Raw genomic sequence first — 54030 nt, forward strand, 5'->3', positions numbered from 1 at the left:
TTCGAGGGCCAGGGCGCAGGCGGCGCCGTACAGGACGTCGCCGGTCAGGGCGGGGCAGGCGGACGCGAAGCCGCCGCACAGGTCGCCCGCGGCGATCTGCTCGTGGACGGCGTCGGCCTGCACGTGCTCCTCGAAGAAGCGGGCCGTCGCCGCGTCGCCGCCCAGCCGGCGCAGGCCCATGGCGTAGCGGCGGTTGGGCAGCGACGAGGTCATCTCGATCGCGGCCAGATGTCCGACCAGCGCGCCGCGCAGCCGCCGATGCAGCCCGAACAGCGACATGGCGTTGCTGACGGCCAGCGTGACCGCGGGCACCCTCGGCAGGTACGCGCCGTAGGAGTCGTCGAGGCCGAGGCCGCGCATGGTGTGGCCGAACAGCTCGCAGTGCATGCGCTCGTGGCGGCCGCCGCCGTACTCGTCGGCCTGGATCTCCACCAGGGCGGCCTTGGACCGGCCGCGCAGGCGCGGGATCGCCCAGGTGTGCGGGTCGGCCTCCTTCAGGTGGTAGATCGAGCGGTGGACGACGAACTCGCGGAAGGTCTCGATCCCGGCCTCGCGCTGGAGGAACAGGGAGACCGACGGCTCGTCCTCGTCCTCGGCGGTCATCGCGGTGAGCGCGCGCCGCACCTCGCCGGGCGGCACCGGCCCGGGACGCGGCACGGCCTCGGCCAGCTCCCGCTCGAAGCGGCCCTCCAGCAGGCCGCGCAGGCGCAGCAGCGACGGCTCCCACTCCCAGCGGTCGTCGACCTCGTCGAAGCCCTGGTAGTGCAGCTCGTAGCAGGCGAACAGGGCGAGCTGGAGATCCTCGTCATCGGCGGGGGCGGGCGGCTCGGGCAGCGTCGCGGGCGGCCGGGCGAGCCGGTCGAAGAGCAGGTCGGTGAGCGGGCCACGCGCGGGCGGCAGGCGCATCACGCGGCCTTGCGGTAGACGGAGACGTGCGTGCGGCTCTCGTCGGTGAACGGGGTGCCGATCCAGTCGGCCCAGCGGTGTTCCAGGGCCATCCCGGCCAGCCTGGCCATCAGGTCGAGCTCGCACGGCCAGGCGTAGCGGTGGTCGGCGGGCAGCAGCCGCACGCCCTGGTCCGTCAGCCGTACGCGGGTGGTGCGCATGTGCTGGGTGGCGGGGGCGAGGGTGGCCGCCTCGACGAGGACGACGTCCTGCGCCAGCGACAGCAGCCGCAGGGCCGAACCGTCGCGGAAGGCGGCCGGGTCGGGCACCCACGCCTCGACCACGAACCGCCCGCCCGCGCGCAGATGCCGCGCCGCGTTGGCGAAGCAGTTGACCTGCGCCTCCTGGGTGGGCAGCGCGAAGATCGTGTTGATCGCCAGCACCACCAGCCCGTACGAGCCCTCGACCCGCACGGTCGAGAAGTCGCCCACCGTCACGGGGACGGCCTCGCCGCCGGGTTTGGCGCGCAGCTCGCGCGTCATCTCCGGCGAGGCGTCGATCCCGGCGACGGTCAGGCCGCGGGCGGCCAGCGGGAGCGCCAGCCGTCCGGTGCCGATGCCGAACTCCAGCACCGGGCCGCCGTCGGCCAGCGCGGCCAGCCGCTCGACGGCGTCGCCGGTCGGCAGCTCCGTCACCGTGGCGTCGTAGATGTCGGCGATCCGGCGCCCGTAGGCGGAGGGGTCGTAGGCCACGCACACCCCCTGTCCCCGTGTTTCAGCAGGTCAATGCCCGTGTCCTGATCGGCTAAACGCTGACCTCCACCCGCCCGCCCGCCACCCGTACGGCGTACACGGGCACCTGGACGGCCTCCTCGTCCAGGCAGGTCCCCGACACCAGCGAGAAGACCTGCTTGTGCAGCGGCGAGGCCACGGTGGGCTCGCCCCGCCTGGTGCCGACGATGCCGCGCGAGAGCACGTACGCGCCGCTGAACGGGTCGAGGTTGTCCAGGGCGTGCACGTGCCCGTCGTGGGTGCGGAACAGCGCCACCTGCCGGCCGCCGACCAGCGCGCAGACGCCGCGCTCCGGCAGCAGGGCCGCGTACTCGCAGACCGCGGTCCAGCTCATCGGGCCGTCACCGGCCTGATCTGGCCGCGCTCGGCGGCGAACACGATCGACGGGTCGGGCACGCCGGGGGCGTTGACGAAGCTGACGAACCTGCCCAGCTTCTCCGGGTCGTCCAGGGTCGCCGCCCACTCGTCGGTGTACGTGGCGACGTGCTGTTCCATCTGGGCGTCGAGGTCGGCGCAGATGCCGAGCGAGTCTTCCATGATCACCTTCCGTAGGTGGTCGAGGCCGCCGTCCAGCGACTCCAGCCAGGCGGCGGTGCGTTGCAGCCGGTCGGCGGTGCGGACGTAGAACATCAGGAACCGGTCGACGGTCCTGATCAGGTCGTCGGTGCTCAGGTCGGTGGCCAGCAGGTCGGCGTGGCGGGGACGGAAGCCGCCGTTGCCGCCGACGTACAGGTTCCAGCCCTGCTCGGTGGCGATGACGCCGAAGTCCTTCGATCTGGCCTCGGCGCACTCGCGGGCGCAGCCGGACACGGCCGACTTGAGCTTGTGCGGCGAGCGCAGGCCGCGGTAGCGCAGCTCCAGGGCGATGGCCAGGCCGACCGCGTCCTGGACGCCGTAGCGGCACCAGGTGGAGCCCACGCAGGACTTCACCGTGCGCAGGGCCTTGCCGTAGGCGTGGCCGGACTCGAAGCCGGCGTCCACGAGCCGCCGCCAGATGTCCGGGAGCTGCTCGACGCGGGCGCCGAACAGGTCGATGCGCTGCCCGCCGGTGATCTTCGTGTAGAGCCCGAAGTCGCGGGCGACCTCGCCGATCACGATGAGCTTGTCCGGCGTGATCTCGCCGCCCGGGATGCGCGGGACGACCGAGTACGTGCCGTTCTTCTGGATGTTGGCGAGGAAGGCGTCGTTGGTGTCCTGCAACGCGGCCCGTTCGCCGTCCAGCACGTGCCCGTTGTGCAGCGAGGCCAGGATCGAGGCCACGGCCGGCTTGCAGACGTCGCAGCCGCGTCCCTGCCCGTGCTCGGTGACGAGCCGGGAGAACGTCGTGATCTTCCGTACCCGGACGATGTCGAACAGCTCGGCCCGCGAGAACGCGAAGTGCTCGCACAGCGCCTTGCCGACCTCGACGCCGGAGCTCTCCAGCAACTGCCTGAGCATCGGCACGCAGCTCCCGCACGTGGTGCCCGCCCGCGTGCACGCCTTGAGCCCCGGCACGTCGGTCACGCCCAGGCCGGTGACGGCGTGCCGGACGTCCCCCGCGCACACGTTGTTGCACGAGCAGACCTGGGCGTCGTCGGGCAGGTCGAGCCGCGCCCCCGAGCCGCTGAACAGCAGGTCGGAGGGCGGCGCGGGCAACGGCTTGCCGACGAACGGCCGCAACGCCGCGTACGGCCCCGCGTCCCCCACGCAGATGCCGCCGAGCAGGGTCCGGGCGTCGTCGCTGATGAACAGCTTCTTGTAGACCCCGGCCACCGGGTCCATGTAGGTGACGTCGAGGGCGCCGTCCATCGCGCCGAACTGGGCGACCTCGACGCCGAGCAGCTTGAGCCTGGTGGACAGGTCCGCGCCCGCGAACGAGGACGTCCCGCCCGTGATCCGGTCGGCGGCCACCTCGGCCATCGTGTTGCACGGCCCGGCCAGGCCGTAGACCATGCCGCCGGCCAGCGCGCACTCCCCGATCGCGTAGATCGACGGGTCGGAGGTGCGCATCCCGGCGTCCACCACGATGCCGCCGCGCTCGCCCACCTCCAGCCCGCACGCCCTGGCCAGCTCGTCGCGCGGCCTGACGCCCGCCGAGAACACCACCACCTGGGCCTCGATCAGCGTGCCGTCCGGCGTGCGCAGCCCGGCGACCCGGCCGTCCGGGCCGGTGACGACCTCCCGGACGCCCGCGCCGGCGTGCACGCCCAGCCCGAGGGCCTCGACGTGGCCCCTGAGCACCGCGCCGCCGCCCTCGTCCACCTGGCGCGGCATCAGCCAGGGGCTCATCTCGACGATGTGCGTCCGCAGGCCGAGCGTCCGCAGCGCGTCGGCCGCCTCCAGGCCGAGCAGGCCGCCGCCGACCACGACGCCCTCGGCCGCGTCGGCGGCCGCCGCGCGGATGGCGTCCAGGTCTTCGATGGTGCGGTAGACGTGGGCGTGCTCGCGTCCGGGCACCGGCGGCACGAACGGCGCCGACCCGGTGGCCAGCACGAGCACGTCGTACGGCTCGGCGAGCTCGCCCTCGACGGTCACCGTCCGCGCCTCCCGGTCGACGGCCACGGCCCGGCTGCCCAGCCTGGTCACGGTCCCGCCGGGCACCGGATAGGTGAGGTCGGCCACGCTGGTCCCCGACAGGTACGAGGTCAGCGCCACCCGGTCGTAGGCCGGGCGCGGCTCCTCCCCGATGACGGTGACCCGTCCGTCGAAGCCCCGGCCCGCCAGGGTCTCCACGAAGCGGTGCGCGGCCGGGCCGTACCCGACGACGACGATCCTCCTCATACCGGAACTCCTTCCTGCTCACACAGCCAGCCGACGATGCCCTCCACGGCGTCGCGGCAGGTGCCGCAGCCGGTGGTGGCCCTGGTGGCGGCGGCCACCCCGGCCACGTCGCGGGCGCCGGCCTCCCAGCACGCCCGGATGCGTCCCTTGGTCACGTCGTTGCACCGGCAGACCACGGCGGCGTCCGGCATCAGCACCGGGCTGCCGGCGACCGGCGCCGAGGACAGGCCCGGGAACAGCAGCCCCGCGCGGTCGCCGGGCACCGGGCCGCCGCGGTCGAAGAGCTGGGTGAGGGTGCCGACGGCGTCGCTCTCGCCCAGCAGGATCGCGCCCACCAGCCGCCCGTCGCGGATGACGAGCTTGCGGTAGGTGCCGCGGGCGCGGTGGCTGAAGCGCACCACCTCGGCGTGCTCCTCGCCGAGGTGCGTCTCGCCCATGGCGGCCAGCTCGACGCTCTCGGCCTTGAGCCTGGTGACCAGCCGGGAGCCGCGGTAGCGGGCCTTGCCGCCGGTGATCACCTCGGCGGCCACGGCGGCCTGCTCCCAGGCGGGGGCGACCAGGCCGTACACCGTGCCGTGGTGCTCGGCGCACTCGCCTATGGCGAAGATCGAGGGGTCGTCGGTGCGCAGCTCGTCGTCCACGACGACGCCGCGCCGCACCTCCAGCCCCGCCTCGGCGGCGAGCCCGGTGACCGGGCGCACGCCGCAGGCCAGGACGACCAGGTCGGCCTCGACCAGCTCGCCGCCGGCCAGCCGGACGCCGTCCGGCTCGACCGCGGCCGCGCTGACGCCGGTTCGGGTCGCCACGCCGAGCCCGGCCAGGGTCTCGCCCAGCACCTGGCCCGCCTCGGCGTCGAGCTGGCGTTCCATCAGGTGCCCGGCCAGGTGCAGCAGCGTGACCGGCAGACCGCGCCCGGCCAGGCCGCGGGCGGCCTCGACGCCGAGCAGCCCGCCGCCGACGACGGCCGCCCGGCGCGCCCGCCCGGCGGCCTCCATGATCCGCTCGCAGTCCTCCAGCGTGCGGAACGGGACGGCCCGCCCCGCGCCGGGGAGCGGCGGCACGACCGCCTCGCTGCCGGTGGCCAGGACCAGCACGTCGTACGGCTCGCGCCGCCCGTCCGCGGTCACCACGTGCCTGGTGTCCCGGTCGACGCGGACGACCTCCGCGCCGGGCACGGCCTCGACGGCGTGCGCGGCGTACCAGGACGGGTCGAGCAGGCGCACCTGGTCGGGACGCGAACCGCCGGCCAGCACGTCCGACAGCAGCACCCGGTTGTACGGCGGCCCCGCCTCGGCCCCGAACACGGTCACCCGCATCCGCGGGTCGCGCGCCCGCACCTCGCTGACCAGGCGCGACCCGGCCATTCCGTTCCCCACGACGACGAGCCTCATGAGTCCCTCTCCACCCTGACCGCGCAGACCTTGAACTCCGGCATCCCGGAGACCGGGTCGAGCGCCGGGTTGGTGAGCCGGTTGGCGCCCTCCCAGTGGAAGGGCATGAACACGGTGTCGCGCCTGATGGCGTCGCTGATCCTGGCCACCGCCCTGGTGTGGCCCCGGCGGCTGCTGACCCGCACCAGGTCGCCCGCGGCGACGCCGAGCTGCTCGGCCAGGTCGGGATGCAGCTCCACGAACGGCTCGGGGGCGGCCCGCACCAGCGACGCGATCCGGCGGGTCTGGGCGCCGCTCTGGTAGTGGGACAGGATCCGGCCGGTGCTCAGGTACACCGGGTAGTCCTGGTCGGGCTCCTCCGCCGCGGGCCGGTGCTCGACCGGGACGAACCTGGCGCGGCCGTCCGGGTGGGCGAAGCGGTCCAGGAACGGGCGGGGCGTGCCGGGGTGGCCGGCGGACGGGCAGGGCCAGAAGACACCCGTCTCGGCGGCGATGCGCTCGTAGGTGATGCCGGAGTAGTCGGCGACGCCGCCCGCCGTGGCCCGGCGCAGCTCGTCGAAGACGGCGGCCGGCTCGGCGTCGAAGCGGTGCCCGAGCCTGGCGGCCAGCCCGGCGACGACGTCCAGGTCGCTGCGGACGCCCTCCGGCGGCGCGACGGCCCGGCGGCGGAGCAGCACGCGGCCTTCCAGGTTGGTCATCGTGCCGTCCTCCTCGGCCCACTGGGTGACCGGGAGCACCACGTCGGCCCGCGCCGCGGTCTCCGACAGCACCACGTCGGCCACCACCAGCAGGTCCAGCCCGGCGATCCGGCCGCCGACGCGCGCGGACCCCGGAGCCGAGACCACCGGGTTGGACCCGAACAGCAGCAGCGCCCGCGGCCCCCGCGGGGTGCCGAGCGCGTCCAGCAGCTCGTACGCCGACCGCCCCGGCCCCGGCAGGTCCTCGGCCCGCACGCCCCACACCTCGGCGACGTGCGCGCGGGCGGCCGGGTCGTCGATCCTGCGGTACCCGGGGAGCTGGTCGGCCTTCTGTCCGTGCTCCCTGCCGCCCTGGCCGTTGCCCTGGCCGGTCAGGCAGCCGAAGCCGGAGCCGTACCGGCCGGGCAGTCCGAGCGCGAGGGCCAGGTTGACGTACGCGGTGACGGTGTCGGTGCCCTTGGCGTGCTGTTCGGCGCCGCGTCCGGTCAGGACGTAGGCGTTCCGGGCGGCGGCCAGCGCGCGGACGGCCTGCCGCATCCGGTGCACCGGCACCCCGGTGACCCGCTCGACGCGTTCGGGCCACCAGGAGGCCAGCGAGGTGCGCACGTCGTCGAACCCGGTGGTCCTGGCGGCCACGTAGTCGGCGTCCACGAGGTCGTCGGCGATCGCCAGGTGCAGCAGCCCGAGCGCGAGGGCCAGGTCGGTGCCGGGCGCGGGTTGCAGATGCAGCCAGGCGAGCCCGGCGGTCGGGGTGCGGCGCGGATCGACGACGATCAGCCGCGGCCCCGACAGGTGGCGGACCAGCGGCGGCATGGTCTCGGCCACGTTCGCGCCGGCCAGCAGCACGACGTCGGCGTCGTCCAGGTCGGTGACCGGGAACGGCAGGCCCCGGTCCAGGCCGAAGGCGCGGATGGAGGCGGCGGCGGCCGAGGACATGCAGAAGCGGCCGTTGTAGTCGATCTGGCTGGTGCCGAGCGCGACCCGGGCGAACTTGCCGAGCTGGTAGGCCTTCTCGTTGGTCAGGCCGCCGCCGAACACGGCCACGGCGTCGGGGCCGTGCTCGGCGCGGATCCCGGCCAGCCGGTCGGCGACGTGGTCGAGGGCGGCCTCCCACTCCACCGGCTCGCCGTGCAGCAGCGGCGTCGTCAGGCGTTCGCCGTTGGTCAGCAGCTCGGCCGCCGTCCATCCCTTCTGGCACAGCGCGCCGGGGGCGTTGGCCGGGATGTCGGTCCTGGGGCTGATCTCCAGCCCCGGCCCGATCTCCATGCCGCACTGCAGCGCGCAGTAGGGGCAGTGTGTCCTGGTCATGTCAGACCTGGGCGTGGGCGAGGTTGGCGACGACCTTGACGCCGACGGTGCGCGTGTAGCACCACCAGGTCAGCGCCAGGCAGGCGGCGTAGAAGGCGGCGAAGGCCAGGAACGCCGGTGCGGGGGTGCCGGCCGCGGCGTAGGCCATCCCGAAGGCCCGGTTGACGAGGAACCCGCCGAGCGCGCCGACCGCCGAGATGATGCCGATCGCCGCCGCGGCCTGACGTCTGCCGTGCAGCAGGGCCTCCTCGCCGGTGCCGCGCTCGGCGACCGCCTTGGCCTGGAAGATCGCCGGGATCATCCGGTACGTCGAGCCGTTGCCGATGCCCGCGGTGAGGAACAGCAGCTGGAAGGCCAGGAAGAACAGCCAGAAGCCGCCGGAGGCGCTGGCGAGCCACACCAGCAGCACCCCGGCGCCCATGGCCGCGAAGTTCCACTGCGTCACCGGCGCGCCGCCGAGCCGGTCGGCCAGCCAGCCGCCCACCGGCCTGACCAGCGAGCCGAGCAACGGCCCGGCGAATGCCACCGCCGCGTACGGCGCATCGGGGAACAGGCTCTTGCTCAGCAGCGGGAACGCCGTCGAGTAGCCGATGAACGACCCGAACGTGCCGACGTACAGGAAGGACATGATCCAGGTCTGCGCCCGTCCGGCCACCGCGAGCTGCTCGCGCGGCTCGGCCCTGGCGCCGGCCAGGTTGTCCATGAAGAACCACGCGCAGGCCGCGGCCACCACGATGAACGGGATCCAGAACCACCCGGCGGCGGCCAGTCCCAGCGAGCCGATCACCAGCGGCACGACGAGCTGCACCGAGCTGACCCCGACGTTGCCGCCCGCCGCGTTCAGCCCGAGCGCCAGCCCCTGCCGGCCGCGCGGGTAGAAGTAGGTGATGTTGGCCATGCTGGAGGCGAAGTTGCCGCCGCCCACCCCCGCCAGCGCCGCGATCACCAGGAACAGCCAGTACGGCGTCCCGGGATCGTTCACCGCCACCCCGAGCAGCACGGCCGGGACCAGCAGCAGCACCGCGCCGGCCACGGTGAAGTCGCGCCCGCCGAACCGGCCGGGCCCGAACGTGTAGGGCACCCGCAGCGCCGACCCGACCAGGTTCGGCAGCGCGACGAGCCAGAAGAGCTGGTCGGTGGAGAAGTCGTAGGCGCCCATCCTGGTGGCCACGACGCTCCACAGGGTCCAGACGGTGAACCCGAGATGCTCGGCCACGATGGAGAAGACCAGGTTGCGCCGGGCGACGTGCCTGCCGGTCCGCTCCCAGAAGGCCGGGTCGTCGGGGTGCCACTCGGTGATCCAGCGCGCCATCACTCTCTCCTCCGCTCGGCGTCGGGAGCACCACGGTAGGAAGGGCGCGTTACGCGTTCCGGCAGCCGCCGGCGGTGTGCCGGTTACAGGTGATTCACCGCTGTAACAAGGCGCGCACAACCGTCACCTGCGAAACATGCCGGACATGAACGCAGTTCTCGCTGGTTACGCGGTCTTCCCCGGGGTAACAGCACTCATGGCAAAGGGGGAAATAATGATCAAGAAGCTGCACCAGATGGGGATCAAGTCAGGCCACATGTACGCCGCGGGGCTGGCGTCCATCGGCCTGTCCTTCTGTTCCTGGATGATCTCCAAGAACAACGAGGGCGCGGGCCTCGACCGCGCCGACCGGTGGGGGATCTTCATCGGCGAGTGGGCGCCCACGTTCTTCGCGATGGGCGTCGCGCTGCGGATCGAGGAGACCCACAAGGACCTCGAAGAGCAGGGCACCGAGATGTTCGACAGCACCCAGGGCCAGCGGTCCAGGTCGCACGTCGGCGTGTGACGGGAGGCCGCGCAGGTCATGCCGGGGGCGACCTGCGCGGCACGCCCGGCCGCCGGCGGGCTCAGCGCGACAGCCGTTCCAGCGGCTCGTCGGTCAGCCGGTACTTCAGCCACTCGTCCTGCCGCACGGCGCCGAGCTTGTCGTAGAAGGCGATGGACGGCTCGTTCCAGTCGAGCACCGACCACTCCAGGCGCTGGTAGCCGCGTTCGGCGCAGATCCTCGCCAGCTCCGCCATCAGCGCGCGGCCGTGGCCGCCGCCCCGGTGCTCGGGGCGCACGTACAGGTCCTCCATGTAGATGCCGTGCACGCCGCGCCAGGTGGAGTAGGTCAGGAACCAGATCGTGAAGCCGACGGGCTCGCCGTTCTCCTCCGCCATGTGGGCGAACGCGGCGGGCCGCTCGCCGAACAGCGAGTCGCGCAGCATGTCCTCCGTCACGCGAACCTCGTGGACGGCGTTCTCGTACGCGGCCAGCTCACGGATCATGCTCACGACGGCCGGGACGTCTTCTGGGGTGGCGGGGCGAATCATGCGCACAGGGTAACCAGCGCATTCGGTTGAACCGTCCACCGCCCCCGCACGTCGTTACAGCAGAACGGTATTCGGGGGACCGTCTGGAAGCTCAGCCCGGATGACCGAATGGGGACGGAAACCGTGGGCGTTTTAGAGGAGCTGAGGGTTCGCCTGCCCTCGTGTCCGGACATCAGGCTCGCGCTCGTGCTCGGTGAGCGCGCTTTGTACGTGAACGGGGATCTGCAGACCGCCAGGCGCTGGTTCGACTCGGCCTACCGGCAGGCCGAGTCGTGCGGCGACGTGCCCGCCCTGGCCAGGGCCGCGGTCGGCCTGGGCGGGGTGTGGGTGCAGGAGCACCGCACGTGCGCGGAGTCGGAGATGGTGCGGGCGCGCCAGCGGCACGCGTTGTCGCTGGTCGACCCGTACTCGCCGCTGGCGCTGCGGCTGCGGATCAGGATGAGCGGGGAGGAGGACTACAGCGCGGGCGAACACGAGGAGATCCTGCGGCTGGTCGAGCGGGCCAGGAGCGCGGGCGAGCCGGCGGCGCTGGCCGAGGCGCTGAGCCTGGCCCACCACTGCCTGCTCGGCCCCGAGCACGGGCCGGCGCGGCTGGAACTGGCCAGGGAGCTGATCGGCCAGGCGGCGGTCACCGGGCGCAGGGGCGACCTGCTGATGGGCCTGCTGTGGCGGACGGTCGACCTCTACCTGGCCGCCGACCCGCACGCCGGACGCTGCCTGGAGGAGTTGCAGGGCCTGCTGGCCGAGCACGACCACCTGGCGGTCGGGTTCGTGACGGACGTGATCAGGGTGATGCTGGCCATCAGGGCGGGCCTGTTCGACCAGGCGGAGAAGATGGCCGGCGACTGCTTCGAGCGTGGCCTCAAGGCCGGCGACATGGACGCCACCGGCTGGTACGGCGGCCAGATCGCCGCCATCCGCTGGTACCAGGGCCGCACGGCCGAGCTGCTGCCGGTGCTGGCCGACCTGGTCAGCTCGCCCACGCTCAGCCCGGTCGACAACTCCTACCTGGCGGGCCTCGCGCTGTCCGCGGCCACCTCGGGCGACCGCAGGGCGGCGGCCGGCCACCTGGCCCGGCTGCGCGGCCGGGACCTGGCCGACCTGCCGAGGTCGAGCACGTGGCTGTTCTCGATGTACTGCGTCGTCGAGACCGCCCACCTGCTCCAGGACGCCGCCGTCGCCGCCGAGGCGTACGCGCTGCTGCTGCCGTTCGCCGCTCTGCCGGTGGTGGCCAGCCTGGGCGTGCTCTGCCTCGGCTCGGTGCAGCACAGCCTCGGCATGGCCGCGCTCACGACCGGTGACGTGGACCGGGCCGCCGGGCACCTGGCGGAGGCCGTACGGGCCGATCTCGCGCTCGGCCACTGGCCCGCCGCGACGCTGTCGCGCTGGCGGCTCGGGCAGGCGCTCGCGCTGCGCGACGGGCCGCAGGACAGGACGGCGCGGGCCGCCCAGAGCACCGCCGCGCAGGAGGCCAGGGACCTCGGCATGGTGCTGCCCGCCGTGGTCGGCCGGGCGACCGGGGCGCACGGGGCGTTCCGGCTGCGCAGGCACGGACGGCACTGGCAGGTCGAGCACGGCGGGCGGCTGGTGGTGGTCGAGCACAGCGTCGGCATGGGTCACCTGGCGACCCTGATCGCCAATCCGGGGCGGGAGATCCTCGCCGCCGACCTGGCCGCGGGCGCGCCGGCGCAGGAGAGCGAGCCCGCCTCGGCGCAGCCGGTGCTGGACGACCTGGCCAGGGAGACCTACCGGCAGCGGCTGAGCGAGTTGCAGGAGGAGATCGACGAACTGGAGGCGATGAACGACATCGAGCGGGCCGCCGCGCTGCGGCTGGAGCGCGAGTGGCTGGTGGCCGAGCTGTCGGCGGCGACCGGGATCGGCGGGCGGGCGCGGCCGTTCACGGGCACGGAGGAACGTGCGCGGATCGCCGTCGGGAAGGCGATCAGGCGGGCGATCTCCCGCGTCTCCTCCGCCGACCAGGCGCTGGGCGAGGAGCTGCGGGCCACCGTGCACACGGGCGTGCGCTGCAGCTACCGGCCCCGCTGAAGGCGAGCCGGGCGCGCCCCCGCGGCGCGCCCGGGCCTCACTGTCCGGGACACTGGTCGCAGCAACCAGACGAACGGACAAACAGCATGGAACATCGCACACTCGGACGTACGGGACGCCAGGTCGGCGTCGTGGGCCTCGGCGCGTGGCAGCTCGGCGCCGACTGGGGCGAGGTGAGCGAGGACGAGGCGTTCGCCACCCTGGAGGCGGCCGTGGAGGCGGGCGTCACCTTCGTCGACACCGCCGACGTCTACGGCGACGGCCGCAGCGAGCAGATCGTCGGCCGCTTCGCCAAGGCACATCCCGGGCTCACCGTGGCCACCAAGATGGGCCGCAGGGTGGCGCAGGTCCCGTCCAACTACGTGCTGGACAACTTCCGCGCCTGGAACGAGCGCTCCCGGCGCAACCTCGGCGTGGACACCCTCGACCTGGTCCAGCTCCACTGCCCGCCCACCCCGGTGTACTCCTCCGACGCGGTCTTCGACGCCCTGGACACGCTCGTCGCCGAGCAGAGGATCGCGGCGTACGGCGTCAGCGTGGAGACCTGCGAGGAGGCGCTGACCGCCATCGCCAGGCCGGGCGTGGCCACCGTGCAGATCATCCTCAACGCCTTCCGGCTCAAGCCGCTGGAGCGGGTCCTGCCCGCCGCCCGCGCGGCCGGGGTGGGCGTCGTCGCGCGTGTCCCGCTGGCCAGCGGCCTGCTGTCGGGCCGCTACGACGAGCACACCGTGTTCGCCCCCGACGACCACCGCACCTACAACCGGCGCGGCGAGTCGTTCGATGTCGGCGAGACCTTCTCCGGCGTGGACTTCGGCACCGGGCTGGAGGCGGTGCGCAGGCTGGCCGGGCTGGTGCCCGAGGGCGCGTCCATGGCCCGGTTCGCACTGCGCTGGATCCTCGACCAGCCCGGCGTCTCGGTCGTCATCCCCGGCGCGCGCAACCCCGGCCAGGCGCGTTCGAACGCCTCCGCCGCCGACCTCGGCCCGCTTCCCGGGGAGACGCTGGACGCCGTGCGGTCGGTCTACGACGAGCTCATCCGCCCGCAGGTACACGATCGGTGGTGAACCGTTGACGATGCGGCTTTCCGGGGCCTAATGTTTAGGAAACTTTCCTAAGCAATTCTCGCCGCGCGCACACCTCCGAGGAGCCCCGCATGGACGCGAGAAGACGGACCGCCGGCTGCGCCGCGCCGGCCACGGGCCGGCCCGAGGTCGGCCTGATCCCGATCGTGGGCCCGTGGGTGCCGGCCGGGCAGACCTCCTGCACCGGGATCACGGCGCACACGACCGTGAGCGTCTGGGTGGACACCCGCCGATGAGCCCCAACGGATACGGCGGCTTCCGTCAGCTCCCGTGCCCCTTCCGCCTGCCGTACGTCAGGTAGGCGATGGGGCCGAACGGCTGCACGAAGATGCCCAGCCACCAGACGCCCTTCCAGCCGCGGATCTCCCGCTGCGGCCGGCGCCGCAGGTCCGCGGCGGCGGCCCCGGTGAGCACCAGCTCCGCCGAGGCGAGCGCGAGCAGCATCGCCCGTCGCCGCCTCGACATGTCACTCCATCGCATTCCGATCGACCTCTCTGAAGGGACTTCGCAGGGACTCCGAAGGGACGCCACCCGTCCTCCAGTCGTCTACCGCACCCTCCCGCGTCCTGACAAGTCGCCTTTGCCCTCACCGGCGGATCGCGATCTCATAGGAGTAGCGGTCGCCCCGGTAGATCGACTTGGCCGCCTCCACAGCCCTTCCCCGCTGGTCGTAGGCCACCCGTTCGACCAGCAGCGCCGGCGACAGCGGCGCCGCCTCCAGCAGCTCCGCCTCCTCGGGCTCCAGCACCGTGGCCCTGATCGACTGCTCGGCCCGCTCCAGCCTGATCCGGTACGCCCCCGCCAGCACCTCGTACAGCGACCCGCCGAGCGGCCGGTCGAGCAGGCCGGGCACCAACACGGCCGGAACGTGCGCGCGCTCCAGGCACATCGGCGAACCGTTGGCCGTACGCACCCGGCACAGCCGCACGACCGCGTCCGCCGGGCTGACGCCGAGCGCCTGCCCCACCCGCGCGCCCGCGGGCACCTCGGCCGCCTCCAGCAGCCGTGACCCCGGCTCCAGCCCGCGCCCCCGCATGTCCTCGCTGAACGACGTCAGCTCGATCGTCTTGGCGATGCTCCGGTGGGCGACGAACGTCCCCGCTCCCTGGACCCGGTAGACCCGCTGGTCGGTCTCCAGCCGGTCGACCGCCCGCCGCACGGTCAGCCTGCTGACCCCGAACTCCTCGGCGAGATCGCGTTCGGCGGGCAGCCGTTCGCCCGGCTTCAGCTCGGTCTCGATGAGGGTGAGCAGATGGTCTGTGAGCTGGCCGATCTTCGTCACGGGTGGCCGTCCTCGGTCGGGGTGCGCCTCTTGACGCTCTGATCGTAATTGGGCTATACCAATCGAGCAACTAGGCCTTGTTTCCCCCCAGATCGACAGATTGGGCTGTACCAGATGGATGTGGTGACCGCGATCGAAGGCGGCCTGGTCGTGAGCTGCCAGGCCCCCGAGGGCCACCCCCTCCGCGATCCGCGCACCATCGCGCTGCTGGCCCGCTGCGCCGAACTGGGCGGCGCGGCCGGGCTGCGGGTGAACGGCGCGGAGGACGTCCGGGCGGTCAAGGCCGTCACACACCTGCCCCTCATCGGACTCGCCAAGGTCCCCCGCCCTCATGCCCGTCCGCTGATCACGCCGTCCTTCGCTCTGTGCGAGGACCTGGTGCGGGCCGGCGCCGACATGGTCGCCCTGGAGGTGACGGCCGAGGCCGAACCGGCGGCCGGTGACCTGGCGGCCCTGGTCGAACGGGTACGAGAGGAGCTGGGAGTGCCCGTCATGGCCGACGTGTCGACCGCGGAGGAGGGCCTGCGAGCCTGGAACCGAGGCGCCTCCCTGATCTCCACCACGCTCTCCGGCTACACCCCGTACACCACCCCCGCCCCTTCCCCCCACCCGAGAGCCGCCGCCACCGCCCCCGGTTTCTCCCCCACCCTCAGGGCCGGTTCCGCGCCTGGGGCGGGGCTCGTGCACGGGCCCGATCTCGACCTGGTCGGCGAGCTCGCCGCCCTCGGGGTCCGTACGGTCGCCGAAGGCCGGCTGCGTACGGACGTCCACGTGGCGGAGGCGTTCGCCCGCGGCGCATGGTCGGTCGTGATCGGCGCCGCCATCACCGACCCCCTGGCCATCACCCGCCACCTCACCGCGTCCACCCCCAAGGGAGGCCCCCGGTGACCCCATCCGCCCCCGCTCCACAACGCCCCACGGACGGCACCCCGGTCGTGCTCGGCATCGACATCGGCGGCACCAAGACCGCCGCCGCCCTCATCCCGACCTCCCCCAAGACAGAACCCCACCTCCCCACCCCGCCCCCGGCCTCCGCCGAAGCGGAGATCCACCTCCCCACCTCACCCCCGGCTTCCGGCGAAGCGGAGATCCACCTCCCCGGCCGCGTTCCGACGCCTGCCGAAGGCGGCGCGACGGCGGTGCTGGCCGCCGCGCTGGGCCTGGCCGCGGACCGCCTCGCCCAGGCCCGTGCCGCCGGCATGAAGGTCATCGCCTGCGGAGTCGGCAGCGCGGGGACGATCGACGACAAGGGCGTGGTCACGCACGCCACCGACGCCCTGCCCGGCTGGCGGGGCACCGACCTGGCCACCGCCTTCACCGACCGGCTCGGCCTGCCGGTCACGGTGCTCAACGACGTCCACGCCTGGGCGCTCGGCGAGGCCCGTCACGGCGCGGCCAGGGGCAGCCGCCTGGCCCTGGTCCTCACGATCGGCACCGGCATCGGCGGCGCCCTCGTACGTGACGGCGAACTGCTACGTGGCCGCAACGGCATGACGGGCTCCCTCGGCCACACCCCGGCCGTCCTGCCCCCGGGTGCGGACGCCGACCGCCTGTGCCCCTGCGGCGCGACCGGTCACCTGGAGGCGTACGCGTCGGGCCCGGCGATCCTGTCCACCTACCGCACCCGCGGCGGCACAGCCACCAACCTCGAATCCCTGCTCATCCCCGCGCCCCCGGGGCACGCCGCACGGACCTTCTCCGGTTCCACCGACCCACCAGGCTCGCCCGAGACGACCGGTCAGCGGGACGCCACCGACCCTCTGGCCCGCGAGGTGATCCGCGAGGCCGCCCTCATCCTCGGCAGATCGATCGCCTCCGCCGCCACTCTCCTCGACCCTGACGTGATCGTCCTGGGCGGCGGCGTCACCGGCCTCGGCGACCTCCTGACCGTCCCACTGGTCGAGACCGTCCGCCGGTACGCGCCGCGCGGCCTCGGCTCTGTCCCCATCCGGCTCTCCACCCTGGGCCCGCACGGAGCCGTCCTGGGCGCCGCCTCGGCCGCCATGCCCTGACCGCCCACCGGCTCGCCGACAGCGGCGTGCGCAGGAGGTCTCAGTCGTGGGGTGGGAGGTGGAGCCAGATGTCGGGAGGGCCCAGGACGGGGCGGGCGTCGGTGAGTCGGAGCCCCGCGTACGCGCAGCAGTACGCCACAGCCTCCCCCTGGTACAGGAAGGCGGTCAGCACCTCGTCCGACGAGCTGTCCGGCGACACCAGGCCGCCGCCCGGGTACGCGTCCCGCTCCTCGACGACCCCGTGCCGCGAGCCGAACCCCAGGTTGCCGCTCTTCGGATCGGCGAACATCGCGTAGCAGACGGTCCCGGCCGACAGGCGGTTGATCACGTCGGCGCTCGTCACCTCGTGCCCCCGGCGCTGGCTGACCACGCACCCGCCCGGCACGTCGGTGGCGCCCACGAGACCGGCCCTCTCCCCCGGGTAAGGCCCGTCGAGGACCCCGTCGATCCCGGCCCCTTCGGCCACCGTCGCACCCAGCCGCCGCGCGGCCTCCGCCGCGGTGACGCCCGCGACGCACACCAGCCCCAGCCCTTCGTACTCGAAGTCGCCCAGGGCCTCGATCAGCCGCTCGGCCTCCACGACGGCCGCGTTCTCCGCCTCCGACAGCGAGGGCTTGTCGCGCGGGAAGGGGAAGAACAGCCCGGGGTTGGGGCCGGCCAGGCTGAGCCGGCCGGGCGACCAGCCGCCCGTCATCGGCCGCCAAGGATCGGCCCCGGCGGCGACCAGGGCGAGCGCGTTGTCCCTGCGGTGGGCGAACACGGCACGCCAGAGAGCGCTGCGCCCCTCGTACGGGGTGTCCACGTCGCCGACGCGGCGGGCCAGCTCGGCGACCACGTCGGGCGAGCCGTACTCGGCCGCGAGGTGCAGCGGCGGCCCTTCGTGCCACAGGTCGGCATGCGGGTCGGCGCCGGAGTCGAGCCGGGCGCGGATCTCGCCCAGATCGGACCAGTCATCCCAGCTCAGGCCCACCCATCCGGCTTCCTTGGTGACAACCACGACACTCCCCCAGAGGCAGCTTATCGAACACCAGTGCGAGCATATCGCCGGTTCGACACCGGACAAGCCTCGGCGGCCCCGCCCGCCACGTACGCGCACCCGCCGCGCGGGGCGGACCGGCGAGCGCTCGCAAGCCTCTGAACATGGACAACGGCCGCACCCGAGGGCCCGGCGACCAGACAAACCCTAAGCGCAGCGTCGCCGCACCCCGACCACGAGTGACACAATCCTTCCCTTTCGGCGGTACACCCCTGTCTCCACGGGCGCGTCTCCTCCCGTCCGGACCTTCCGCCCCTGGAGTCACCTCATGCGTACGAGCCCGAGCACGGCCAGGATCGTCACCACCGCGGCCGCCCTGTTACCCCTCGCCCTCACCCTGAGCGCTCCGGCCCAGGCGGCCGGGATCCCCGGAGGCACTGTCGACGTCCGGGTCGTCAAGATCGTGGACGGCGACACCGTCGACGTCATGCGCGGCGCCACGAAGGTCCGCGTACAGCTGCTGGGGGTGGACACGCCGGAGCGCGGCCGGTGCTGGTCCAAGGCGGCGACCGCCCGCACGGCGGCCCTCCTGCCACCCGGGACGACGGCCCGCCTGCTCACCGGCAGGACCGACCGCATCGGCCGGCTGCCTCTCCACGTCTGGAGCGCCAAGGGCGTGCACGTCAACCGCAACCTGATCCGCTACGGCTACGGCAAGGCCGTCCCGTCCACGCCGGCCGACAAGTACACGACCCTCTTCCGCGCCGAACAGGCGAAGGCCAAGGCGGACAAGCTGCGGATCTGGTCCGGCAGGTGCGACACCACCAGCTCCACCCCCGCCCCGTCCCCCACCCCGACGGCTCCGCCCGCCGGGACCGACCCACGCTTCCGCACCTGCGCCGAGGCGAACGCCGCCGGCTACGGCCCGTACCGCCGGGGCGTCGACCCCGAGTACGCCTGGTACCAGGACCGCGACGGCGACGGAGTCGTCTGCGAACGGTGACCGCACGGCCGGGCGACAAGGCGGGTGTACGGACCGGCTTGCCAACACATCACGATTTCGGGTTAACATCGCCATATGGCGATTGATTCTGAGGGTGGCCGGTGTGTCAGCACCGACATCGCCGCCGGCATCTCCCCCGCGGCCGCGCTCTTCCACTCCCTGGCCGACGAGACCCGGCTGCGCATCGTCCAGCGCCTGGCCCGCGGCGAGGCCCGTGTGGTGGACCTGACCACCGAGCTCGGGCTGGCCCAGTCCACGGTGTCCAAGCACCTGGCCTGCCTGCGCGACTGCGACCTGATCGACTACCGCGCCGAAGGCCGCCAGTCGTTCTACTCGCTGACCCGGCCCGAGCTGATGGACCTGCTCGCCTCCGCCGAGCAATTGCTGGCCGCCACCGGCCACGCCGTCTCCCTTCGCACCGGACAGGCTGCGGGGGAGGCGGTGTCGTGAGCTCCCTCGACCTCGCCGCCACGGCGCGGCGGACGGTCCTGCGGCGTCGCATCCGGCTGCTGGTCGCGGCGACCATCACCTACAACGTGATAGAAGCGGTGGTGGCCATCACCGCCGGGACCGTGGCCTCCTCCGCCGCGCTGATCGGGTTCGGGCTCGACTCGGTGGTGGAGGTCGCCTCGGCCGCCGCGGTGGCCTGGCAGTTCTCCGCCGCCGACCACGAACGCCGCGAGAGGGCCGCGTTGCGGGTCATCGCGATCTCCTTCTTCGCGCTGGCCGCCTACGTCACCGTCGACGCCGTCCGCGCCCTGCTCGGCGCCGGGGAGGCCGAGCACTCCACCCCGGGCCTGGTGCTGGCCGCCCTGTCGCTGGTGGTCATGCCGTTCCTGTCCCACGCGCAGCGCCGCGCGGGCCGCGAGCTCGGCTCCGCCTCGGCGGTGGCCGACTCCAAGCAGACGTTGCTGTGCACGTACCTGTCCGGCGTGCTGCTGGTGGGCCTGGCGCTCAACAGCGCCTTCGGCTGGTCCTGGGCCGACCCGATCGCCGCGCTGGTGATCGCGGCCGTCGCGGTCAAGGAAGGCCGTGAGGCGTGGCGCGGCGACACCTGCTGCGCCGTCCCGGCGACCTCGGCCCCGGCGGCCTCTGTTCCGGCCGGCTCGGCCCCGGCGGCGTCTGTCCCGGCGGCCGTCAGCGGCGCCGAGGGGCGGGGCGACGGCTGTGGCGGTTGTGCTCCCGAATGTTCCTGCTGCTCGTCGTCCGGAGGGGGCCGCGCCTCCTGACCGAGGCGCCGGACCGATTTCCAGAAGGGAAAGGCGAGGTCGTGAACACGGTCCTGGTCATGGCCGTCATGGTGGCCGCGACGTTCGCCACCGCGGTGCTGTCGGCCGTGGCCGGGTTCGGCGGCGGGGTGCTGCTGCTGCCGGTGTTCGTCGCGGTCCTGGGCACCCGGGACGCGGTCGCGGTGCTGACCGTCACACAGCTGGCCGGCAACGGCAGCCGGGTGTGGTTCAACCGGGCCGAGGTGGACCGGCGTCTGGTGGGCGTCTTCGCGACCGGCGCGGTCCCCGCCGCCGTGGCCGGGGCGCTGGTGTTCGCCGCCGCCCCGCTGGAGGCGCTGACCCGCGTCATCGGGGTGTTCCTGCTGGTCATGGTGGTCTGGCGACGTCGGCGGCCGCATGGCGTCCGGCTGGACGACGCGGCGTTCGCGGCCGTGGGAGCCGCGTCCGGGTTCGGATCGGCGCTGGTCGGCTCCATGGGGCCGATGGTCGCCCCGTTCTTCCTGGCCCGGGGTCTGTTGCGCGGCGCGTACATCGGCACCGAGGCCGCGGCCGCCGTGGTGATGCACCTGACCAAGCTGATCGTCTTCGGCGCGGCCTCCGTGCTCACCACGACCGGCGCCGCCACCGGGCTGGCCCTGGCGCCGGCGAGCGCGGCCGGCGCGTGGGCGGGCAAGAAGATCGTCGAGCGATTGCCCGCCGGGGCCTTCGTGGTGGCGGTCGAGGCGGGGCTGATCGCCTCCGGGCTGGTGCTCGTCATCACCGGAGGCTGACGCCGGCCTCGGCACCCCCGGTGACTCGACGGGATCAGGCCGTCGGCCCCAGGGGCTCAGCCGCGCGATCGGGCGTTGAGCCGGGCGGCCTGGCGGGTGAGGTGGTCGCGTTCGGGAAGGCTGGGCGCCGACCGGGCGGCCTCGGCGTAGAGCCGGGCCGCGGTGACCGGGTCGCCGTCGCGCTCGTGCAGGTACGCCGCGACGGCGGCGTACCTGGGCAGGGCGGGGTCGAGGTCCGCCAGGGCGGCCAGACCGGCGCGCGGACCGTCGGCCTCGCCGACGGCGACGGCCCGGTTGAGGCGGGCCACGGGGTTGCCGGTCAGGCGCACCAGCTCGTCGTACCACTCGACGATCTGCACCCAGTCGGTCTCCTCGGCCGTCGGGGCGTCGGCGTGCAGCGCGGCGATGGCGGCCTGGGCCTGGAACTCGCCCAGCCGGTCGCGGGCGAGGGCCGCCTGGAGCACGTCGACGCCCTCGGCGATCAGGCGGGTGTTCCACAGGGCGCGGTCCTGCTCGGCGAGGGGCACCAGCCGTCCGTCGGGCGCGGTGCGCGCCGGACGCCGGGCGTGGTGCAGCAGCATGAGCGCGAGCAGGCCCGCGACCTCCTCACGCTTGATCCGCGCCGCGAGCCTGCGGGTGAGCCGGATCGCCTCGCCGGCGAGGTCGACGTCACCGGAGTAGCCCTCGTTGAAGACCAGGTACAGCACGCGCAGGACGGTGGCGACGTCGCCGGGCTGGTTGAACCGCACGCCCGAGACCATGCGCTTGGCCCGGCTGATCCGCTGGGCCATGGTCGCCTCGGGCACGAGGTAGGCCTGCGCGATCTGGCGCGTGGTCAGGCCGCCGACCGCGCGCAGCGTGAGCGCGACGGCCGAGGCCGGCGTCAGGGACGGGTGCGCGCACAGGAAGTACAGCTGGAGCGTGTCGTCCACCGCCTCGGCCGGGCCGGGCGGGGGCTCGCTCTCGACGCGGGTCTCGCGTTGCCGTCGCGAGGCGTCGGCGCGGGCGACGTCGAGGAACTTGCGCCAGCCGACGGTGACCAGCCAGCCCTTGGGGTCGTGGGGCGGGTCGTCCGGCCAGACGCGTACGGCCTCGGCCAGGGCCTCCTGCACGGCGTCCTCGGCCGACGCGAAGTCCGCTCCGCGACGGACGAGGACACCGATCACCGCGGGCACCAGCTCCCGCAGCAGCGACTCGTTCACTCGATCACCGAGGGACGCTCGACCAGGAACGGGCGCAGTTCGAGCCACTCGTGGATCGGCTTCCCCCCCGCCCCCGGCGCCGCCGACAGCTCGCCGGCCAGCTCCACCGCCCGCTCGTGGCTCTCGACGTCGATCACCATCCAGCCGGCGATCAGGTCCTTGGTCTCGGCGAACGGGCCGTCGGTGACCGGCGGCCGCCCCTCGCCGTCATAGCGGACGAACGTGCCCTCCGGGGAGAGCGCCTGACTGTCGACGAACTCGCCGGTCTCCTCCAGCCGGGCGGCGAAGTCGCGCATGTACTGCAGGTGCGCCGAGACCTCCTCCGGCGTCCACTGGTCCATCGGCGCGTCGTTGACCGACGCCGGCGCGCCCCGGTAGTGCTTGAGCAGCAGGTACTTGGCCATCAGCGTTCTCCTTCGAGCTGTACGGTCCAGTGTGGCCCGTGTTCCGCTGCTGGGACGGAGCCGGACTCCGGTTCTCGACATCCCGCCGCGAAGAAATTTTCAGCGGACCTCCTGTCCGCCGGCGGCCCCACACGTAACGGACATACGGTTTGATATCGGGATGGAATTGACGAAGGACTTCACGCCGGAACAGTTCGAGCAGGGCTTGGAGTCCTGGCGCTGGATCGGGCTGGAGGGCAAGGTACCGGTGCTCGCGTCCCTGTTCGGGGACGTCATCCTCCAGGCGGCGGACGGCTTCTGGTGGCTCGACGCGATGCAGGGCAGCCTCACCCGATCCTGGGAGGACGCCGACGCGCTGCTGGCGGAGCTGAGCACCGTCGACGGCCGGGAGCACTACCTGCTGGCGAGCCTCGCGCAGGCGGCCGAGCAGCGAGGTCTGACTCCGGCCGCCGGACAGGTGTACGACTTCACGCGCCCGCCGGTTCTCGGAGGCGAGGTGGACGTGGACAACCTGGGAGTGATCGACTTCGTCGTCGGGCTCAACATCGCCGGCCAGATCCACGAGCAGGTACGCTCCCTGCCTCCCGGCTCGCCCGTCAGCGAGATCACGACGAGCTGAGCCCGCCGGCGGCAGGGCTCGCCACCCGGGGCCACGCCGACCGCTCGGAACGCCTCCTCAGGCGATGCCGGTCGTCGTCCAGCGACGGAGTTTGTCGGGGTTGCGGACCACCCAGATGTTCTTGATCCGGTCGTCCGCGACCTCGAACGCGAACACCGTCACGACGACGCCGTCCTGCCGGGCCACCAGGCCGGGCTGGCCGTTGACCGCGCATTCGAGGAACGTCATGTCGTCGGGCCGCAGGCGGGCGATCTCGACCCAGGCGCGGGCGATCTGCTCGCCGCCTTCGATGGGGTGCGGGAAGGTGACGGCCAGGCCGCCGCCGTCGGCGATCGCCTTGGCGTCGGGGTCGAGCAGGCCGATCAGCGCGTCGATGTCCTTGGCCTCCCATGCCTGCTTGAAGTCCCTGACGACGCCGGCGGACCGGGCGGCCGGGGTCGTCAGTGAAGGCCGCGAGGCCCGGACACGGCGACGGGCCGAGGAGGCAAGCTGGCGGCACGCCGCCGGGGAACGGCCGACGATCTCGGCCACTTCGGCGAAGGAGTGGCAGAAGACGTCGTGCAGGACGAACGCGACCCGTTCGGCCGGGGTCATCGACTCCAGCACGACCATGAAGGCCAGGCTGACCGACTCGTCCAGGGTGACCCGGTCGGCGGGGTCGGTGACGGCGCCGTCGGGGAGCGGCTCGGGGATCCACTCGCCCACGTAGGTCTCCCGCCGGGCTCGTGCCGAGCCGAGCACGTTGAGGCAGACGCGACCGGCGACCGTCGTCAGCCAGGCGCCGGGCGACCTGATGGCGTCCTGTTCCTCCCGGGACATGGCGTACCAGCGGGTGTAGGTCTCCTGGACGGCGTCCTCGGCCTCGGCCAGCGAGCCCAGCAGCCGGTAGGCGAGGTTGGTCAGGTGACGCCGCTCGCTCATGATCGCGTCCAGGCTCGGCTCCGGCTCGGATCGGGTGGTCATGGCGCCTTCGCTCCCTGGGTCGTGGTTGTACTCACCCCTTCGACAAGACGGCGGACCGAAATGTGAGGCGACGCATCGTCCTCACATTCCTCAGGGCTGCGTTGTCGAACCGCTGAGAACCCACCCATCATCCAGCGAACAGGAAGCGCAGGGACATCATGACCATCTCCATCACGGAAACCCCCTTCGCCGACGCGGCGTCCTCGGAGCGCCTGGAGCGGGCGGCCGCCGCGCTGACCGCGCACGGCTTCACCGTCGAGATCCTCGACGACGCCGCCGCCGCGCGTGCCCGGGTCAGGGAGCTGATCCCCGCCGGAGCCGGCGTGTTCACCGGGGCCAGCGAGACCCTCCGCCTGTCCGGCATCGAGGAGGACCTCAACGCCGGCACCCGGTACGAGGCCGTCAAGCCGCGCACCCTGGCCATGGACCGCAGCACCCAGGCGGACGAGATCCGGCGGCTGCGCGCCAGCCCCGACGTCGCCGTGGGCAGCGTCCACGCGGTCACCGAGACCGGTTCCATCGTGATCGCCTCGGGCAGCGGCAGCCAGTTGCCCGGCTACGCCGGCGGCGCCGCCCGCGCGATCTGGGTCGTCGGGGCGCAGAAGGTGGTGCCCGACCTGAGCACCGCGCTGCGCCGCGTCGAAGAGCACTGCCTGCCGCTGGAGAACGCCCGCGCCCTGGCGGTCTACGGGTCGCCCAGCGCCGTCAACCGCCTGCTCATCCTCCACGCCGAGTACCAGCCCGGACGCGGCACCGTCCTGCTGCTCCGCCAGCCCATCGGATTCTGACCCGCCGCCGGGCCGGAACCCATCGGCTTGACCTTGACGCTGCGTCAACTTCTAGCATCCGGGCCATGTCCATCGACCTTCTTGACACCTACTCCGCCATGCGGCGGATTCTGCTGGCCCCCGTCGCGGAGCGCGCCGGTCTGCTGCGTTCGATGCTGGAGCCCAACAGCGGCATGTACCGCTACCAGCCCGGCGAGATCGACCTGGTGGCCATCCACCGCGAGACGTCCGGGTTCCCCATCGACCGGGACGAGGAGCGCTGCCTCGACGCGCTGGAGACCCTGGCGGCGGCCGGAGCCTGGGAGCGGATGCGGCGGGCGCTCGACGACGCTCTCGCCGTGCTGCTGGAGGCGACGCCGGGGTTCGAGGCCCCGGACATCACCGTGCTGTTCGTCCTCGGCGATCCGGCCGACCAGCACTTCGTGGGTCCCTGCCTGGGAGTGACCGGGTTCGGCGGCATCTCGGGCAACATCGCCATCACGTTGTGGCCCTTCCCCGAGAACGTGGAGCGGCTGGAGGCCACCGTCGTGCACGAGCTCCACCACAACCTGAGGTTCAGCCCCGGCGGCGTGGTGTGGGACCCGATGACCGTCACCGTCGGCGAGCACATCGTCTCCGAGGGCCTGGCCGACGCCTTCGCCCGCAGCCTCTACGGCGACGAGCTCGGCCACGCCCGCCTCGGCGTGCCGCACCTGAAGGACGACGCCGTCTTCGACAAGGTGCTCGCCGGGCTCGACGTGACGGGCATGCAGAACTTCACCGCCTGGGTGCACGGCGACCCCAGCGCCGAGCGCTTCGGCCTCACCCCGGTGGGCCTGCCGATGGGCGCCGGGTACGCCGCGGGCAACCGCCTGGTCGACGCCTACCTGGCGGCGACCGGGCGGAGCGCGGTGCAGGCCCTGCACGCCGACAGCTCGGAGGTCATCGCGGCCACGCTCGGCCGCGGGTGACACTGGAGGGATGGAATGGACGATCCAGGAACTCGCGGTCAGGGCCGGCGTCACCAGCCGCACCCTGCGGCACTACGACAGCTTCGGGCTCCTGGCCCCGTCCCGGGTCGGCGCGAACGGGTACCGCTACTACGACTCCACCTCGGTCGTCCGGTTGCAGCGGATCCTGCTGATGCGCCGGCTCGGCATGGGTCTGCCGGCCATCGCCGAGGTCCTGGCCGACGAGGTCGACGTGTGCGACGGGCTCCGTGCCCACATCACCGCGCTGGAGGAGGAACGGGACCGCGTCGAACGGCAGATCCGCTCCGCGCGCGACACGCTCGACGCCCTGCGCGCGGGGACGGAACCGCGGCAGGACGTCATGCTGGCCGGGTTCAACGACCCCTACAAGGACGAGGTGATCTCGCGCTGGGGCGAGCGCGTGTTCCGGGTGAGCAACGACTGGTGGCACGGCAAGACCCTCGACCAGCAGCGGGCCTGGAAGCAGGCCGCCGAGGACCTGGTCGCCGCCTGGGTCGCCGCGGCGCGGTCGGGGATCTCGCCGACCTCGGAACCCGCCCAGACGATGGCCGCCCGGCACGTCCGGTGGCTGAGCCGGATCCCCGGCACACCCACGGCCGACGGCGACCGGGAGCGCTCGATCGAGATGGTGACCTGCCTGGGCGACATGTACGTCGACGACCCCCGCTTCGCCACCATGTACGACGACGCCGACGGCGCGCGGTTCGTCCGCGACGCGCTCCAGGCGTACGCGCGGACCCGGATGTGACCCACGTCGGCCGCCGGAAGGGCCGCGGACACCCCTCGCATCTCCGGACGGACCGGGTGATGATCGGGCCATGCGGGCCTTATTCCTGTGGCTGTTCGCGGCGCTGGTCGTGGTCTCGGCGTGCGGCGACACCCCGAAGAAGGACGACGCCCCCAAGAACCCGGCGCTGCGGGCCGAGCTGCTGACGATGCTCAAGGCGGACCAGGAGCAGCGCACCCTGGAGGCCGGCCAGGAGGACTGGGACCGGGTCGAGAAGGCCAACACCGAGCGCATCCGGCAGATCCTCGACGCGTACGGCTGGCCGGGGTTCGAGCTGGTCGGCAAGGACGGCGCGCGGGCGGCGTGGGCGCTCGTCCAGCACGCCGACCGCGACCTGCCCCTGCAGCGCCGGGGCCTGGAGATGATGCGGCGGGCGGTGGACGACGGCGACGCCGACCCGTCCGACCTGGCCTACCTGGTGGACCGGGTACGGGTGGCCGAGCACAGACCCCAGGTGTACGGGACGCAGTGGGAGACCACCCCCGAGGGCCGCTGGCGCCCCCGCACCCCGATCGAGGACGAGGCGCGGGTGGACGAACGGCGCGCGGCGGCGGGGCTCAAGCCGCTGAAGGAGTACCTGAAGGAGCTCCGGTCGGCGAAGTGAGCCCCGCGCCTTCCGGCGTCCTCAGAAGTAGCGGGACGTCAGGTCCGTCGTGGGCCAGGAGGAGACGCTGACCTTGTTCATGTCGTCGTCGATCGTGTCGAAGTCGAGCGACCCGGTCTCCTCCCTGCGGTTGAACACGACCGCGTAGCTGAAGCCGTTCTGCAGCCGGGCCAGGTAGGAGAACGTGCCGGGCATCGAGCCGTCGTGCCAGGTGTTGAGGTGGCCGGTGACCTGGCGCACCCACCAGCCGCCGCCGTACCAGGACCCGTACTGGTTGACGCCGATCTCCGGCTTGGCGAACAGCTTGGCGATCGAGGCCGAGGTCAGCACCGTGCCGGGCTTGTCGAAGGCGAGCGTCCAGCGGACCAGGTCGACGGCGGAGGCGAGCCAGCCGCCGTTGGCGTCCTGGTTGGGCATGTTGAAGCCGCCGTACTGGTAGGGGACGACGGTGCCGGAGGTGTCCACCACGGACTTGTTCGTGTACTGCGACTCGTAGGCGACCTCGCCGGGCGCGGCCTCGTTCCTGAGGCTGAGGCCGAGCCGCATGCGGGTGATGCCGAGCGGCTTGAGCAGCTTGGTCTTGACGTACGACTCGTACGACATGCCGGAGACCTTCTCGATGACGCGTCCCAGCAGCAGGTAGCCGTAGTTGCTGTAGACCATCTTGGCGCCGGGGTCGAAGTCGAGCCGCCGGGCGGTGGCGTACTTGATGATGTCGGCGTGGCTGATCGGCAGCGGCACGTCGAGCGCCGCCGAGATGGTGTGGTCCAGCCAGAGCTGGTCCTTGGAGACGTCGCGGTCCCAGCCGCCGAGGTGCTGCATGAGGCGCAGTACGGTGACCTGTCCCATGCGGGTGTCGAGCGGGGTGAGCCCGAGGAGCTGGGTGACCTTGGCCGACAGGCTGAGCTTGCCGTCCTGCACCAGGCGCATGATCGCGGCGGAGGTGATGTTCTTGCTCAGGCTGGCGATCCGGAACAACGACGTCGGCGACACCGTCGGCAGGGCCCTGGAGAAGTCGTTGTAGCGGTAGCCCCGGGCCAGGACGATCTTGCCGCTCTTCATGATGGCGAGCTGCGCGGCGGTGATCCGCCGGTCCAGCACGAACTTCTTCACCACGTTGTCGAACCCGGCCAGCGAGGCGGGGGCGATCCCCGACATCTCGACCCCGGGCATCGGCCTCGCCGCCCGCGCGGCCGTTCCGGGCGCGAGGACCGCGGCCGGTACCGCGATTGCGCCCGCTTTGAGAAGGTTTCGCCGGGACAGCAGCGTCACGTCAGGCCCCCAAGTCACATCCGTAGCAATAGGCCACGTATCTTACGGATGTTTCGGTCATCCTTGACAAGAACCTGCCAGATCGCCCAGCGAACACGGGCGGCCCGGCGACCTCGGCCGCCGGGCGGAGAACCGGGAAGGCTAGGCCCGCGTCATGGTCGACTGGTAGCCGCCGCCGGGCCACTCCCAGGCGCCGGCGTTGGTGTTGCCGTCCTCGCTGAACTTGCCGACGAAGCGGGCGGGCGAGCCCTGGTCGCCGTACCAGATGGTCAGCGTGTCGCCGCTGACCTCCCAGGTGTACTTCAGGATCTCGGCGCCCTGGCCGAAGAGGTGCGACTTGAGGGTCTTGCTCTCCTCGTCGTAGCCGATGTACTCCACGGCCTTGGTGTCGGCCAGGTCGACGTGCTGGACCAGGAAGTTGCCGCCCTCCAGCCACTCGAAGCGCACGGTGCCGGCGTCGGCCGGCACGCCGTCCTCGACGTTGCTGACCCGCCAGGTGCCGATGAGGACGTCCAGCTGCCGGAGCGCGGGATTGGGGGATTTATCGGTCATTGGTGGTTTCCCTCCGTTTCAGGGTGACAGTGCACGGCTTGGCGCGGCGGGACCAGCGGCCCGATGCCGTCCGGCGAGAGCCGGTGATTCGCGACTGACCTGCGAGGACACCGATCGGCGGCACTCCGGTCGCGCGTCCAGCATCCCTTGGGATCGAGCCGATTGTCCACTGAAAGAGCACGTTGGAAGAAGCCGCGACACGGGCGCCGTGCAATTCTCGGGAGAAATGCTTTCGTGCGGGAATTGTCGCGCGGCAGCGAATAGGCTGGAGGATTTTCATGGATTCGCCGTCGGTCTCACGCAGGCCGACGGCCCGCATCCCCGGCGCCGCTCCCGTCCCCGCCCTCCCTGTTCCGTCGCCGGCCGCTCGCGTGCCCTTCGTCCTGAGCAGGCCGTCCATCCCGATCCCAAGGAGCCGCATGTGAGCCGCCGTGGCTGGGTGCTGTTCGCGCTGATGTCCGTGATCTGGGGCATCCCCTACCTCCTCATCAAGGTCGCGGTCGGCGGCGTGCCGGTGCCCGTGCTGGTCTTCGCGCGCACCGCGATCGGCGCCGCGCTGCTCCTGCCGCTGGCGATCCGCGGCGGGCAGCTCGCGATGGTCCGGCGGTACTGGCGGCCGGTCATCGCGTTCGCCTTCCTGGAGATCCTGGCGCCCTGGTGGCTGCTGTCGGACGCCGAACGCCGGCTGACCAGCTCCACCAGCGGCCTGCTGATCGCCGCGGCCCCCATACTCGGCGTGGCGCTGGCCCGCCTGAGCGGCGGCGGCGAACGGCTCGGCAGGGCCCGCTGGGCCGGGCTGGTGGTCGGGCTGGCCGGCGTCGCCGTGCTGGCCGGGCCGCACCTGAGCGGCGGGGACGCCTGGTCGATGGGCGAGGTGCTGCTGACCGCGCTCTGCTACTCGATCGCGCCGCTCATCGCCGACCGGTACCTGCGTGACCTGCCCACCCTCCCGCTGACCGCCGCCTGCCTCACCCTGGCCGCGCTGGTCTACACGCCCGCCGCGATCTGGACCTGGCCGTCCGCCATGCCCAGCGGGCAGGTGCTGGCGGCGCTGGCCGGGCTGGGCGTGGTCTGCACCGGGCTGGCGTTCGTGGTGTTCGTGGAGCTCATCAAGGAGGCCGGGCCGTCGCGGGCGCTGGTGTCGACGTACATGAACCCGGCGGTGGCGATCGTCGCCGGGGTCCTGATCCTGGACGAGCCGCTGACCGCCCTGATCGTCGTCTCGTTCGTGCTGATCCTGGGCGGGTGCGTGCTGGCGACCCGCGCCGAGGAGGAGACGCCCGCCCCCGCGGCCCCGCCGGAGCGGGCGGAAGAACTGGAAGTACGGTCCTGACCCTTTCTCGCTGACAGGAAGCTGCCGGGCGCGGGCAATTAGCTGAAGCCCGCGTTCCCGATACCGAAGTCGCACATCGAACAAAATCATTGGTATCCGGCAACCAAGAAATCGATGGGTGACCTCCGATGACCACAGAATTGCTCCGCGATTTCATCGCGCACACCAAGAGAGAACCGTCCGCGCCGGCGCTGCGCACCCGGACGGAAATCGTCAGCTACGCCGAACTCGCCGCACGGGCCGGACGGGCCCAAAAGGAACTGGACGCCCTTCCGCCGGGCCCGGTCGCGGTGCTCGCCCGCAAATCGCCGCAGGCGGTCGCGCTCGTGCTCGGCTGCCTGGCGGCCGGCCGGCCGCTGCTGCTGCCGCCGATCGACCTCGGCACGGTCGCGCTCGGCGAGCTGTGCGCGCGGGCGGGCTGCGTCGAGGTGCTCGCCGCCACCCCCGAGGACGCCGCCGAGCACCCGGACGTGGTGACCACCGTGATCGGCGGGCACGGCGACGGGCCCGCCGTCCCGCAGCCGGTCGCGGTCGACGAACAGGACACCGCGTTCATGCTGACCACCTCCGGCTCGACCGGCGCGCCGAAGATCGTGCCGCTGCCGGCGGGCGCGGTGGCCCGGTTCACCGGCTGGGCCGGGGAGGCGTTCGGCCTGGGCCCCGGCGAGGTGGTGTTCAACTACGCGCCGCTCAACTTCGACCTGTGCCTGCTGGACGTGTGGGCCACGCTGCGGCACGGCGGATGCGTCGCCCTGGTCGACCCGGCCCTGGCCGCCAACCCGCGCTACGTCACCGACTTCTTCACCGCCTCGCGGGTCACCGTCGTCCAGGGCGTGCCCATGCTGTACCAGCTGCTGGAGGAGGGCGTCTTCCCCGGGGTGCGGCACGTCGTCGTCACCGGCGACCACGCGCCGGTCCCCCTGCGCGCCGGCCTGCCGCGCAGGTTCCCGCGCGCCCGGCTGCACAACGTCTACGGCTGCACCGAGACCAACGACAGCTTCTGGCACGAGTTCGACGCCGCCGAGGCCGCCGGGCCCGGCCCCCTGCCGATCGGCCGGCCGCTGCCCGGAGTCGTCGCCGCCTTCGGCCCGGACCTGGCGCCCGTCCCGCCGGACGACGGCGGCACCGAGCTGCTGGTCTGGACGCCGTTCCAGACCGCCGGGTACGTGACACCGGACCCGGCGGCGGCGACCGGCCGGTTCGTGACCGGGCCCGACGGCCGCCGCTGGTTCCGCACCGGCGACCTGGTCCGCCGGGACGCCGCCGGCCGGCTGTTCCTCGTCGGCCGGGACGACTTCCAGCTCAAGGTGCGCGGCATCCGGGTCAACCTGGAGCAGATCGAGCGGGTGCTGCTGGAGCACGACGACGTCGTGGAGGCCGCCGTCGTCCCGGCCGTGGACGGGGCCGAGACCCGGCTGACCGCGTTCGTCCGCGGGACCGGGCCGGGGCGGCTGTCGGGGCTGCGCCTGCGTACGCACTGCGCGATGCGGCTGCCGCGGGCCGCGATCCCGTCCGCCATCAGGCTGGTCGAGCAGCCGTTCCCGCGTACCTCGACCGGAAAGGTGGACCGGAAGCGCATCGGCTGACACGCAAAGCCATATTGCGGGCACGCGCATTCTCGGAGATGCCGCCGCGTGCGCGCGCGTGTGATGCTGCCTTTCGTGGACATCACACGCCAGATTAAAGAATTCGTGGTGACCGAGTATCTTCCCGATACTCCGCCCGACGAACTCGAGGCCGACTACGACCTTTTCCGCAACGGGGTCATCAGCAGTCTGGGCCTGTTGAAGCTCATCGGCTGGATCAAGGACAGGTTCGACGTCCCGGTCGACGAGCTCGACATCGCCCCGGAGAACTTCCGGACCGTGGCGGCCATTCGTGAATTCGTCGGAAACGCATTATCAGCACCAGCAGAACGGACACTGCAATGATCATCCGCAAGATTTCTGACGTGACGCCGGTCGAGTGGGGGAACGGCCTGAGCCACCGCTTCCTGGTCGAGCGCGACGGCATGGGCTACTCGCTCACCGACACGATCGTCTGGGCCGGCACCAGCTCCCCCCTCCAGTACCGCAAGCACCTGGAGGCGTGCTACTGCATCAGCGGGCGGGGCGCCGTGATCGACGCCGACGGACGCCACCACGTCCTGGAGCCGGGCACCATGTACGCCCTCGACCAGAACGACCCGCACCACCTGATCGCCGACCCCGGCGAGGACCTGCGGCTGATCTGCGTCTTCTCCCCCGCGCTGCAGGGCGACGAGCGCCACCGGCTGGCTGAGGCTCAGTTCTCCCACTACTGACGGATCTGGTCACCCATGGACGAGTGGAGCGACACACACCGCGAACTCCGGGCCGAGTTCGCGGACTGGTACGAGGTGCTGGGCGAAGGCCACCTGGAAGCCGATCGGGCGGCGGGCCTGCCCGCGGAGAAGTGGGAGCAGGTGCGCGCCTCCGGCCTGCTGCGCCTGCCGTTCGCCCCCGAGTGGGGCGGCCGCGGCCTGGACCTGCTCAGCACCATGTACGTCCTGGAGGGGCTCGGCGAGGGCTGCCGGGACGGCGGGCTGTGCTTCTCGCTCTGCACGCAGATCGTGAGCGCCGGGATCCCGCTGCAACGCTTCGGCAGCCCCGAGCTGAAGGCCCGCCACCTGCCCGGCATCTGCGACGGGACGACGATCACCGCGCACGCGATCACCGACCCCGGGGGCGGGTCCGACGTGCTGGGCATGGGCATGACCGCCAAACAGGACGGCGACGACTGGATCCTCGACGGCGACAAGGTGCTCGTCACGAACGGCCCGGTCGCCGACCTGTTCGTGGTCTACGCGGTGACCGACCGGGACCTGGGCCCCTTCGGCCTGACCGCCTTCCTGGTCGAGAAGGACACCCCGGGCCTGCTGACCGGCCCGGACGTGCCCAAGATGGGGTTGCGCACGTCGCCGCTCGGGGAGCTGACCTTCCGCGACTGCCGCGTCCCGGCCGGGAACGTGGTGGGCCGGCCCGGCATGGGGTTCACCGTGCTGGAACACGTGATGCGGTGGGAGATCCTGTGCTCCTTCATCGTCCAGGTCGGCGCGATGCGGCACCGGCTGGACCGCTGCGTCGAGCACGCCTCCCGGCGCCGCCAGTTCGGCCGTCCGATCGGTTCGTTCCAGCTGGTCGCCGGGCGGATCGTGGACATGAAGATCGACGTGGAGACCGCGCGGCGCTGGCTGTACGACGCCGCGCGCGGCTTCGTGGCCGGCCGGGACGTCGCCACCGACGTCGCGATCGCCAAGGTGGTGGCCAGCGAGGCGAACGTCAGGTCGGCGCTGGCCGCGATCCAGATCTTCGGCGGCAGCGGCTACCTGACCGGGACCGGGCTGGAGAAGGACCTCCGGGACGCGGTCGGCGGCACCATCTACTCCGGCACCTCGGAGATGCAACGGATCCGCATCGCCCGGATGCTCGGCCTCAAGGAGTCACACACATGACCGCTGACCTGGCCCCCACGAAGTTCCTCGACGCCGGCCACCCCGTGGTGCGCGAGTTCGCCGAACGGGCCGTCGAAGGCGCCACCACCCCCACCGAGCAGGCCGTGCGCCTGTACTACAAGGTGCGGGACGACATCCTGTACGACGTCTACGACATCGACATGTCCCGCGACGGCCTGCGGGCCAGCACGATCATCGCCCGCGGCAGCGGCTTCTGCCTGCACAAGTCGGTCGTGTACGCCGCCGCCGCCCGTTCCCTCGGCATCCCGTCCCGGCTGGTGTTCGCCGACGTGCGCAACCACCTGGCCTCCGGGCGGCTCAAGGAGCTCGTCGGCGGCGACGTGTTCCGCTTCCACGGCCTGGTCTCCGTCCAGCTCGAAGGCCGCTGGGTGAAGGCCACCCCCGTGTTCAACAAGCTGCTCTGCCGGCTGTACCGCCTGAAGCCCCTGGAGTTCGACGGCGCCGCCGACAGCGTCTACCACCCGCACGACGAGTCGGGCCGGCGCCACATGGAGTTCCTGCACTGGCACGGCGAGTTCGACGACTTCCCCTACGAGCTGGTCCTGGAGGGGTTCCGGACCGCCCACCCCGGGCTGCTGGGCGGCCGGGACCAGACCGTGCAGGGCTCGCTGGCCGCGGAAGCGGGCGTCTGACACCCATCGACGAAGTCCCCTTGAGAGGTATCCGTTGAACGAGCGCGTCAAATACACCCTGAACGAGGACGACATCCCGTACACGTGGCTGAACATCGCCGCGGACTTCGGCGAGCCGGCCCCCATCCTCGACCCGGCCACCGGCGCGGCGATCAGCCGCGCCGAGCTGTGCAGGACGATCGCCGAACCGCTGGTGGACCAGGAGCTCAGCACCGAGCCGGAGTTCGAGATCCCCGGCCCGGTCCGCGACATCTACCGCCAGTGGCGGCCGACCCCGCTCTACCGGGCCCGCCGCCTCGAACGCGCCCTCGACACCCCCGCCCGCATCTACTACAAGTACGAGGGCGTCTCGCCGGTCGGCAGCCTCAAGCCCAACTCGGCGGTGCCGCAGGCGTACTACAACAAGCAGGTCGGCAAGACCGGGCTGGTCACCGAGACCGGCGCGGGCCAGTGGGGCAGCTCGATCGCCTCGGCCGCGGCGATGTTCGGGCTGAGCGCGCAGGTGTTCATGGTGGGCGTCAGCTACCGGCAGAAGCCGTACCGCAGGGCTCTGATGGAGGCGTACGGCGCGGTCTGCAACTCCAGCCCCAGCCCGCTGACCGCGGCCGGCAGGGCCGTGCTGGCCGAGGACCCCGACCACCCCGGCAGCCTCGGGATCGCCAAGTCCGAGGCGCTGGAGGTCGCCTACGCCAACCCCGAGCTGGGCTACACGCGCGGCAGCTCGCTCAACCACGTGTGCGCGCACCAGACCGTCATCGGCCAGGAGGCGATGCTCCAGATGGAGCTCGCCGAGGACTATCCCGACATCGTGGTCGGCCCCTGCGGCGGCGGCAGCACGCTGGCCGGGATGTGCTTCCCGTTCCTGCGCGACAAGCTCCGCCGCGGCCGCGACATCCGGCTCATCGCCGCCGAACCGGTCGCCTGCCCCACCCTGACGCGTGGCCGCATCGCCTACGACCACTCCGACGCGGCCCGGCTCACCCCGCTGTCGCGGATGCACACGCTGGGCCACAGGTTCGTGCCGCCGCCGGTGCACGCCGGCGGGCTGCGCGCCCACGACATCTCGCCGCTGATCAGCCGGGCCGTCGAGAACGGGCTGATGGAGGCGGTCGCGATGCGGCAGAACGACTGCTTCGAGGCGGGCGTGCTGTTCGCCCGCGAGGAGGGCATCGTGCCCGCCCCCGAGTCCGCGCACGCGGTGCGCGCCGCCATCGACGAGGCGCTGCGCTGCCGCGAGGAGGGCCGCTCGAAGGCGATCCTGATCGCCCTGTCCGGGCACGGCCACTTCGACCTGGCCGCCTACGAGAAGTACCAGGCCGGGCTGCTCCCCGACGACGAGCCGACCGACGAGGACCTCGAACACGGGCTGTCGAGCATCCCCGACCTCGCCCGCGCCTGACCGGATCGCGAACCGCGGCCTGCCTCCATCAGGCGGGCCGCAACCGCGTCCGGCCCGCGCCGCTAGCGCTCCTTGAGTCGGAGCGCCTCCTTGCGGTTGTCCGCCTGGACGGTCCGCTCCCGCTCCAGCCAGTCGGGGTTCTCCGCCTTCAGGGCGTCGATCTCGGCGGTGGTGAGCGGCTCGGTGATCCCGCCCCTGAGCAGGCCCGAGATCGAGACGCCGAGCTTCGCGGCGACGACCTGCCTGGGATGCGGCCCGTTACGACGCAGGTCGGCGAGCCACGCGGGCGGCTTGGCCTGCAGCTCGTTCAGCTCGTCCCTGGAGACGACACCCGCCTGGAACTCCGCGGGCGTGGCCGAGAGAAGGACACCCAGCTTCTTGGCCGCCGTCTCGGGCTTCATCGTCTGGATGCTCTTCGGTTTGGACGAGGTCATGGCCCCAAGCCTAGCCAGTCGGAACACCGTCCCCGACATCGATACCCTGAGGACGTGACTGACGAGACAGGCAGCGGCTTCCGGCTGGCGTACGTGCCCGGGGTGACCCCCGCCAAGTGGGCCGGCGTCTGGGCCGAAAGGCTGCCCGACGTGCCGCTGACCCTGCTCACGGTCCCCAACCTGGAGGCGCTGGGCCTCCTGCGGGAGGGCGACGCCGACGCGGCGTTCGTCCGGCTGCCGATCGACCGCGAGGGCCTGAGCGCGATCCCCCTCTACGTCGAGACCACGGTGGTCGTGGCGCCCAAGGACCACGCCGTGACCGCCGCCGACGAGGTGACCCTCGCCGACCTGGCCGACGAGGAGATCTTCCACCCCCTCGACGACACCATCGAGTGGACGCCCCGGCCCGGACAGCCGGCCTTCACCCGTCCCGCCACGACGGCCGACGCGATCGAACTGGTGGCCTCCGGCGCCGGCCTGCTCCTCATCCCCCAGTCACTGGCCCGCCTCCACCACCGCAAAGACCTCACCTACCGCCCGGTGACGGACGCCCCCCAGTCCCAGGTCGCCCTGGCCTGGCCCACGGACGCGACCACCGACCTGGTGGAGGACTTCATCGGCATCGTGCGCGGCCGCACGGCGAACAGCTCCCGGGGCCGCGCCCCCGCCTCACCTCCACAGAAGCAGGCCCAGAAGCCGGCCCAGAAGCCGGCGCAACGCCAGTCCCCCAAGCCCGCCCAGAAAAGCTCGGGCCGCCGCGCCGCGCCGACCGGCCGCAAGAAGAAGGGGCCCCGCCCCCGCTGACCGGTCGTCCCGGACACCGGGCAGGGGCTTGACGCCGAGGACGGCGCGACTAGTTTCTCTTAGGAAGCTTTCCTAACAGTGCACTGCCTGACGACCCGCTGGAGGTCAGCACATGCGCGCGAGAAAGCACTTGGTCCTGCCCCTCGCCACCGTCCTCACCGCCGTCGCGTTAGCCGGCGCCGCCTCCCCCGCACACGCCTCCCCGACCGGCTGCACCACCGGCCGCGACGGCAAGACCGCCTGGGCGTACTGCACCGGCGGCACCGGCAACTACGCCGTGGTCATCCGGGTCACCCATCCCGACCCGCAGGTCGGCTCCTGGCCCGAGGGCGGCCCCTGCGTCTCCCCTGGCCAGCGGTCGGAGTACACGCCGTACCACAACATCCCGTTCACCGTCACCGGCATCGCCTACTGCTGAGGCACGAGCAGCCCTCACCTCTCCCCGCCGGGGGAGGCGAGGGGGCTCGCCTACCTGATGATGAGACCGGCGTCCGCGAGGACGGACAGGAACAGACCTCCGCACAACAACGCGATGGGCCACACCTTCTGGGTGAGGGCGACCAGGATGCCGGCGAGGAGCGCCAGCAGGGCGAGGATGGTGAGGGCGTCCATGTGAGTGTTCCTGCCCGTCGGGGGTGGTCTCAGGCGCCGGGGGTCAGAGCTCGCCGAGCTTCGGGATGATCTCGCTGAGGACCCAGAGCGCCAGCCCGAGTGCGAGCAGGTTGACGCGCGCGCCGCCGATGTTGAAGGCGGACAGGACGAAGCAGGCCAGGGCGAGGATGAGCAGAATGAGAGTGATCATGCCGGCTTCCACTTCTGTAGCTGGGGTGGTTGCACAGCGCTACCCGTGATCATCCGAAGTAGGCATGACGAAAGGGTCTCGGCCCCTGGTCGGCCTTCCTGAGGAGCGCGTCGCCCCTGGGGACGGCAACCCGGCCTGTCAGCTCCGGGCGGCGAGCTGGAGGAAGTGGATGGCCGTGTTGGCGCGACAGCCGATCCGTTCGTACACGGGCTGCCCGGCCGGCGTGGCGTGGAGAACCAGCCGCCGGTGCCCGCTCCGCCTGGCTCCTTCGTGGATCGCCTTACGGGTGACGGCCTCGCCGTACCCCTTGCGCATCTCCTCGGGCAGGGTGGCGACGAGCGCCAGGAAGATCGAACCCGGGCCGGCGACGGTGGCGGCGCAGGTCACCGGCCGTCCGTCGCGGTATCCGAGATAGGCGTGCACGTCGCCGCGCCACAGTTCCGAACCCGCCAGGGCGGCCATGCCCGCCTCGGGCGTCATGCCATAGGCACGTGCGTTGACGTCGCCGTACGCGGCGAGGTGCTCCTCGCTCTCCACCCGCCGGAACTCCAGGTCCGGATGGCACGGCTCAGGCACCGACAGGTCGCCCGCCATGCCCCGGCCCGAGAACGCCACCTCCAGACCGGCCTCGGCGACGCGCTGGGCCAGGCTCGCCTTCGCCTGGGAACTCAGCAGATCCTCGAAGACCCACAGATACCCGCTCTCGGACCTGGCCCTCATGAACGACGCCGCCCGTGCGAGCTGTTCGCCGAGCGCGTCCGCCGAGATGTCCGCGCCGGCGAGGGTCACGGTGTTCCAGAACCCGAACGTGCTGTCAGCCCACATGTGGACGATGCCGTCATCCGTACTGACCCGGCCGCCCCGATCCCGTACCAAGGCGCTCCAGACGGCGACGAGATGATCCCTGGACTCCAACGCCTCTTCGAGGGATGACACAGCAGAAGCCCCTTTCGCAAGGCAACAGCGCCATCAGAGCCGGGCCCGGCTCCCTGATCCCAAGGCGGATGGTACGGCCTGAGAACCGTGGCCGCACCGGATCGGCGCCTTCATCTCGTGTGCGCGCAGCCGCGACCTGACCGGTGGGCTACACCGGCGAGCACCAGGTCGAGTTCCGCCACCGAGTCCTCCAGCGCGGCACTCTGGTCCGGGGCGCGGGCGATGTCCAGGGCGCTCTCGCAGATCCCCCCGTACAGCAGTGAGGTCACGGGGTCCAGCGGCCGGTCCGGGATGCACCCGGCCTCGATCGCGATGGCCAGCCCGCGGCGCATCTGCTCCTTGCACCCCGCCTGGATGTCCCGCATCGCGGTCCAGCCGAGCGCCCCCGGCGCCTCGACCAGCCTTCTGGTCTGCGGCGAGAATGCGCCACGGGTCACACCGGCCCTGGCGCAGATCTCGTCCACGGCGGTGGCGGAGAAACCGTCGCCGAGCCGGCCTGGGGGCCGACCGTCAGGCCGCGACGCCCTTCAGACCTCAAGAAGAAGAACGCTCACCGGCTACGAATGGCCGCTTCGATACGCAGAGCCAGCCCCGCGACCACTGCGAGCATGAAGACGCCGAGCATCTGCCGCGTCGGCTCACCATCGCCGAACACGAGCGCCCCGACACACAGCGCTCCACCGAGAACGAGAAGCGCGGTACCGACCGCACTGACCATTTCGATCTCGCCGCGATCGTCTCTCGACTTCTCATCCCGCACGGGTTCATCCGATTCAGCCACGGCGGAAAGCCTTCCATGCGCGACCACAATGCGGAAAGCCCCTACCCATCCGCCGCGAATGGTTGCCCATGAAGGCGGTCGTGGCCCGGACAGAAGACCGTTGCCACTCAGATGGTTACTCGACGGGAAGGGCCTGGCCGTGCTCCAAATAGATGATCCTGCCAAGCTCCCGCGCCGTGACGGCCGCTTTGAGGCGACGGGCAAGCCGCTCGATCAACAATCCGTCCAGTTCCTCGACGGAGTGAAACTCATAGGCGCTCAGTTCCTTGTCCACGAACCTGATCTGCCTGAGCAGTGCATCGTCCAACGTGCCGCCGTCGAACACGAACAGGACCCTGTCGCCCACCTTCGGGGAAGGCGACCAATCGACCACGAGAAGGCGCCCGATGGCCGGCCGAATACCCAGCTCCTCTTGCACCTCCCGAATGCAGGCCTCGTACGGGGTCTCCCCCGGCTCGACACACCCACCCGGAATGTCCATGAACGGCTTGTACGTAGGACGGACGAGAAGCACACGACCACGGTCGTCCAAGAACAGCGCCCCGGACGCGGCACGGGCCCGGGCGAACGGCGGAACGCCCTGATCGTTCACAACTTCGACCCTACGCCAAGGCACTGGCCTGCCCCGAGACGCACCGCCCAGGGCAGGAGCCGCAAGCTGGACATCAGCCTCGTGGTCGAGGCGAACAACCGCCTACGGCTCATTCGTGAGACCCACCGCGCCGTTCAGCCCGCGAGGTGCTTACGTCCTTTGTCCGTCAACGACGCCAGATGTACCGCTACACCGAAGCTGGTGAAGCCCGACCTGGCCGCGTCCGTGAACGCTGCGATCACGGCCTCTGACCGGTACTCCTTGACCAGGACGTCGTAGGCTGCGAACTCGTGGTCCCGGATGGCGGCGAGGACCATGTTCGTGGTCAACTCGGGGTGATTCACGATCTCCTCCAGCAGGTCGCCTCGCCCCCTAGAGTCCCACCGTCCGCCCCGGCCTGCCACCCTCAAAAACCGTCCCGATATCCGCCCCAGCCCGTACCGCCCGTCCACCGGGACACCGAGTAGCCACGAAACGGTACATGCTTGCCTGCAGCGGAATGATCGTCCGCCACCATGAGATCCGTGATCTTCACCTTCAGTCGATCGACCCGACGACGGGCTCGGCCGCGTAGTGGGGCGGCGTCAGGGTGACCCCGGTGGCCCGTGCAGCCAGCGCGAGGGCGAGAGCGGCGGAGGTCCCCGTGTCGGCCTCTCCGTCCAGCGGCATGCCCAGCTCTCGCATATGGGTCAGCAGGTGGTCAGGGTTGGTGCCGTCCCGCTCGCCGGGGAAGAACGGCTCGAATTCCGTCACCACCACCTCGTCGACGGAGTAGACGAAGTACTCGTCCATGGTGATGCCTGTGATGACCCTCGCCATCTCCGTCCCTTGCGAGAGGGTCTCCGGGAGTGGCTGCACATGGTAATCAATCAGGACCGCGCCTCCGTCTGCCGTGTAGGCGGCAATGCCCACTTCTCGCGAGGTGTCCCCGGGACCGGCTCCAATCCGACGCAACGCTTCCTCCGGCGACAGGCCCCGCACGAACGTCACACCGACAAGATCGCTGTCCTTCTGACACTCCTCAACGAACCAGCCATACCCCATCGACGACACACTGCTCATCCCCTTCGTATCTGCTAAAAACGCGCCCTTTCGAGAGGGACAGACCATGGCCGACCGACTGCGCCGCCCATTACCGAGTTCGGCACCCGAACCTCGGCAGCTCCCTTTCGACACCTCCCGTATCCACGACAACCGCACAGGCGGTCCCCGGCCAGGGCGGCTATCCGTTGTCGCAGCCACCGCGCCCGAGAGTCCTTGGAGTCGAAGACTTATGAATCGCCTTACGAGAACCTGCGCAGTCATCGCAGCAGGTGCCGTCTTCTTTACCTCATTGACCGGCTGCGGAGCAATGTGCGAGGCACAGGCGAAGAAGGAGATCAACCAACTGAAGCAGATCGTGTCGGGACTTCTCCCTGTGACCGTCGCCGAGACTGCCATGGAAGAAGACGACTGTGACTCCGGAAGCGGCGGTTCCCTTGTCTTCAGCGCACAACGCACGATGACCAGCGAGCAGATATTCGCGAAGTTCCTCGCCAAGGGATGGAGTCGAATCGATGATCCCGAGGAAGACGGGTGCCTCCGTTGTGTCGACGGACTCGACGGCGTAAGCAGCGAGTGGGATGGCCAAGAGGTCTATCTGACGATCAGCAACTCGGACGACGGCGCCATGGCCATCCTGGCGGCGTTCACCTGACATGCGGCCCGCAAGCCACCACCTCGATCTTCCTGGGCAAGAACTCGGCCCAGCCCCGAACACTGGATCATCCGAGCCTCGGTGCTCACCGCCTCGACCGGCTGCGTTCGCTCTCAAGATCGCAGCATGGCCCGAACCTTCGGTCGGTGCCGCGCCCTCAGCGGTCTCCGGGACGCGATGAGGTCCGTGGCTTGCGGTCAAGGACGTCGCAGCTTCACCGCAAGGAAGGACGGCACTTGGTGGAGCCTGTCGTAGGCGGCTTCGTCGATCTCCCGGAGGTCGGCCGTGGGGCGCGGTTCGATCAGCTGCTCCAGCACGAACCCTGCCGCCAGCAGCTCTCCCAAAAAGGTCTCCAAGGACAGGCGTTGGTAGTGGATCGAGAGCTCACTGTCACCGATGGGCAGGTCTCTCCAGTCATGGCTGAAGTACGAGCCTCCGAAGTGGCGCCAATCGGCTGTGGGATGGGTGGTCGACACCAGGAGCCATCCACCCGGCCTCAACACGCGGCGTATTTCGCCCAGCAGTTGCACACGGTTCCTGATGTGCTCGTACACCAGGGCACAGACCACCCCGTCGAACGACGCGTCACCGGCGAACCCGAGCGGCTCTTCCAAGTCATGGAGAAGGAGGCCTGCCTGGCCGTTCACGCGCGCGTACGCGTGGCGCAACAGCGTGGCGCTGCCTTCGATTCCGATCACCCGGGCCCCGCGGGCCGCGAGTTCGGCCGCATAGTGGCCTGCTCCACAGCCGACATCCAGAATCCTGACCCCAGAGACATCACCCGCGAGTCGAAGCATTGCAGGTCTGTCGGTGTAGGCGTTGTAAGGGCTCGTCTCCGCATGTGCGGCGAAGTGATCGCCGAGCGCGTCATGGTAAGCGGTCGCCTTGTCCATCGAGACATCATGACGTGACCGCAAGTCCGTCGCCATTGACTTCCAGCCGAGACGGCGGCCGGCGTCCAGGGGCCCAGTGAGTCGCCTGAGCGGCGTTTGCGACAGTGCGGCGCTCGGTCGGCGGGTATGACGCAGCGGCGCGACGGTGAGCGAAGTGCCCGGTCTCGCTTGATGCCTGACACGTTGGACGTAGCGGCAGAAGCCGAGAGCTCGACACGGACGAACTCCTCGTCGGGCCGCCCAACTCCGATCTTCACCGGGGCACGAGGCGGCATCCTCCGGCGCAGCGACTTCCGCCGCGCGGCCAAGTGGAACACGATTCGGTCCGGGCGGCAGGGCCCCTCACGCCCGGCTGATGGCACGAAGCCCGCTTCCGCGATGGGAAACGGGGCTGTTCTACGAGGTGGGCGGTACTGGGTTCGAACCCGTGATTCCTCGCTTGTAAGGAGCCGTGATCCTTTGGCCGTACGTCTGGACCTGCCCCCGGCGATCCACCCGCATTGGTCGAACTGCCGACGGTTTACAGCGGGCTGACGTTACTGACCGCATCTGGCCTCTGATCTTGGTGTACGGGGCCGTCCTCCCCATACCCGGGAAGATCATCCCGCGTATGTCCCGCGAGGCCGAGCCAGCGACGAACGTCCCTGGAACCTGCGGATCAAAAGATCCAGTTCGAGCCGTTCCAGACAGTTCGCTGCAGGTCAGAGGACGTGCTCGGTCCATCCTTAACGGCTGTGAACGGCCTGGTACTGCAACTGAGCTCCCACAGCTCTACGACTCCTGCTCGCGCCCTTGGCAGCGCACCCCATCAGCCGAAGTCACCCGGACTTGCGCTCGCCCGGATAGATCCGCACATGCTTACCGTCGGTGTTGCTGATGACGGTTCTTCCAGCAAGAGGTCGCTTCAGGGTGAACTTCACCGGATGCGAGTAAGCAACCAGGTTGGAGTACACAGGCTCCTCCCAGGGCCATTGCCGAGGACAGTCCTCCTCCACCAAGATCCCGATGACCACTTGCGAGGAGGATTCGTCTTGTTCGGTGTCCGTCACTCTCTCGCAGAGCTGCGGGGACCCGTCAGGGGCACCGAATATCACATCAACCGTCAAAGTACGCTCGTCCACCGACAGCTTCGCGCTTCCAATGCCCTGCCAGGAGGAGGTTGCACAGCCGGACAGTGTTAACGCGGCGCACATCAGTATGGGGAAAGCCTTGCCAGGGGGCATGGAAGAACCTTAGAGCTCGCGCAGATAGGCGGCGTGGGGAGCCCCGGCAACAAGGCAGGCACAGGTGCCGGTGATCATGGAGTTGCGACGCTCTGTGACCACTGGGGAGACCTGTGCCCGTTCTTCCATCATGGCTGACTGACCCGCTGTGGGACCAATTCGCGGCGCTGCTGCCCGAGCGTCCAGCGGTCGATCCGGCCCACCCGCTGGGCTGCCATCGCCCCCGCATCAGCGACCGGATCGTGTTCGACAAGCTGCTCCAGCTCCTGCGATTCGGCTGCTCCTACCAGGCGATCGCCGACACCACCTGCTCAGCGACCACCATCCGCAACCGCCGCGACGAGTGGATCGACCTCGGCGTCTTCGCCCGGCTCAAGCAGATCGCGCTGGAGTCCTACGACCGGATCGTCGGGCTCGTGCTCGACCAGATCGCTGTCGACGGCTCCATCACGAAGGCACCCGGCGGCGGCGAGGCCGCCGGACGCTCACCGGTCGACCGCGGCAAACGAGGCTCGAAACGCTCGAGCATGACGGACGGTTACGGAATCCCGCTCGGCAGGGTTCTCGCAGGAGCGAACCGCCACGACTCCCCGCTGCTCGCCCCGACCCTGGACCTGCTGGACGACCTGGGCCCCTGCCCGACGACATCACCGTGCACCTGGACGCCGGCTACGACTCAGACAAGACCCGCACCGAACTCACCGCCCGCCACCCGCACGGTCGCATCGCCCACAAGGGTGAGAAGGCACCGATCCAGGCCAGCCAGCGGTGGCACGTCGAACGCACGCACGCCTGGCAGAACGCCTTCCACCGCCTCGCCCGCTGCTACGAGCGCCGCACGACCGTCATCCACGCCTTCTTCCACCTCGCCGACACAATCATCACCGTCCGTAGCCTGATCCGCCGAGCCTGGACCACCCACCGCTGGGACAACCGCCCGAAGCGACGCCCATGACCACCTGCCTATCTGCCCTGCCTTTTACGCGCAGACTGTTCCTGCCGACCAGCGACCCTGATCCAAGCCAAGGTCCGAAACGGGCAACCGGCCACGTCTTGCCCCTGGGGGTTTCAGTCGACGCGGCCGTCGTAGGTCTCGCGGTTGGCGAGCACGTCGTCCATATGCGTCTCGGCCCAGCTCTTGAGGCCGCGCATCATGTCGTACAGCGACAGGCCGAGATCGGTGAGCTCGTAGGAGACCGTGACGGGCACGGTCGGCGTCACGGTGCGGGTCACCAGGCCATCGCGCTCCAGGGAGCGCAGCGTCTGGGTGAGCATCTTCTGGCTGACCCCGGCCAGGAGGCGGCCCAGCTCCGAGTAGCGCATCGCCCGGGGCTCGCCGGCGCAGTCGGTGCCTGCCTGGTGCGGGCTGCCGTTGCCGAGCGCGGCCAGGATCAGCGTGACCCACTTGTCTGAGATCCGGTCGAGCAACTGCCGACTGGGGCATGCCGCCACGAACGCGTCGTACTGCACCTTGGCCTGCGCCCTCTGCTGGGCCGCCGTCATCGTCGCCATCAAAACCACTCCTCACACCCCTTCGGGTGCCTCACGCACTCCGAAGTGCCTACTTCCCCTCGGAGAGCTACGTGTCAATGATGGTGCAAGGAGCCATCAGGCACCAGTTCCTGGTTTGACACGAAAGGCAGCGCAGCAGCATGAGCACGCTTCCCGCTTCACTTCCCGGCGGCACCTGGACCCTGGGCGACCTGACCGTCACCCGGTTCGGCTACGGCGCCATGCAGCTCGCCGGGCCCTGGGTCATGGGCCCGCCCGCCGACCACGACGGCGCCCTCGCCGTCCTGCGCGAGGCCGTCGACCTCGGCATCACCCACATCGACACCGCCGACGCCTACGGCCCGCACATCACCAACCAGCTGATCCGCGAGGCGCTGTACCCCTACCGCGACTCGCTGCACATCGTGACCAAGGTCGGCGCGACCCGCGACGAGCAGGGCGGCTGGCCCCCGGCCCGCAAGCCCAACGACCTGCGCCGCGCCGTCCAGGAGAACTTGGAGAACCTCGGCCTCAAGACGCTGGACGTGGTCAACCTCCGCCTCGGCGACGCCCAGGGCCCCGTGACCGGCTCGCTCGCCGAGGCGTTCGAGACGCTCGTCGACCTCCAGCGGCAGGGCCTGATCCGGCACCTCGGCGTGAGCAACGCGACGCCGGAACAGGTCGCCGAGGCACGTTCGATCGCACCGATCGTGTGCGTGCAGAACATGTACAACCTCGCCCACCGCCGCGACGACGAGCTCATCGACGAGCTCGCCGAGCAGGGCATCGCCTACGTGCCCTTCTTCCCGCTCGGCGGCTTCACCCCGCTACAGTCCTCGGCCCTCACGGCCGTGGCCACCCGGCTGGACGCGACGCCGATGTCGGTCGCCCTGGCGTGGCTGCTGCAGCGGTCGCCGAACATCCTGCTGATCCCCGGCACCTCCTCGGTGGCGCACCTGCGCGAGAACGTCACAGGCGCGGGACTCTCGCTCTCCGATGAGGATCTCGCCGAGCTCGACAAGATCGGCCGCTAACCCGCGTCATCGTGATGAAGCGGATGGATCGGATTGGCCTTCGGCCGCTCAGGCAGCAGCGCCGCGAATTGGTCCCACAGCGGATCGATCAGCCATGATGGAAGGACAGGCACAGGTCTCCCCAGTAGTCACAAAGCGTCGCAACTCCGTGATCACTGGCACCGGTGCCCGCCTTGTTGTCGAGGTCCCACGCCGCCTATCTGCGCGAGCTCTTAGTTGGTCACCTGCGATCCACGGCTCGAAGATCAGCGACGCTACTCGGCGAGCCAAGGGGAGGAACGAACCCTGGATCGTCGATCTCCCCCAGCACGTATGGCGACCAGCCATGCAAGGGCGATCGTGGAGCAACATGTTGGCCAACCGTCGGCCCGCTACCTCACGAGACCGTTCGATTCTCCAGCTCGTCCAGGAATCGCTCCACGATGCCGGTATGCCGCACGTCCTCCCCCAATGACTCCCCAATGAGGCGACCCGCCAGGTCGGTCGACAGGCGGCCGATCTCCGTGCGGATTTGGGCGAAAGGGCCGGTGTCGGACTGTCGGCGCAGGGTGCCGTTTGTGACGGACGTTCCCGTCCGAGGACACAAGGGCGGTCGGGCTCGGGTTCTGAGTGTTGTAGCCCAGCCAATAGGATCGCCCGATATGCCCGCATTTTCTCGCCGACGGCGACGGACAGCGATCACCATCCCCGTAGCCCTGACCACCGTCCTCGGTTTGGGCACTGCGTCCACCTGACGGTACGCACCAAAGGCTCGCCCCAGCAGACGGCGACCGCGTTCCTGACTGCCTGGCAGCGCGGCGACCTGTCCGCCCTGAAAGCCCAGGTGCTGGAGCTTCCCCGAGACCTCGACGGCGTCTACAACGCCTTCACCAAGGGCTCCCAGGCCAAGCGGATGACCATCCAGGACATCCGCGTCCACCCCAAGGCCTACTTGAATGTCGGGGAGACCGCCACCTACTACGCCTCGTTCGCCGTCACCCTCGACGGACCGGTCCCCTACTCCTATGACGGACAACTGGAGATCATGGATTTCGACCGCGCCTGGAAGGTGAGCTGGTCACCGACGGCGATCCACCCCGAACTGCAAAGGTCGGCTTCAGCGAGGTGCGGCAGATCCGCGTCGTCCTCCAACGCGACGGCTCCTCCCGGCTCGTCCTTCTGGAGACACGTGCCAAGGGCGAACAGGCAGGACGACTTTTCGCCGACGAAGGCCTCAAACTGGTGGCCATTTTGGCCGACTCGGCCCAACCTGAAGTCACTGGTTAGCCGTCGCTGCGAAGACCGGTTCATCGCGCGTCACCACACGCCGTCCTACCTCGCAGAGCAGGTGAACGGGTGCAACAGGCCGGCGGAGGCTCCAGCCGTACTTGGCAGGTGCAGAGCTCAGCGCAAGCGCGGAACAGAAGGCCCGCTAGTAGCAGCGCCAATCCCCGTCCCAGTTGTGGGAGTCGTACGCCTCGACGATGACCCTGCGACCTCCACCATCGCCATCTTCCCCGAAGTACAGGGAGATCATCGCTTTCGACTCAGCTCCAGGGATGACCGCATTGTCATAGTGGCGGCGGATCTCCTGTGGAGTGAGCGCTGTTTGCAGCGTGATCCGGACCCGGTAATCACAATAGGATCCGCTGCCCCCGACCAGATTCTTGCCGAAGGTCACATCGCGGTCCATCAGGAAGACGTCTCGGCTGTTCGGCGGGAGCGGGTGTGCGAGGACGCGCTCGTAAAGGTCGTCGAGGCGTGCGTTGTCGCGCCACACCGGAATCATGATCAGCAGCAACAGTCCGACCAGTGGGGCTGTCACGGCCAGGGCGACGCAGCCCCACAGGGTTCGCACCGGATCCTCCACAGATGTCGGGCCTTCGTCTTGGGGGACTGTCTATCGCACTGGTGACACGGACGTCACCACACCGCACGGCTGCTACATCGTCGGCGAGGTCGAGCCCGTCCGGTCGAGTTCAACGGCATCGCCATCACGCCTCGCGTACTCGATCAAGGCTCGCGAGATGCGCGCGCCCCGCCAGACCGCCCAACCGGCTCAGAACAAGGCTTCGGCCGAAAAGGACGCCCCGTGATCCGGCTGACCACCGGGCACGCCGCCCGCGCCCTCGGCCACCCGTTCACCCGCCGTGAGCCCGTTCTGGCGCTCGACTTCGGCCACCAGCTCACCCATGCAGCCACCCGGTTCGCCCGCTCCATCGAGCGCGGCTTCCACGGCCTCCCGGACGGCCAGGGGTGGCGGCATGAGCGAGAACCAGCCCTGCACCTACATCCCTCTGTCCCTGCGACCCGATTCCGATCCGCACCTTCGGCTTCCTTCCACACCCGGCAACTCCACGCCAGCGCCGGCGGATGGGCCTGGACCTGAATGCCCGAAGCGTCAGCGTTCGACACAACACGTAGAACTCGACACGGACGAACTCCTCGTCGGGCCACCCAAGTCCCGCGCGGGTGTCCGTACGATCGCCATCCCGAAAACGATCACCCCGGCGCTCCGCGAACATCTGGACGAGTTCACAGCTTCGGAAACCGACGCGCTGATCTTCACCGGGGCGCGAGGCGGCATCCTCCGACACAGCAACTTCGCCGCGCGGCCACTCGGCCCGGGTGAAAAGGCCCCTCACGCCCGGCTGATGGCACAAAGCCCCGCTTCCGCGATGGGAAACGGGGCTGTTCGACGAGGTGGGCGGTACTGGGTTCGAACCAGTGACCCCTCGCTTGTAAGGCGAGTGCTCTACCGCTGAGCTAACCGCCCCCGGATCGGCACTAACCTTACGACACCCGGGGGGCCGATCGCACATTCACCGTCCAGCCGGGGCCCAGTTCGGGGCGGCCGGCGGCTCGCCAGCCCAGCAGGGCGGCGCCCAGCATGCCGGCGTCGACGCCCAGCGCGGCCGGGATCAGCGGGGGTGCGTCGCGGAAGGCCAGGCGCTTGACCAGGCGCGTGCGTACGGGGTCGAACAGAGCGGGACCGGCTTCGGCCAGGCCGCCGCCGAGGACGATCACCGAGGGGTCCAGCAGCAGCGTGTACGTGGCCAGGGCGAGCGACAGGGCCTCCACGGCCTCGTCCCACACCTCGATGGCGATGGGGTCGTCGGAGGCGACCACCTGCTCGGCGCGTACGCCCTCGACGCCCGCGCGCTGGCTGTAGCGGCGTCCGACCGAGGCCGCCGAGGCGTACGTCTCCAGGCAGCCGAACTGACCGCACGCACACTGCTCGCCGTCGGGGAAGACGGGGGTGTGGCCGATCTCGCCGGCCCAGCCCGAGGAGCCGCCGTACGGGTCGCCGTTGATGATCGACGCGCCGGCGATACCGGTGCCGATGGGGAGGAAGAGGAAGTCGGAGACACCTTTTCCGGCGCCGAGGATGCTCTCGGCCAGGCCGCCCGTACGGACGTCGTGGCCCAGCATCACGGGGATGTCCAGGGTGGTGAAGTTCGAGGCGGGGACGTCCCGCCAGCCCAGGTTCGCCGCGTAGAGAGCCGCGCTTTCGGACACCAGCCCAGGGACGGCCAGACCGACGCCTGCCGGGTCGCCGTCGCCGGAGGCGGCCAGGTGGCCGATGAAGTCCGAAATGGCGGACACGACCGCCTCAGGACCGTCGGCGCGAGGGGTGTGGCGCCGCTCGCTCAGCAGCACCTCGCCGGACTCGCTGACCAGGCCGCCCTTCATGGACGTGCCACCGACGTCGAGAGCGACGACGAACGAACTCATAGCGGACACGAAAGGAGACGATAGCGCAGGTCAGCAAATGTCCGAAAAGACGCTTGAGAATCTCTCAGGTGGGAGGGGGGCGGGAGTCCGCGCATCGAGATGACGGCGGGACGGTCCCGAGCCGATGATCATCCCAGGCCGACGGCGGGGAGGCACGGGCGAGACGCGGACGGTCAGGCCCTGCCCAGCACCCGGTTCAGCGCCGCCTCGACCTCCGCCGACAGCCCCGGCGGAGCCCCCGACCCGACGTACGCCCCCTGCTCCCCGAACCCCTCCGACGCCCGAGCCATCCGGACGGCGCCGCAGCCGCGGCACTCGACCTCCCCCAACCGGCAGATGAGCGCGGTGGACCCGCACGTGCTGCAGGAGTCGAGGTCGAGATCGTGCAGTCGTTGACAGTCCGGGCAGATCAGCACCTGGGACTCGTTGCGCACCCCGCGCTGCCACGGGCTGGCGCCACGGACCGGGTCGGTCTGCCGGGCCCCGCATCGGTAGCAGGGCATCGTTCCCTCCGAGGTCAAGAAATGTCGGCGAGTGCCTTGACGTAGTCGGCGACGTCGCGTGCCGAGGAGATCGGACTGATCACCGACCACCGGATCACGCCCTCGCCGTCGATGACGAAGGTCCCCCGACGCGCGAGCCCCTTCGCCTCATCGAACACACCGTACGCCTGGGCGACCTGTCCGTGTGGCCAGAAATCGGAGAGTAGGGCGAATCCGTAACCTTCCCGATCGGACCAGGCACGCAAGGCGAACACGGAGTCAACGGACACGGCGAGCACCCGCGCGTCGAGAGGCTGGTCGCGCAGCGCGGTGAGCTCGCCTTCGCAGATCCCGCTGAAGGCAAGCGGATAGAAGACCAGCACGACCTTCTCGCCCCGGAACATGGACAGTCTCACCGGGGCGCCGTGCTGGTCCTGCAGCTCGAAATCCGGAGCCATGGCGCCGACCTCGGCAGGATGTGCGTTCACAGCGACCATCCTGCCGTATCGGCCGGCCTCGGAGTTTCCTAACGTCGGCCCTTCGGGGCGACGAGCCTGGTCCCGGACCAGTCGGGTGCGGCGGAGATGCTGCTGGTCTGCGAGAGACCCGCGGTAGCGGCATCCTCCCCTATGTCGCTCGGCTCCACGTGGCCATCGCGCCCGGCCTTGGGAGTCAGCAGCCAGATCTGGCCGGCTTCGGCGAGTGCTCGCATGGCGTCGCTGAGGGCGTCGAAGAGGTCCCCGTCGCCGTCGCGCCACCACAGCAGCACAACGTCGACGACGTCGTCACTCTCCTCGTCCAGCATCTCGTTGCCGGTCAGGTCCTCGATGGAGTCGCGAAGCTCGTCGTCGACGTCCTCGTCCCAACCGATCTCCTGCACCACCTGACCCGGCTTGAGGCCAAGTCGTTCGGCCAGGCCGCGCTCGCCCTGCGCCTGACCCGCGGTCGCGCTCACGTTTATCCCTCCTGCTTGAGTGGCCCCGCTCTATGCGGTTTATCGCTTCGGCACAGTCCACACGCTGTGACCCTCAGTCGTCAACGGTCGCCACGGGTACGGCCGTAGTCGGCCAGAATCAACCCGACAAAAACGACAGGCGAACCTGACGTTGCGTGTTGTCGACATTGAGATCGACCAGCGCGACGGACTGCCAGGTGCCCAACGCCATTCTCCCGCCCAGCACGGGGATCGTGGCATATGGCGGGATCAGCGCGGGCATGACGTGTGACCTGCCGTGACCGCGCGAACCGTGGGCATGACGCCAGCGGTCGTCGGCCGGGAGCAGGTCACGCAGTGCGGCGAGCAGATCGTCGTCGCTGCCCGACCCTAGCTCCAGCAGGGCCACGCCCGCGGTCGCGTGCGGTACGAAAACGTGCAACAGGCCGTCTTCTCCCTGCGCGCGCACGAAATCTGCGCATTCAGCGGTGATGTCGTGCACGGTCTCACGTGAACCCGTGGCCACGGAGATGATTTCTGATCTCACAGGGAAATCCTACTGAGGCACAACGACGGCATCAGGGCCGGGAAAGACCAGCCCGGTGTGGCCGTCGTCGAACCGCACACTGTAGGGAGGCCCGCCGTCCGTGCCGTGGACCTCGATGATGACGCCGCCCCGCTCCCTTTCGCCGACGGTGTTGCCGTGCATCAGGAGCCGGTCTCCTGCCGTCGCATTCATACCTTCCACATTGGTACGGCGGACCGCCGAGGAAAAGAGCGGATGCCGCGTACGGCGATTTTTTGCCGGGTCTTCATTCGGGCCGAAAACAATGACCGAAACGTTACGCAAGGAGGGGGGGACGTTTCGGGCTTCGTGGCTGGACGGTGGTTCGGCGGCGGCCCTGGCCACTTCGGCGTCTCTGCTGGTCAGGGGCGTGATCGCGAAGTTTCGGGGTGCCCTGTCGCTTGATGATTCCGATATGGCCTCATTTCTGCAGCGACAGGTCTGAGGGGGCCGGATCGGGTGGCCTCCCTCTGGAGGAGGAGGGGTGAGGGGACGGCGTCCGACTGAGTGTCCGCGCGCCCGCCGGCCGGTGGAGGTGGCGAGGAGCCCGCAGGCGTGGGCCTGCCGACGACTGCGGCCACACCTCTTGAATAGGCGGGTAAAAGGTATGGGCTCCACGCCTGAGGCCTCGGTGGGTCGATCACGAGGCGATGAGCGAGACATGGCCAGACACCTCACGCCTTCGGCGCGCCGGGACAGGCTCCCAAGCCGCCTTGGGCCCTGACCCCTGCGGCACGCCTCAAGGTCCCCGCCGGGGCCAAACCCCCCACAAGGTCCCCCGCCAGGCCGCGCACCCACCCGGAGCAACCCAAGGGGCGGGGTGGTGCTGGTCTGCGCCCATCGCGAACGCGCGCCCCGCCGGGTCGCACCGCGAGGTGGGTGGTTAGACTCGCGCGGCGCGCCACCCGACCCATGCCGCCAACGCCCGCTCATCATCAACACCCCCGCCGGGCCGGCCCGGCGGACACCCCGCCCACGCCGCCCAACCCGACCGACGCCCCACCGGCGCACCCCAGCCTGGCCCAAACCGCCGACGCGCCCCCAGCCGGACCCGCGCGTCCCAGCCCCGCCCCAGCCCGGGCCCGCGTCCCAGCCCGGGCCCGGGGCCGCGGCTGCGTGAGAAGCGGCCGGTTCGGGGGAGGGGTGAGGGCGGCGGCCGACCCACCGGGACAGCCCCCTAGGATTGGGGCGAAATTTCGTCCGTTTTCTAGTCTTGTTAAATTGCTCCACCGATGTAACCTTTGGTGGCTATTCGTCCTACCATCGGTGGTCTAGGCCACCAACATGGCCCTGCCAGCAGGGACGCTCTGGTTACCCGTCAGTAGAGATGCGTTTTCTACGGCTAGCGACCAGGATGGAAGGCGACCCAGACCAGACTTCAGTCATTCTCGGAAGGCGAGACCCAGTGGCTTCCGGACGCCAGCGATTCTCGATCATCAGCGACGGCCTACCCAGCCAGCTGCCTGATGTCGACCCCAGTGAGACCAACGAGTGGCTCGAGTCTCTCGACAATGTCGTCAAGACCGAAGGCCGCACCAGAGCCCGCTACCTCATGCTCCGCATGCTGGAACGGGCCCGCGAGCACCAGGTCGGCGTGCCGGGCTTGCGCAGCACCGACTACATCAACACGATCCCGCCGGAGCGCGAGCCCTGGTTCCCGGGCGACGAGCACGTCGAGCGGCGCATCCGCGCCTACATCCGGTGGAACGCGGCGGTCATGGTGTCGCGGGCCAACGCCCGCACGAACGTGGGCGGCCACATCGCCACCTACGCCTCGGCGGCCTCGCTCTACGAGGTGGGCTTCAACCACTTCTTCCGCGGCAAGGACCACGGCGAGTCGGGCGACCAGGTGTTCTTCCAGGGCCACGCCGCGCCGGGCATCTACGCCCGCGCCTTCCTGGAGGGCCGTCTCAACGAGGCGCAGCTCGACGCGTTCCGGCAGGAGTTGTCGCACGGCTTCCACGGCCTGCCCTCCTACCCGCACCCGCGGCTCATGCCCGACTTCTGGGAGTTCCCGACGGTCTCCATGGGTCTCGGCCCGATCGGTGCGA

63 protein-coding genes, 1 tRNA gene and 3 pseudogenes (2 of these 67 cut by a window edge) are annotated in these 54030 nt (G+C 70.8%); 29 read left to right on the top strand and 38 right to left on the bottom strand.

What is annotated here, in order from left to right:
* The 7 genes in view from AB0J97_RS19520 to AB0J97_RS19550 are tightly spaced (at most 52 nt apart) and all read right to left on the bottom strand, a layout consistent with a single transcriptional unit that may run on beyond the window.
* Window positions 1–906 carry the 5' portion of an iron-containing redox enzyme family protein gene (locus AB0J97_RS19520; RefSeq protein WP_364090442.1) on the bottom strand. Its footprint begins 78 nt before the window's first position, so 906 of the gene's 984 nt are visible here — the first part of the coding sequence; its start codon is at window positions 904–906; its stop codon lies off the left edge, out of view.
* A complete protein-coding gene (locus tag AB0J97_RS19525) occupies window positions 906–1637 on the bottom strand; it encodes a class I SAM-dependent methyltransferase (RefSeq protein ID WP_364090445.1) in 732 nt (243 codons plus the stop codon). The genes AB0J97_RS19520 and AB0J97_RS19525 overlap by 1 nt, the downstream gene beginning before the upstream one ends.
* 52 nt (window positions 1638–1689) lie before the next feature.
* Window positions 1690–2010 (bottom strand): nitrite reductase small subunit NirD, encoded by a 321-nt coding sequence (gene nirD, locus AB0J97_RS19530; RefSeq protein WP_357698349.1) that lies wholly within the window; start codon window positions 2008–2010, stop codon window positions 1690–1692.
* Window positions 2007–4436 carry a nitrite reductase large subunit NirB gene (gene nirB, locus AB0J97_RS19535; RefSeq protein ID WP_364090448.1) on the bottom strand — a complete coding sequence of 810 codons (2430 nt, stop codon included), beginning with the start codon at window positions 4434–4436 and terminating at the stop codon, window positions 2007–2009. The genes nirD and nirB overlap by 4 nt, the downstream gene beginning before the upstream one ends.
* Window positions 4433–5827, bottom strand: coding sequence for an FAD-dependent oxidoreductase (locus AB0J97_RS19540; protein WP_357698353.1), 1395 nt, complete (start codon window positions 5825–5827; stop codon window positions 4433–4435). The genes nirB and AB0J97_RS19540 overlap by 4 nt, the downstream gene beginning before the upstream one ends.
* Window positions 5824–7833: a molybdopterin-dependent oxidoreductase gene (locus AB0J97_RS19545; protein WP_364090452.1), complete on the bottom strand. Its 2010-nt coding sequence runs from the start codon at window positions 7831–7833 to the stop codon at window positions 5824–5826. Before AB0J97_RS19545 ends, AB0J97_RS19540 begins: the two co-directional genes overlap by 4 nt.
* Before the next feature lies 1 nt (window position 7834).
* Window positions 7835–9145, bottom strand: a complete 1311-nt coding sequence (locus AB0J97_RS19550) for an MFS transporter (RefSeq protein ID WP_364090455.1) — start codon at window positions 9143–9145, stop codon at window positions 7835–7837.
* Between the two features lie 214 nt (window positions 9146–9359).
* Here AB0J97_RS19550 and AB0J97_RS19555 point away from each other — a divergent pair, with 214 nt between their 5' ends.
* Window positions 9360–9650: a hypothetical protein gene (locus AB0J97_RS19555; RefSeq protein ID WP_357698359.1), complete on the top strand. Its 291-nt coding sequence runs from the start codon at window positions 9360–9362 to the stop codon at window positions 9648–9650.
* A 61-nt stretch (window positions 9651–9711) separates the two neighbouring features.
* On the opposite strand, the gene AB0J97_RS19560 is transcribed toward AB0J97_RS19555, so the two are convergent.
* On the bottom strand, window positions 9712–10179 hold the full coding sequence (locus AB0J97_RS19560) for a GNAT family N-acetyltransferase (protein ID WP_364090458.1): 468 nt from the start codon (window positions 10177–10179) through the stop codon (window positions 9712–9714).
* A gap of 210 nt (window positions 10180–10389) precedes the next feature.
* Between AB0J97_RS19560 and AB0J97_RS19565 the strand changes: the two genes are divergently transcribed.
* From AB0J97_RS19565 to AB0J97_RS19575, 3 genes are all read left to right on the top strand, one after another.
* Entirely contained in the window at window positions 10390–12225 is a 1836-nt protein-coding gene (locus AB0J97_RS19565) for a hypothetical protein (RefSeq protein WP_364090461.1), read from the top strand.
* Window positions 12226–12311: 86 nt separating this feature from the next.
* Window positions 12312–13289 carry an aldo/keto reductase gene (locus tag AB0J97_RS19570; protein WP_364090464.1) on the top strand — a complete coding sequence of 326 codons (978 nt, stop codon included), beginning with the start codon at window positions 12312–12314 and terminating at the stop codon, window positions 13287–13289.
* Between the two features lie 89 nt (window positions 13290–13378).
* Complete coding sequence (locus AB0J97_RS19575; protein WP_364090467.1) at window positions 13379–13543, top strand: hypothetical protein; 165 nt, start codon at window positions 13379–13381, stop codon at window positions 13541–13543.
* 25 nt (window positions 13544–13568) lie between these two features.
* Here the strand turns inward: AB0J97_RS19575 and AB0J97_RS19580 are convergent, their stop codons facing one another.
* Together AB0J97_RS19580 and AB0J97_RS19585 are read right to left on the bottom strand one after the other, a co-directional pair.
* On the bottom strand, window positions 13569–13772 hold the full coding sequence (locus AB0J97_RS19580; protein WP_364090470.1) for a PLDc N-terminal domain-containing protein: 204 nt from the start codon (window positions 13770–13772) through the stop codon (window positions 13569–13571).
* A gap of 121 nt (window positions 13773–13893) precedes the next feature.
* Entirely contained in the window at window positions 13894–14589 is a 696-nt protein-coding gene (locus tag AB0J97_RS19585; protein ID WP_364090473.1) for a GntR family transcriptional regulator, read from the bottom strand.
* 114 nt (window positions 14590–14703) lie between these two features.
* Between AB0J97_RS19585 and AB0J97_RS19590 the strand changes: the two genes are divergently transcribed.
* Both AB0J97_RS19590 and AB0J97_RS19595 read left to right on the top strand, forming a co-directional pair.
* Window positions 14704–15477 carry an N-acetylmannosamine-6-phosphate 2-epimerase gene (locus AB0J97_RS19590; protein WP_364090476.1) on the top strand — a complete coding sequence of 258 codons (774 nt, stop codon included), beginning with the start codon at window positions 14704–14706 and terminating at the stop codon, window positions 15475–15477.
* On the top strand, window positions 15474–16601 hold the full coding sequence (locus AB0J97_RS19595; RefSeq protein ID WP_364090479.1) for an ROK family protein: 1128 nt from the start codon (window positions 15474–15476) through the stop codon (window positions 16599–16601). The genes AB0J97_RS19590 and AB0J97_RS19595 overlap by 4 nt, the downstream gene beginning before the upstream one ends.
* A 40-nt stretch (window positions 16602–16641) precedes the next feature.
* On the opposite strand, the gene AB0J97_RS19600 is transcribed toward AB0J97_RS19595, so the two are convergent.
* Entirely contained in the window at window positions 16642–17598 is a 957-nt protein-coding gene (locus AB0J97_RS19600) for an ankyrin repeat domain-containing protein (RefSeq protein ID WP_364090482.1), read from the bottom strand.
* Between the two features lie 307 nt (window positions 17599–17905).
* On the opposite strand from AB0J97_RS19600, the gene AB0J97_RS19605 reads away from it, so the two are divergent.
* From AB0J97_RS19605 to AB0J97_RS19620, 4 genes are all read left to right on the top strand, one after another.
* The gene (locus AB0J97_RS19605; protein WP_364090485.1) at window positions 17906–18580 is read left to right on the top strand and encodes an excalibur calcium-binding domain-containing protein; all 675 of its coding nucleotides are present in this window, start codon (window positions 17906–17908) and stop codon (window positions 18578–18580) included.
* Window positions 18581–18655: 75 nt separating this feature from the next.
* Window positions 18656–19030: a metalloregulator ArsR/SmtB family transcription factor gene (locus AB0J97_RS19610; RefSeq protein ID WP_357698380.1), complete on the top strand. Its 375-nt coding sequence runs from the start codon at window positions 18656–18658 to the stop codon at window positions 19028–19030.
* Entirely contained in the window at window positions 19027–19809 is a 783-nt protein-coding gene (locus AB0J97_RS19615) for a cation transporter (RefSeq protein WP_364090488.1), read from the top strand. Before AB0J97_RS19610 ends, AB0J97_RS19615 begins: the two co-directional genes overlap by 4 nt.
* A 41-nt stretch (window positions 19810–19850) precedes the next feature.
* A complete protein-coding gene (locus AB0J97_RS19620; RefSeq protein WP_364090491.1) occupies window positions 19851–20579 on the top strand; it encodes a sulfite exporter TauE/SafE family protein in 729 nt (242 codons plus the stop codon).
* Window positions 20580–20635: 56 nt separating this feature from the next.
* Here the strand turns inward: AB0J97_RS19620 and AB0J97_RS19625 are convergent, their stop codons facing one another.
* Entirely contained in the window at window positions 20636–21781 is a 1146-nt protein-coding gene (locus AB0J97_RS19625; protein WP_364090494.1) for a DUF6596 domain-containing protein, read from the bottom strand.
* Window positions 21778–22185: a YciI family protein gene (locus tag AB0J97_RS19630; protein WP_357698388.1), complete on the bottom strand. Its 408-nt coding sequence runs from the start codon at window positions 22183–22185 to the stop codon at window positions 21778–21780. The genes AB0J97_RS19625 and AB0J97_RS19630 overlap by 4 nt, the downstream gene beginning before the upstream one ends.
* Before the next feature lie 160 nt (window positions 22186–22345).
* Between AB0J97_RS19630 and AB0J97_RS19635 the strand changes: the two genes are divergently transcribed.
* Window positions 22346–22804, top strand: coding sequence for a T6SS immunity protein Tdi1 domain-containing protein (locus tag AB0J97_RS19635; protein WP_364090497.1), 459 nt, complete (start codon window positions 22346–22348; stop codon window positions 22802–22804).
* A gap of 57 nt (window positions 22805–22861) precedes the next feature.
* On the opposite strand, the gene sigJ is transcribed toward AB0J97_RS19635, so the two are convergent.
* Window positions 22862–23767 (bottom strand): RNA polymerase sigma factor SigJ, encoded by a 906-nt coding sequence (gene sigJ, locus AB0J97_RS19640; RefSeq protein WP_364090500.1) that lies wholly within the window; start codon window positions 23765–23767, stop codon window positions 22862–22864.
* Window positions 23768–23925: 158 nt separating this feature from the next.
* Between sigJ and AB0J97_RS19645 the strand changes: the two genes are divergently transcribed.
* From AB0J97_RS19645 to AB0J97_RS19660, 4 genes are all read left to right on the top strand, one after another.
* Window positions 23926–24555, top strand: coding sequence for an LUD domain-containing protein (locus AB0J97_RS19645; RefSeq protein WP_364090503.1), 630 nt, complete (start codon window positions 23926–23928; stop codon window positions 24553–24555).
* 65 nt (window positions 24556–24620) lie between these two features.
* Entirely contained in the window at window positions 24621–25505 is an 885-nt protein-coding gene (locus AB0J97_RS19650) for a DUF2268 domain-containing putative Zn-dependent protease (RefSeq protein ID WP_364090505.1), read from the top strand.
* A 10-nt stretch (window positions 25506–25515) separates the two neighbouring features.
* Window positions 25516–26274: a MerR family transcriptional regulator gene (locus tag AB0J97_RS19655; RefSeq protein ID WP_364090508.1), complete on the top strand. Its 759-nt coding sequence runs from the start codon at window positions 25516–25518 to the stop codon at window positions 26272–26274.
* A gap of 70 nt (window positions 26275–26344) precedes the next feature.
* Complete coding sequence (locus tag AB0J97_RS19660; protein ID WP_364090511.1) at window positions 26345–26917, top strand: DUF6624 domain-containing protein; 573 nt, start codon at window positions 26345–26347, stop codon at window positions 26915–26917.
* Between the two features lie 21 nt (window positions 26918–26938).
* Here AB0J97_RS19660 and AB0J97_RS19665 read toward each other — a convergent pair whose 3' ends face one another.
* Together AB0J97_RS19665 and AB0J97_RS19670 are read right to left on the bottom strand one after the other, a co-directional pair.
* The gene (locus tag AB0J97_RS19665; RefSeq protein WP_357698399.1) at window positions 26939–28090 is read right to left on the bottom strand and encodes a serine hydrolase domain-containing protein; all 1152 of its coding nucleotides are present in this window, start codon (window positions 28088–28090) and stop codon (window positions 26939–26941) included.
* A 240-nt stretch (window positions 28091–28330) separates the two neighbouring features.
* The gene (locus AB0J97_RS19670; protein WP_357698400.1) at window positions 28331–28741 is read right to left on the bottom strand and encodes a hypothetical protein; all 411 of its coding nucleotides are present in this window, start codon (window positions 28739–28741) and stop codon (window positions 28331–28333) included.
* Between the two features lie 421 nt (window positions 28742–29162).
* Between AB0J97_RS19670 and AB0J97_RS19675 the strand changes: the two genes are divergently transcribed.
* The 7 genes from AB0J97_RS19675 to AB0J97_RS19705 all read left to right on the top strand — a co-directional run bounded on the left by AB0J97_RS19675 (window position 29163) and on the right by AB0J97_RS19705 (window position 35598).
* Window positions 29163–30074, top strand: a complete 912-nt coding sequence (locus tag AB0J97_RS19675) for a DMT family transporter (RefSeq protein ID WP_357698401.1) — start codon at window positions 29163–29165, stop codon at window positions 30072–30074.
* Window positions 30075–30202: 128 nt separating this feature from the next.
* The gene (locus AB0J97_RS19680; protein ID WP_364090515.1) at window positions 30203–31660 is read left to right on the top strand and encodes an AMP-binding protein; all 1458 of its coding nucleotides are present in this window, start codon (window positions 30203–30205) and stop codon (window positions 31658–31660) included.
* A 75-nt stretch (window positions 31661–31735) separates the two neighbouring features.
* Window positions 31736–32005 (top strand): acyl carrier protein, encoded by a 270-nt coding sequence (locus AB0J97_RS19685; protein WP_357698405.1) that lies wholly within the window; start codon window positions 31736–31738, stop codon window positions 32003–32005.
* Window positions 32002–32376, top strand: coding sequence for an ectoine synthase (locus AB0J97_RS19690; RefSeq protein WP_357698407.1), 375 nt, complete (start codon window positions 32002–32004; stop codon window positions 32374–32376). The genes AB0J97_RS19685 and AB0J97_RS19690 overlap by 4 nt, the downstream gene beginning before the upstream one ends.
* Window positions 32377–32391: 15 nt before the next feature.
* Window positions 32392–33546: an acyl-CoA dehydrogenase family protein gene (locus AB0J97_RS19695; protein ID WP_357698408.1), complete on the top strand. Its 1155-nt coding sequence runs from the start codon at window positions 32392–32394 to the stop codon at window positions 33544–33546.
* Entirely contained in the window at window positions 33543–34199 is a 657-nt protein-coding gene (locus AB0J97_RS19700) for a transglutaminase family protein (protein ID WP_357698410.1), read from the top strand. The genes AB0J97_RS19695 and AB0J97_RS19700 overlap by 4 nt, the downstream gene beginning before the upstream one ends.
* A gap of 34 nt (window positions 34200–34233) precedes the next feature.
* Window positions 34234–35598: a TrpB-like pyridoxal phosphate-dependent enzyme gene (locus AB0J97_RS19705; protein WP_357698412.1), complete on the top strand. Its 1365-nt coding sequence runs from the start codon at window positions 34234–34236 to the stop codon at window positions 35596–35598.
* 62 nt (window positions 35599–35660) lie between these two features.
* Here AB0J97_RS19705 and AB0J97_RS19710 read toward each other — a convergent pair whose 3' ends face one another.
* Window positions 35661–36032: a DUF5997 family protein gene (locus AB0J97_RS19710; RefSeq protein WP_364090521.1), complete on the bottom strand. Its 372-nt coding sequence runs from the start codon at window positions 36030–36032 to the stop codon at window positions 35661–35663.
* Between the two features lie 54 nt (window positions 36033–36086).
* Here AB0J97_RS19710 and AB0J97_RS19715 point away from each other — a divergent pair, with 54 nt between their 5' ends.
* Entirely contained in the window at window positions 36087–36836 is a 750-nt protein-coding gene (locus AB0J97_RS19715; protein WP_364090524.1) for a LysR substrate-binding domain-containing protein, read from the top strand.
* Between the two features lie 112 nt (window positions 36837–36948).
* Window positions 36949–37254, top strand: a complete 306-nt coding sequence (locus AB0J97_RS19720; RefSeq protein WP_364090526.1) for a hypothetical protein — start codon at window positions 36949–36951, stop codon at window positions 37252–37254.
* Between the two features lie 50 nt (window positions 37255–37304).
* On the opposite strand, the gene AB0J97_RS19725 is transcribed toward AB0J97_RS19720, so the two are convergent.
* The 8 genes from AB0J97_RS19725 to AB0J97_RS19760 form a co-directional block, all read right to left on the bottom strand.
* The gene (locus tag AB0J97_RS19725) at window positions 37305–37448 is read right to left on the bottom strand and encodes a hypothetical protein (RefSeq protein ID WP_357698419.1); all 144 of its coding nucleotides are present in this window, start codon (window positions 37446–37448) and stop codon (window positions 37305–37307) included.
* A gap of 43 nt (window positions 37449–37491) precedes the next feature.
* Entirely contained in the window at window positions 37492–37638 is a 147-nt protein-coding gene (locus AB0J97_RS19730) for a hypothetical protein (protein ID WP_357698421.1), read from the bottom strand.
* A gap of 138 nt (window positions 37639–37776) precedes the next feature.
* Window positions 37777–38574, bottom strand: coding sequence for a GNAT family N-acetyltransferase (locus tag AB0J97_RS19735; RefSeq protein ID WP_364090530.1), 798 nt, complete (start codon window positions 38572–38574; stop codon window positions 37777–37779).
* A gap of 110 nt (window positions 38575–38684) precedes the next feature.
* Complete coding sequence (locus tag AB0J97_RS19740) at window positions 38685–39011, bottom strand: hypothetical protein (protein ID WP_364090532.1); 327 nt, start codon at window positions 39009–39011, stop codon at window positions 38685–38687.
* Between the two features lie 113 nt (window positions 39012–39124).
* Window positions 39125–39355 (bottom strand): hypothetical protein, encoded by a 231-nt coding sequence (locus tag AB0J97_RS19745; RefSeq protein WP_364090535.1) that lies wholly within the window; start codon window positions 39353–39355, stop codon window positions 39125–39127.
* Window positions 39356–39470: 115 nt separating this feature from the next.
* Window positions 39471–39947, bottom strand: a complete 477-nt coding sequence (locus AB0J97_RS19750) for an NUDIX hydrolase (RefSeq protein ID WP_364090537.1) — start codon at window positions 39945–39947, stop codon at window positions 39471–39473.
* 134 nt (window positions 39948–40081) lie between these two features.
* The gene (locus AB0J97_RS19755) at window positions 40082–40291 is read right to left on the bottom strand and encodes a hypothetical protein (RefSeq protein WP_357698431.1); all 210 of its coding nucleotides are present in this window, start codon (window positions 40289–40291) and stop codon (window positions 40082–40084) included.
* Between the two features lie 193 nt (window positions 40292–40484).
* Complete coding sequence (locus AB0J97_RS19760; RefSeq protein ID WP_364090542.1) at window positions 40485–41252, bottom strand: DUF6461 domain-containing protein; 768 nt, start codon at window positions 41250–41252, stop codon at window positions 40485–40487.
* Here AB0J97_RS19760 and AB0J97_RS19765 point away from each other — a divergent pair.
* Window positions 41221–41643 (top strand): hypothetical protein, encoded by a 423-nt coding sequence (locus AB0J97_RS19765; protein WP_364091062.1) that lies wholly within the window; start codon window positions 41221–41223, stop codon window positions 41641–41643. The genes AB0J97_RS19760 and AB0J97_RS19765 overlap by 32 nt on opposite strands.
* A gap of 197 nt (window positions 41644–41840) precedes the next feature.
* Here the strand turns inward: AB0J97_RS19765 and AB0J97_RS19770 are convergent, their stop codons facing one another.
* Together AB0J97_RS19770 and AB0J97_RS19775 are read right to left on the bottom strand one after the other, a co-directional pair.
* A complete protein-coding gene (locus tag AB0J97_RS19770) occupies window positions 41841–42536 on the bottom strand; it encodes a class I SAM-dependent methyltransferase (RefSeq protein ID WP_364090545.1) in 696 nt (231 codons plus the stop codon).
* An 818-nt stretch (window positions 42537–43354) separates the two neighbouring features.
* Window positions 43355–43759: a hypothetical protein gene (locus AB0J97_RS19775; protein WP_364090549.1), complete on the bottom strand. Its 405-nt coding sequence runs from the start codon at window positions 43757–43759 to the stop codon at window positions 43355–43357.
* Between the two features lie 113 nt (window positions 43760–43872).
* On the opposite strand from AB0J97_RS19775, the pseudogene AB0J97_RS19780 reads away from it, so the two are divergent.
* A pseudogene (locus AB0J97_RS19780) lies at window positions 43873–44714 on the top strand (IS5 family transposase).
* Window positions 44715–44827: 113 nt separating this feature from the next.
* Here the strand turns inward: AB0J97_RS19780 and AB0J97_RS19785 are convergent.
* The gene (locus tag AB0J97_RS19785; protein ID WP_364090551.1) at window positions 44828–45271 is read right to left on the bottom strand and encodes a helix-turn-helix domain-containing protein; all 444 of its coding nucleotides are present in this window, start codon (window positions 45269–45271) and stop codon (window positions 44828–44830) included.
* Between the two features lie 140 nt (window positions 45272–45411).
* Here AB0J97_RS19785 and AB0J97_RS19790 point away from each other — a divergent pair, with 140 nt between their 5' ends.
* The gene (locus AB0J97_RS19790) at window positions 45412–46284 is read left to right on the top strand and encodes an aldo/keto reductase family oxidoreductase (RefSeq protein ID WP_364090557.1); all 873 of its coding nucleotides are present in this window, start codon (window positions 45412–45414) and stop codon (window positions 46282–46284) included.
* 20 nt (window positions 46285–46304) lie between these two features.
* Here AB0J97_RS19790 and AB0J97_RS19795 read toward each other — a convergent pair.
* Window positions 46305–46397 (bottom strand): annotated as a pseudogene (locus AB0J97_RS19795) (IS5/IS1182 family transposase); the annotation flags it as partial.
* 398 nt (window positions 46398–46795) lie between these two features.
* Here AB0J97_RS19795 and AB0J97_RS19800 point away from each other — a divergent pair.
* Window positions 46796–47362 (top strand): annotated as a pseudogene (locus AB0J97_RS19800) (NTF2-like N-terminal transpeptidase domain-containing protein); the annotation flags it as partial.
* Between the two features lie 333 nt (window positions 47363–47695).
* Here the strand turns inward: AB0J97_RS19800 and AB0J97_RS19805 are convergent.
* The 9 genes from AB0J97_RS19805 to AB0J97_RS19845 all read right to left on the bottom strand — a co-directional run bounded on the left by AB0J97_RS19805 (window position 47696) and on the right by AB0J97_RS19845 (window position 52264).
* Window positions 47696–48121, bottom strand: coding sequence for a hypothetical protein (locus AB0J97_RS19805; RefSeq protein ID WP_364091065.1), 426 nt, complete (start codon window positions 48119–48121; stop codon window positions 47696–47698).
* A gap of 201 nt (window positions 48122–48322) precedes the next feature.
* Complete coding sequence (locus tag AB0J97_RS19810; protein ID WP_364090563.1) at window positions 48323–48550, bottom strand: hypothetical protein; 228 nt, start codon at window positions 48548–48550, stop codon at window positions 48323–48325.
* Between the two features lie 417 nt (window positions 48551–48967).
* Window positions 48968–49039, bottom strand: a tRNA-Val gene (locus tag AB0J97_RS19815).
* Window positions 49040–49056: 17 nt separating this feature from the next.
* Window positions 49057–49998, bottom strand: a complete 942-nt coding sequence (locus AB0J97_RS19820; protein WP_364091044.1) for an ROK family protein — start codon at window positions 49996–49998, stop codon at window positions 49057–49059.
* 173 nt (window positions 49999–50171) lie between these two features.
* Window positions 50172–50501 (bottom strand): hypothetical protein, encoded by a 330-nt coding sequence (locus AB0J97_RS19825; RefSeq protein WP_364090566.1) that lies wholly within the window; start codon window positions 50499–50501, stop codon window positions 50172–50174.
* A gap of 14 nt (window positions 50502–50515) precedes the next feature.
* A complete protein-coding gene (locus AB0J97_RS19830) occupies window positions 50516–50977 on the bottom strand; it encodes a peroxiredoxin (RefSeq protein ID WP_357698475.1) in 462 nt (153 codons plus the stop codon).
* Between the two features lie 29 nt (window positions 50978–51006).
* A complete protein-coding gene (locus AB0J97_RS19835; protein WP_357698477.1) occupies window positions 51007–51435 on the bottom strand; it encodes a DUF3052 domain-containing protein in 429 nt (142 codons plus the stop codon).
* 118 nt (window positions 51436–51553) lie between these two features.
* Complete coding sequence (locus tag AB0J97_RS19840; RefSeq protein ID WP_357698479.1) at window positions 51554–51961, bottom strand: secondary thiamine-phosphate synthase enzyme YjbQ; 408 nt, start codon at window positions 51959–51961, stop codon at window positions 51554–51556.
* A 9-nt stretch (window positions 51962–51970) separates the two neighbouring features.
* Entirely contained in the window at window positions 51971–52264 is a 294-nt protein-coding gene (locus AB0J97_RS19845) for a DUF1918 domain-containing protein (RefSeq protein ID WP_364090574.1), read from the bottom strand.
* A gap of 1069 nt (window positions 52265–53333) precedes the next feature.
* On the opposite strand from AB0J97_RS19845, the gene aceE reads away from it, so the two are divergent.
* Window positions 53334–54030: the start of a pyruvate dehydrogenase (acetyl-transferring), homodimeric type gene (gene aceE / locus AB0J97_RS19850; RefSeq protein WP_357698483.1), read on the top strand. 2102 nt of this gene lie beyond the right edge of the window; the window shows 697 of its 2799 coding nt (coding positions 1–697); its start codon is at window positions 53334–53336; the stop codon falls past the right edge of the window.

The sequence above is a fragment of the Nonomuraea sp. NPDC049607 genome (genome assembly GCF_040675375.1).
Taxonomy (GTDB): domain Bacteria; phylum Actinomycetota; class Actinomycetes; order Streptosporangiales; family Streptosporangiaceae; genus Nonomuraea.

Bases quoted from the DNA above. Each gene is read 5' to 3' on its own strand.
- nirD (WP_357698349.1), bottom strand. From the start codon at position 2,010: ATGAGCTGGACCGCGGTCTGCGAGTACGCGGCCCTGCTGCCGGAGCGC.
- nirB (WP_364090448.1), bottom strand. From the start codon at position 4,436: ATGAGGAGGATCGTCGTCGTCGGGTACGGCCCGGCCGCGCACCGCTTC.
- AB0J97_RS19540 (WP_357698353.1), bottom strand. From the start codon at position 5,827: ATGAGGCTCGTCGTCGTGGGGAACGGAATGGCCGGGTCGCGCCTGGTC.
- AB0J97_RS19545 (WP_364090452.1), bottom strand. From the start codon at position 7,833: ATGACCAGGACACACTGCCCCTACTGCGCGCTGCAGTGCGGCATGGAG.
- AB0J97_RS19550 (WP_364090455.1), bottom strand. From the start codon at position 9,145: ATGGCGCGCTGGATCACCGAGTGGCACCCCGACGACCCGGCCTTCTGG.
- AB0J97_RS19555 (WP_357698359.1), top strand. From the start codon at position 9,360: ATGATCAAGAAGCTGCACCAGATGGGGATCAAGTCAGGCCACATGTAC.
- AB0J97_RS19560 (WP_364090458.1), bottom strand. From the start codon at position 10,179: ATGATTCGCCCCGCCACCCCAGAAGACGTCCCGGCCGTCGTGAGCATG.
- AB0J97_RS19570 (WP_364090464.1), top strand. From the start codon at position 12,312: ATGGAACATCGCACACTCGGACGTACGGGACGCCAGGTCGGCGTCGTG.
- AB0J97_RS19575 (WP_364090467.1), top strand. From the start codon at position 13,379: ATGGACGCGAGAAGACGGACCGCCGGCTGCGCCGCGCCGGCCACGGGC.
- AB0J97_RS19580 (WP_364090470.1), bottom strand. From the start codon at position 13,772: ATGTCGAGGCGGCGACGGGCGATGCTGCTCGCGCTCGCCTCGGCGGAG.
- AB0J97_RS19590 (WP_364090476.1), top strand. From the start codon at position 14,704: ATGGATGTGGTGACCGCGATCGAAGGCGGCCTGGTCGTGAGCTGCCAG.
- AB0J97_RS19605 (WP_364090485.1), top strand. From the start codon at position 17,906: ATGCGTACGAGCCCGAGCACGGCCAGGATCGTCACCACCGCGGCCGCC.
- AB0J97_RS19610 (WP_357698380.1), top strand. From the start codon at position 18,656: ATGGCGATTGATTCTGAGGGTGGCCGGTGTGTCAGCACCGACATCGCC.
- AB0J97_RS19630 (WP_357698388.1), bottom strand. From the start codon at position 22,185: ATGGCCAAGTACCTGCTGCTCAAGCACTACCGGGGCGCGCCGGCGTCG.
- AB0J97_RS19635 (WP_364090497.1), top strand. From the start codon at position 22,346: ATGGAATTGACGAAGGACTTCACGCCGGAACAGTTCGAGCAGGGCTTG.
- sigJ (WP_364090500.1), bottom strand. From the start codon at position 23,767: ATGACCACCCGATCCGAGCCGGAGCCGAGCCTGGACGCGATCATGAGC.
- AB0J97_RS19645 (WP_364090503.1), top strand. From the start codon at position 23,926: ATGACCATCTCCATCACGGAAACCCCCTTCGCCGACGCGGCGTCCTCG.
- AB0J97_RS19650 (WP_364090505.1), top strand. From the start codon at position 24,621: ATGTCCATCGACCTTCTTGACACCTACTCCGCCATGCGGCGGATTCTG.
- AB0J97_RS19655 (WP_364090508.1), top strand. From the start codon at position 25,516: ATGGAATGGACGATCCAGGAACTCGCGGTCAGGGCCGGCGTCACCAGC.
- AB0J97_RS19660 (WP_364090511.1), top strand. From the start codon at position 26,345: ATGCGGGCCTTATTCCTGTGGCTGTTCGCGGCGCTGGTCGTGGTCTCG.
- AB0J97_RS19665 (WP_357698399.1), bottom strand. From the start codon at position 28,090: ATGCCCGGGGTCGAGATGTCGGGGATCGCCCCCGCCTCGCTGGCCGGG.
- AB0J97_RS19670 (WP_357698400.1), bottom strand. From the start codon at position 28,741: ATGACCGATAAATCCCCCAATCCCGCGCTCCGGCAGCTGGACGTCCTC.
- AB0J97_RS19680 (WP_364090515.1), top strand. From the start codon at position 30,203: ATGACCACAGAATTGCTCCGCGATTTCATCGCGCACACCAAGAGAGAA.
- AB0J97_RS19690 (WP_357698407.1), top strand. From the start codon at position 32,002: ATGATCATCCGCAAGATTTCTGACGTGACGCCGGTCGAGTGGGGGAAC.
- AB0J97_RS19695 (WP_357698408.1), top strand. From the start codon at position 32,392: ATGGACGAGTGGAGCGACACACACCGCGAACTCCGGGCCGAGTTCGCG.
- AB0J97_RS19700 (WP_357698410.1), top strand. From the start codon at position 33,543: ATGACCGCTGACCTGGCCCCCACGAAGTTCCTCGACGCCGGCCACCCC.
- AB0J97_RS19710 (WP_364090521.1), bottom strand. From the start codon at position 36,032: ATGACCTCGTCCAAACCGAAGAGCATCCAGACGATGAAGCCCGAGACG.
- AB0J97_RS19720 (WP_364090526.1), top strand. From the start codon at position 36,949: ATGCGCGCGAGAAAGCACTTGGTCCTGCCCCTCGCCACCGTCCTCACC.
- AB0J97_RS19725 (WP_357698419.1), bottom strand. From the start codon at position 37,448: ATGGACGCCCTCACCATCCTCGCCCTGCTGGCGCTCCTCGCCGGCATC.
- AB0J97_RS19730 (WP_357698421.1), bottom strand. From the start codon at position 37,638: ATGATCACTCTCATTCTGCTCATCCTCGCCCTGGCCTGCTTCGTCCTG.
- AB0J97_RS19765 (WP_364091062.1), top strand. From the start codon at position 41,221: ATGAATCGCCTTACGAGAACCTGCGCAGTCATCGCAGCAGGTGCCGTC.
- AB0J97_RS19760 (WP_364090542.1), bottom strand. From the start codon at position 41,252: ATGACTGCGCAGGTTCTCGTAAGGCGATTCATAAGTCTTCGACTCCAA.
- AB0J97_RS19770 (WP_364090545.1), bottom strand. From the start codon at position 42,536: ATGGACAAGGCGACCGCTTACCATGACGCGCTCGGCGATCACTTCGCC.
- AB0J97_RS19775 (WP_364090549.1), bottom strand. From the start codon at position 43,759: ATGCCCCCTGGCAAGGCTTTCCCCATACTGATGTGCGCCGCGTTAACA.
- AB0J97_RS19785 (WP_364090551.1), bottom strand. From the start codon at position 45,271: ATGGCGACGATGACGGCGGCCCAGCAGAGGGCGCAGGCCAAGGTGCAG.
- AB0J97_RS19790 (WP_364090557.1), top strand. From the start codon at position 45,412: ATGAGCACGCTTCCCGCTTCACTTCCCGGCGGCACCTGGACCCTGGGC.
- AB0J97_RS19820 (WP_364091044.1), bottom strand. From the start codon at position 49,998: ATGAGTTCGTTCGTCGTCGCTCTCGACGTCGGTGGCACGTCCATGAAG.
- AB0J97_RS19825 (WP_364090566.1), bottom strand. From the start codon at position 50,501: ATGCCCTGCTACCGATGCGGGGCCCGGCAGACCGACCCGGTCCGTGGC.
- AB0J97_RS19830 (WP_357698475.1), bottom strand. From the start codon at position 50,977: ATGGTCGCTGTGAACGCACATCCTGCCGAGGTCGGCGCCATGGCTCCG.